The sequence below is a fragment of the Lyngbya sp. CCAP 1446/10 genome, from assembly GCF_026130175.1.
Lineage (GTDB): Bacteria > Cyanobacteriota > Cyanobacteriia > Cyanobacteriales > Microcoleaceae > Microcoleus.
In genome coordinates this window covers 1-57,671 of the sequence record NZ_JAIGNI010000024.1, presented here as the reverse complement: position 1 = coordinate 57,671, position 57,671 = coordinate 1, and the positions used below count along the sequence as shown (strand labels likewise).

Here is a 57,671-nt window from a genome sequence, read left to right as displayed (position 1 = left end):
GCGCTGCACAGTTGATGTGCGCGATTAAGACTGTGGTGTAATGTTCGATTTGCAGCGCCGTCGGTTCCCCGACAATCATGGTTCTGGTGTCGTCCGTTGTGCCTGCTAAATACTGTGATCCTGAGTCTAGCAGCAGCAATTCTCCGGGTTTTAGCGTGATTTCGGGGCTGGGAGTGCCGTAATGTACGATCGAGCTATTTGATCCAGCACCTGCGATCGTTCTAAAAGATAAACTCTGAAAATCAGTTTCTTGCTGATAAAAACCTTCGACAGTTTCTTTAACATCAAACTCTGTCAATACATTACCATTTTCAACCTGCTCTGTCAACCACATTAAAGTCAGAGTTTTCGCTCGACTTGCCTTAAAATTAGCCGATTTCATCTGCTCGATTTCCACCGGATTCTTCCGAGCTTTCATCCCTTCTATAGGATTCTGATCAAAAACTATTGTTATTTTATTTTCAGCTTTTTGCTGGTCTAAAATTAACTGGTACGTGCCTGCTGTGCTGTGTTTAGAGTCCAATAGCACCCGAACTTTTTTCGGCAAACTGACACAAGATACTAAAGTTGACGGATAGGCTGTGTAGGGAAGCAAAGTTATATCTGCCGATATTTCTTGCTTGATTTCTAGTGAAACTCGTTCAGGATTGGTAAACAAAAACGCTGCATCTGTGGTGACAATCGCGTAAGATATAAAAATTGGAATATTGGGAATATCCGAGCCTCGGAGATTGAACAGCCACGCTATTTGATTCAGGTTACTAATCGGCAGCACGTCGATGTTAGCTTTTGCCATCGCTTCCCTGACTCTGGCTAATTTTTGGGCCGCCGTTTCTCCGGTCAGAGATGCAGGTAAGCTAAAAATGGGAGATTCGTCAATCGCGGGTAAAGTCTCTACTGTTTGTCGAACTTTGTCTGCTAAATTCTCCCGGATTGATACTAACTCAATTCCAGCACTCGCAAATTTCTTTACCCATTTTTGATATTGCTCTGTTGATACAGTAAACGGATCAAAACCAAATCTAATTTTAGTTGATTTAGGTGCAGATTCTGCCAACTTTTCTAAAGTTTCAATTAAGCTTAAATTTTCTTCTAACCCAAGTTTAGATATTTGAATAATTCCCGTATCGACTTGTAACTCCGCTTGTTCGTAATAGCGAGAATCCACAAATAACCAAGCAGAATCTTGGCCAACCAACAAATCTCCGGCGGAACCGGTAAAACCTGAAATCCAAGCTCGTCTTTGCTTAGCTGCTGGGACTGATAAATTAAAATGTTCGTCAACCGCTGGGATGAAATAGCAATCTAAGTCATTTTTTGCCATCATGACTCGCAAATTGGCAAGTTTAGCTAAGATTGAATCTTGATTATTTTGAATAGCTTTGAAGTTACTTGTAATCATATTTTATGCTCCTAAAATTGTCTTCAAACCTTTAACCAACCTACTAATTCCAGCCGCCGCTGTTTCAGTTTCCATAGCACCGTAAGCAACCCGCAAATAGCAGCCACTATCCATCCCGAAGGTTGTACCGGGAAGCACTGCTACGCGATATTCGCGAATTAATTTTTCTACTAATTCCATTGTATCGAGCTGTGTGTCAATTTTCAAGAAAAAGTAGAAAGCTCCACAGGCCGGGGAAATTGTACACAGATTTTGGATTGTATTGAGTTCGTTTAATACGAGTTGTCGCACAGATGCGATCGCCCTTACATAATTATCGCAGTAACCTCTACCAACTTGCAAGGCTCCCAGGGCTGCATATTGAGAAATTACCGGCGGACAAATTAAGATGGTATCTTGAATTTTCCTCACTGAAACCAGCAAATGTTCTGGGATTACCATATACCCGATGCGCCAACTCGCAAAACCGTAGGCTTTAGAAAGGCTAAACAGGGAAATTGTATGTTCGTTGCTATGGGGAAAAGCTGCGGGGGAACAGTGTTTAACGCCGTTATAGGTAAAATATTCGTAGGCTTCATCGCTGATGTGATAGATATTGTGTTGGCGGCAAATTTCGTTAACTTCCCGGAGTGCTTCGGCGGAATAAACTACACCAGTTGGGTTATTGGGTGAAATTGTGACGATGGCGCGAGTTTTATCGGTAATTGCTTGTTTGATTGCAGGGATATTAAGTTGATAATTAGCGTCAGTTTCTACTATAACTGGGCGGCAATTTGCCATGACTGCTGCCATTTCATGGTTGAAATAATAAGGTGATTGGATAATAACTTCGTCTCCCGCTGAGGTGATGGCAAGAATGGCGTTGGTAAATCCCATATTGCTGCCTGCGGTGACAACAATGCAGTTTTTATTGTTAATTTCTATGCCGTTATCTGTTTGGAGTTTGGCTGCGATTGCATCTTGTAATTGGGGAATTCCTTCGACGGCTTTGTATTTATGATTGTCGGGATTTGCGAAGAATTCGGGGATTTTGTTAAAGGATTCTTGGGGCGGATTGTAGTAAACTACGCCTTGTCCTAATGATATTGTTCCCGGATTTTGCCGGATTAGTTCGCCTACTACTGGGATGATTGGTGATTGTACCAATTGCATTCGAGTTGGGTGAATTTTCATAGAATTTAACTCTATTTTTAGGATAAAATTTGTTTGTAATCAGATAAGACGCGGTTTCAACCGCCCTGTCTTCTAAACTCTTTCAACTTCTATTCTAGAGCCTTGCGGTGACTTAAACACTTTAACTTGTGCGGGCAATCTTTCGCCCAATCCTTGAACGTGAGTAATCACTCCAATCAGCCTTTCTCGCTGCCGCAAAGATTCTAAAATCTGAGTAACGCTTTCGAGAGTTTCTGCATCTAATGTGCCAAATCCTTCATCGAGAAACAAGCTACCCAATTGAGCTCCTTGAGACAGTTTTTCTGATAAAGCTAAAGCCATTGATAGGGAAGTTGCAAAGGTTTCGCCGCCGGAAAGGGTGCGGACTCGTCTAGCTTCGCCACCATTCCAATTATCTGCTACCCAGTATTCGCCATCTTGGTTTCTCAACTTGTAGCGATTGTCGGTTAATTCTTGCAAAATTAAGGTGGCGCTGCCGACTAATTCTGCTTCTAAATGTTCTAAGATGTAGGATTGAAATTCGTTTGATTTCAGATTCTGCGCTAAGGTATGATAAGTTTGCTCTTGTTCTGCGAAGTTTGTGATTTGCTGTGACAGTCTTTCGGCTTGTTCGAGGGTTTGGGCGGCTACTTGAATCCACGCTAAAAGTTCGGCGCGGTTGTTGTTGGCTTGTTTGAAGTTTTCTTGGGCGGTGTGTTTTGCCGATCGCACTTGTGCTAAAGTATCTTCATCAGTAGTCCTGCCTGCGATCACCTCACTCAAATCCTTCGCCCGCGTCTCCAACTGAATTTTTGACTCGCGCATAGAGCGAATCGCATTTTCCCACTGCAATTGTTCGCTAACGGGCGCCACCGCTGCTAAAAATGTCTCTTCTGTAAAATCAACCGCTGTTAATTTTGCTAACCAATCCTGGTTTAACTGCTGTTTACTGGCTTGCGCCTGTGCAAAAACTTCTCCAGCTTGTTGCTCTCTTTCTGCTGCTTGAATAGCAGTATTTTGAGCAGTTTGATAAGATTTTTCCGCAACTTTTAGCAGATTTGCCAACTCTTGCTTCTCTTCTGCCAAGGCTTGTGCTAAATTAGCATAAGATTGATATTCGGTAATTTGATAAAGCGCGTTGACACAACTTTGCAACTGCTGCTGTCTGCGGTCAAATTCGGCGATCGCATCTTGATATTCTTGCTGTTTAGCAGCTTTTGTAGTCCCTGCAAAATTTAATCTTTCTTCGTAATTATTATACTCCAAGGATGCAATTTGAAATTGCTGCTCGGTTTCTCGGTATTGGCGATCGCTCTCTTTAAGGATTGCCAACTCCTGCTGCAACTGCGACACTTCCCATTCTTGCTCCTCCAGAATCTTCGAGATTTGCTGCTGCAATTCGCCAACTCTGTTCGCCGTCAATTCCAATATTTTAGCAATTTCTGACTGTTTTTGCTCGCAGGATGAAACTGCGCTTTTCCCCTCAGCCACCGCCATTTGAGCAGATTGAAAAACCTGATTTGCTACCGCCAGTTTCCGGCGCAAACCAGCGACATCTACAATCTTAGAAATCGGTAAAGGAGGGAGCAAATCGCTCTCAGGATGCACCCCCCCACACACCGGGCAAGTATCGCCAGAATTCAACGACATTCTGACAGCAGCAACAGTCTCTAAACGCGCCGCTTCCGCATTAGCAGTTTCCGCCGCTTCTAACTCACCACCGCACTCTTTGAGCCGGATTTCTGCCGCTGCTAAATTAGTGGCAACTGCGACATAATTCTGTTGAGCGCTTTCTTTTTCTGCCAGAGACTTATCCAACATTTCCTGCTGACTTTTTCCCTGCTTGGCAATAAGCTGAACTTCCACCAATAAAGGTGCAATTTCCTGCAACTGCTCTAAACGCTTTCCTCCCGGCGAATACTGTTCGAGCAGTACCGCTGCTCTAGTAACTCGAAAACCCGCACTCTGAATTTTAGTGTTAGTAGCTTGCAATTCTTTATCTGCTGCTTGGAAAAAGCGGAGTTTTTCCTGTTGTATTTTTTGGGCGATTGCAACTTCTTTTTCTAATTGAGCGCGCTGTTCTTCATATACTTTAGCAGCAGCCAGAGCATTTTCGCGAGCCTTAAATTGTGGTGCTAGTGCCTCTGCTTTGGCTTTAGCCTCGTCAAGTTGCTGTTGTTCTGCCGCCAACTCGCAGCGAGCTTTAATTAATTGTTCCCGCGCTGATTGAGCGGCTTTTTCGGCAGTTTCATGCTGACTGCGAGCCGATCGCACTAAAGCCCAATCTCCCTGTAAATGATTGGCAGCTTGCGCTCTTTCCAAACGCCGTGCTAAAATTTCAATGTCGGCGGAACTCGCATTTAACTCAGCCAATTTTTGTTGCAACTCTTGCCAACGAGCGATTTGTGAAAATAGCTGTTCCTCTTCGTCTAACGCCTTCTGAGCTTTCATCACGGCGCGCTCGAACTCAGGTAACTGCTGCTCTAAAATTCCAAGTTGCGATCGCTTTAGATCTACCTCATCCACCGTCGGCGCGGTCAAATCAGCCAACTGCCTTTCCACCATTTCCCGTTCCTGTTTCAGCAACTTTGCGAGCTCATTTGCTTCCTTCCGCATCTGCTCAAAAATCTCAAATCCGGCTAGCTGCCGCAAAATTTCCCGGCGCTTAGAAGTATCCCCTTTAATAAACTCATCAAACTTTCCTTGAGGCAGAATAATTGCTCGCGTAAAAGTATCAAAATCCATCCCCAAAATCTGTTCGATCGTATTTTGAACAGCAACAATACTCGTTCCCAAAGTTTCCCACTCGCCGTTTTGCCAGAAGTCCAAAATCACCTTATTTTCAGGAGTTTTTGGACGAAAACGCCATGTCCGCGTCACCCGATACTGGGCAGAACCCACAGCAAAACGCAACTGCACCTTTAAATTTTTACTACCTTGACTTGCCAAATCACCTACTTGCTTGCCGCTGCGAGTTGTCATCCCAAAAAGTGCGTAAGTCATCGCATCTAGCAGCGAAGATTTGCCCGCACCTGTAGCACCAGTAATTGCAAACAAATCGAGTTGAGAAAAATCTAAACGCTGTTCCCGGCGGAAGCTGGTAAATCCTTCGAGTAAAAGTTCTAGGGGACGCATACTGATTTTAGATTTGAGATTTGGGAATTTTTACAATTATGTTGTTTCGAGTGCTATGGCACTTATCAAGTCCGTTCGGGAAATCACGAGCAATGGCAAAGAATTACCAATTACCAATTACCCATTACCAATGACCAATGACCAATGACCAATTTAACTATTAACTGTTTCCTTAAACTTCTTATACAAATCCTGAAATCCCTCCAATACAGCGGGTTGCGGAGTCGTTCCCAAGCGGTTTTGATAATAGTTGCAGAACTCTGCCGCCGGATCGAAATTATTGGGATCGATATTAGTGTTCTCTGTGGCTTCTAGCAGTGCATCCCGATAGCGCGGCTCAATTAACAGCGCTTGAGAACAGATTTGGCGGACGCGATCGGCTAATCCGATTTGCGGGCTATCCAGTTCGACAATTACCTTCAAGTAACCCGGATGATATTGATGAGCTTCTAAAATTTGATCGAGATTGTCATTATCACATTGAAGCACTTTTAACGGCTTGTGGCAAGCCACAGGTCTAAATTCTACCTTAGCCTGACTTCCAGGCTCAACTTCGATCAAGCAAAATCCTTTTTCCTGTTCCGCTTCTCCGAAATCTAACTGAATCAAAGAACCGGAATAATAAGCTGGGGAATTCTTACCAATGCGCTGGTGAATGTGGATGTGTCCGAGGGCGACATACTGAGCTTCCGGCGGCAGAGTTTGCGATGACAGCAGGTATTTTTCTCGCGTGTAATAAGCGACTTCGGATTTAGCCAAGCGAGCGCCGTCTATGCTCATGTGTGCCATCAGCATATTCACCGTATTGTCGCGAAAATCTGTGGTTAAATTTTGCAGTAAATCTGCTACAATTTCGCGGTAATCTTGGCGGCGGTTAGCGTCGCCGGAGTGCCAGAGAGAATTAGCATCTAACAGTCTTTGTTCGGAAGCAAAAGGCATTGCTCCCACGCACAGTTTACCACTTTTTGTATTGAGAGTAATCGTGCCACCGTCTGCCGATCGCCTGGGTTTACCTAAAGCGCGAACGCCGGCGAGGGATAGCAGTTGGGCGATGCTGTCGATGCGGGATGCTGAATCGTGATTACCGGCGATCGCAATTGCGGGAATTCCGGCAGCTTGGAGTTCGCAGAAAAAGTGATAGGCAATGCGTTCAGCGTAGGCTGGAGGGTTGGGAACGTCAAAAATGTCTCCGGCAACCAACACAGCATCGACATCTAGCTCTTTGGCTTGTTTCAAAATCTGTTCCAGGGCGATCGCAATTTCGGAAGTGCGATCGATCCCTCGAAAACGTCGTCCCAAATGCCAGTCAGCAGTATGAATTATTCGCATAGTAAGAAGAAGGAAGTTCGACAGTTGACAGTTGACAGTTGACAGTTGACAGTAAACTTGAGCGCGAGCCGTATTTTATGTTTAATTAGGTAAATTGATAGTGGATTTATCTATAAAGTGTACAAGTTCATTTCATACGGGATGTATTCTATGACTTATCTTCAACCGATTGGCGGTTAACTCGAATCAGCATACCTCTCAAAGTTTCGAGATTAGCAATAGCCTCATTAATCCGCGCCGCCTGTCGCTCTCTATTTGAATCATCTTTACAAACAATGATACCAGCATGGTCTGGCTGTAATGTATGCAGCTTGATAAAATGACGGCGATTGAGCGTTAAAATAGCGCGATTAATACTCAATGCAAAAGCTAATACTTCTTCATCAGGAATTTTTTGATTAGCATTTCCTGCTTCCTGTACTGTCAGGACATCGTGACCTAAAGTCCTTAGAAATTCCACAACTCGCTTTGGATATTGTTCATCTGCATAAAAAAATGCCACTTTTCAATCATCCTCATTTTCTTGAATTGCTGTTTCAATCTCGTCAGGATATGCCTCAGCATAAGCCCAAGCATTCGCCAAGTCAGCGGCACGCAGAGTCGGATAATCTTCTAACAGTTCAGATTCCGAAATACCTAAACGGCGAGCATTCACCAGCACCCAAACAGGAATGCGAGTTTGTCTGATGCAAGCATCGCCACCACATACGCCAGGAGTCTTTAGAATTCCAGACCAAAAGTTGGTTAAACTTTGAGCTAAAAATTGTATAGCTTGAGTCTTTTCCTCTGGACTTAACGCCAGGAGCTGTGGTTGCAATTCTTTCAGTGTCATATTCGTAATTAGTGAGGAAAATCTACGTTTTGTCACCATCAAACTATTCTAGCACTTGCTACCCCAAATTTAATTCAACATATTTAACGGTCAATCGTAGGGTGCGGCGAACCAAAGTGGAGAACAGAATTAATTATTCGCATAGTATAAGTGAATTTTAGACTCGATGTATTCTATGACTTATCTTCAACCGATGGGCGGTTAACTCGAATCAGCATACCTCTCAAAGTTTCCAGATTAGCAATAGCCTCATCAATCCGCGCCGCCAGCCGCTCCCAATTTTGATCGTTCGTGCATACAATAATCCCATTATGGTCAGAACTCAACTTGTGCAGTCGAATAAAATCGGGTCTGTTAAGTGTCACAACAGCACGATTAGTGCTAACAGCAAAAGCTAAAACTTCATCATCAGGTATCTTTTGATTTGCCTTCCCCGCTTCTTGAACAGTCAGGACATCATGCCCCAAATTGCGGAGAATTTTTACAACCGGAAATGGGTATTGTTCGTCTGCATAAATACGCACCACAGTTTATGCCTCTTCTTGTTCTAGAATAGCTCGATCGATCTCATCTACGTGTGCCTCTGCATAAGCAAAAGCATTTACCAAATCGGCCGCACTCAGATCGGGATGACCTTCTAAAATATGAGCATCGCTAGCACCTTGACGGCGATAACTTATCAACAGCCAAACAGGAATCCGCGTTTGTCTGATACAAGCTTCGCCGCCCATTACGCCAGGATTCTTTTGAATTCCTGACCAAAAATTGGTTAAACTTTGGGCTAAAAATTGTATCGCTTGAGTCTTTTCCTCTGGACTTAAAGCCAGGAGTTGCGGTTGTAATTCTTTTAGTGTCATATTCGTAATTCGTACTAAATGGTAAAAAAATATGTTTTGTCACGATCAAACTATTCTAGCACTTTCTATATAGATTTTTTCAACATATTAGACCTCTTGCAAAAATAGGAACGGGCAAGATGCCCGTTCCACAAAAATATTTCTTTTCTGTGGAACGGGCATCTTGCCCGTTCCAAAATTTGATTAAAAAACCTTTTAAAAGATATATTTGGAAATGCAAGTTGTCTGGCTTGCATTTTCAAATATAGAGCTATGTAATTCATAATTTTTATTCAAACAATATAAAAACGTGCCACTTTTCAAATAACAATCTAAATCAACACATTCATTCAACAGGCTTTACATCGTGAAACCGAGTATAATCTACCACCCGCCCACCATCCGGCATTCTCAGAATAATATCTACAAACCGCATATTCCAGACAATTTCAGCAGCTACAAAAGAATGCCGCGCGTGAATAGTTTGCGAAACAGTGTCGTCAATTCCCGTTAGCGTAATCACAATTTCTGCTTGCTGCTCAATCAAATCTATCGCAGTAAGTTGGTACAAAGGACTATTCTCATCAATTGCGTGCATAACCGTCCAAGTTAATGCAAAAATAGGAGATTGACTCCGCATTAATTGCAAATCGTAAAAACGCCGCATATATTCTCCTTCCGGTGTTACCTCGTCGCGGATCAAAGTAGCTCTTTGCTGCGCTTCTAAAATTTGATTGAAGCGCTGATTTCCCGTGCGATACATGAGAGTAGGAACGCCATTAAAAGGAGCGATTACAGCTACGCGGCTGAAGATAACTCTAGCTGTTGGTCGGGAAAATCGCGAAAAAGCTAGTCCCGTCACCATTGCCACTCCCCACAAAGCATAAAACGCTTCGATCGCGACTATAGTATTAGCGTAATCCGTGCGCGGATACATGGCACCGTAGCCGATTGTTGCCATTGTTTGCACGCTGAAATAAAAGGCATCTTTGAAAGAACCGGGCCGTGCGTTAGCAATGCAATCTCCTCCCGCCAAGTAAGCTAAGGCAAATAAAGAATTCGTGAGTACATACGAGAGACAAATCAGAATGAAAAATTGCGGCCAAGAAAGAGTTAGCAGCCTGTGGTAGAGGTCGGCAAAATGCAGGCGAGGTACTCCCAACTTGACAATATTTAAGGTGAATTGTCCTTGTCGGCTGACTAAACGAGGCAGTGGCGGGCGGTTGCGGTGAATTTTCATTGCGATTTGTAACTGCGGCTGTGTCAAATTGTAACTATTACTTGGAGCCGGAAAACTTATCCTTTAGACTGATGTCTAATTCCAAAAATTAAGATAAAAGCGGAGTTTAGAAATGGTTGAGCTTAACTGGCATGACTATCTCGTTATAGTTTCTTTTGTGGCTTCTATTGCGGGTCTAGTCCTGCTGGGTGATAATCGCAACTCGCAGCCAACTGACGATCGCACTTTGAGCGAAGAAATCCTGATCAAGATGAGCTTTACTTACTGGATAGTGTACTGTATTTCTGTTTTTGGGCTGAAACTTCACTTACCAGAGGATAGCTGGTTGTTGCTCAGTTTGAAGCTAACTACTGTTCTTTCTTACTTGTTGACTGCTTCTAGCATCCTCAGCCTGCCGCTGCAACGCATGGCTGTTCGACAAATTGAAGATTAACAAAAGGTTTTTGTAGTGAGGACTTCAGTTCTTTCGAGCGCGGTGAAGAAGCACTAAGGTGATTTCTAAGAAAGAATTTACCGATTAGGAGGACGAACAGCAGTTCTCCCCTACGATGGAATGATGTTCTGTGGTAATTTTCATTCTGGAAATCACCTTAGTAACTTGTTCTTGTCCAATACTTATAAATTTTCCCGCCCACTTAACTTATTTCTCAAAAAAACTACGGAGTTAAAGACCCATGTTATCAAGCCGATGGACCCGCAACACTCTAGACTTGTATCGTGAAATCGGCGATCCGCCAGCCGATTCCGTCATTGAAAAAATCTTTGGGCTCAATCAGGTGGACGCTGTAAATAAACTTCTAAAAGACATTCAAAAGAACGATGATCTGGTGGCAGTCGAAATGCCTGACGAGCTTGAAGATTTCCTCAATACCACAGATGACTGGCCTTCATGGGCGGATCGGGAGCAGATCCGACTCGGACAGCAACTGTTTTCGCGTTATGGTATGCAAATGACGATGGCGTTGTTTTGCTGGTCGTTGCCTTCATGCTACTCCGGCGCCAAGGGAGCGCAGGTACTGAGTTTCACGCACCGGATCACCAAAAGGATACATCAACGCCTCATGGAAACCGCGCAGTTTCTCCTCGATGTTATGGCCGAGGGTGGGTTGGAGCCAAATGGTCGTGGGGTACGCACGGCTCAAAAGATCCGTCTGCTGCACACCACAATTCGCTACCACATGAGGCAATATCCCCGCTGGCGTGCTGAGTACGGTGTTCCCATCAACCAGGAAGACTTGGTTTGTACGATGCTATCCTTTGCACTGTTGCCCCAAGTCTTGACCAAGCTGGGATTGGACTTTACCACGGAGGAAGAAGCCGCGTTCTTTCACTGTTGGCGTGTCATTGGCAGCATAATGGGAATTCAGGAGGACCTGCTACCGGGCAATGTCGAGGATGGCAAAGCATTGTGGGATGCGATACTAGCCCATCATATAGCTCCGTCAGATGCCGGGCGAGAACTTACTGCTGCGCTGGTTGATTATATGAAGGAGCGCGTTCCCGGCAAGATGTTCGATGGTATCGTTCCCGTGCTCATCCGCGAGTTCTGCGACGAACGCGTGGTTGAAGCGGTTGGTATCGAACGCGCCGATTGGACTCGGCACTTTTTACGTCCACTGCGCTGGATTTTAGGAGTCAACGACGAGATGCAGGATCGCTCGAAGCTGGCGGCAGGGCTCAGCGGCGCATTCTCACGCAGGCTGATTGAGGGACTGCATTACCTCGAGCGGGAAGGACAAAAGACGGAATTCACGATTCCCAAGAGCTTGCAGGATAACTGGGGGCTGAACCTCCGTGAGAGATAGGTGATTTCCAGAATAAAAATTACCACACACCATCATTCCATCGTAGGGAAGAACTGCTGTTCGTCCTCCTAATCGGTAAATTCTTTGGCGTTGCTTAATCAGGGTATGAAACAAATAATTTTAAAATCCAGAAGCTTTGTGGACGCTGGTTTTTATGAATTGCATATTTAGCCTTTCATACCGTAAATCAGCAACGCCAATTCTGTCTTAGAAATCACCTAAAGTCCTGCCTGCAAAGCTATTTAAGTTATATTACCGGGCAATAAGCTCACAGCTAGCTGTGAGCTTGTTTAATGGTTTATTATCTGAGGGATGCAGATTAACGCGCCCAAAATGGCTAGGGTCGATCGCACTCGTAATTGAAATTACCATTCTGTTCCCGCCTTCCTTTGGCTGCGAAAATCTCAATCAATATCCGTTGGCGAAGCGGACTCGTTAGCGCATAGTATGAGGTGGAGTTGGTGAGCAGCCTACACTGTATGCGATAGCAGAGCGTGTAGGAGTATGTCACGAACTTAGTTTGTCAAGATTTAAAGCCTTTAGAGGTTTTCTTTTTATCCTGCGGTTTGGACTTTGACTTGTTGACTTCGCCTAAAGCTTCCTGAAATAAGTTGTGCAGGTGCAGGGGAACACTGGCAATTTCGGGGAGTTCGGGTTCTAAGGGTTTTTTGAATTCTTGCAGCAGGGCGTCTAAATCGCGATCGATCTGAAAGTCTGTGCGTTCCAATACAGTTTGCAGGATTTGTTGTAATTTGGCTGGATTAACTTTCGCTAACCGCCGCCAAATCCAGGTATTAATTGCCGGATCTTCTAGATAGTTGCGAACCAGCTTTTCGTAACCGGGAATGGTGGAAAAGTCTTCGGCTGTCAGCATTTCCGTAAATTGAGCGTAGGTAGACAAAAAGCTTTGCCCCCAGCGCGGATGAGAAAGTGCTGTCACCTTTTCGGCTTTCTTGAAGCGATCGGGCAATTCGACTTTCGGCACTACCATTTTTGAACTAGCATTGCTGTCGAGCATTACCTCAACTGCTTTAGTATCGGCGCCTGCTGCTGCGATGGCGGCTGCTTTGATTTCTTCTGGATCGACTCCGGCATCTTCAACGAGATCCGCCAGAGATTTAGTTTCATCAACACCAATATCAGCTAGGCGTTTTTTAATGATTACTTCCTGAAATTCTGCCAACTGTTTATTCAGGTGATATCCCGATAACGTCACTTCATCGCTGCCAAAAAATTCGGTAAAATCGTCGTGATACTGTTCTACCGATTTCCAAGCTTGCTCTAACAGTTCCGGGGCGTCGCTGTACAGGTTATTTTTGTAATTTTGCTTGAAATTGCCGATCGCAACTGCCAACTTCGGCTTGCCCAATTTCCCCATCGGAATTGGAGGCCCAGAGAGTATCCACCAGTCATCGGTGAGAGGCGCAATCCGAGCCCGCAAGATTTCTCCTAACTTAAAGCGAGACATTTCTTGCAGAAAATTAGCGCTGTTAGGCTTAACAGTATAGTGCTTCGCCGTCAGCCAGTTTGTCACCTCGAAGCTGTCAGGCGAAATTTGAGTGATTTCAAACAAACCGGTGAAGCTTTTTTTGCCCCAACTTTTTAGCAAACTGATCTCGCCCTCGGTTAAATCTGGCTGACTTTCGACAAAAAGGTCGATCGGCATTTTGTCTCCGACTTTACCTTCAACTGTAAAACTGTCAATCACTTGATTTTGCTGAGCAATATCGTAGCGCTCGCCAACCGCTTTAGTTGCTGCAAAAGCTTCTAAAGCTACCGCCAACTCTCCCTCAGCATCCAGCACAAAGTCAATTAAATTTTGCTTGAGTGTCCAAGCTCTTTCCAACATTGCATCCACAAGTTATACCGATTTTGAATGAAAGGATTTAGATTAACAATTATCGGACTTGATGCAACCGATGCTTTCGGGTTCTGGCTGCGATTGCTAACGCGGATTGCGAACAATCACAGAAATATAGCCTTTCTTAGAAAGATCAGGTACGCTTCCGGGATATGGCATCGGGCATCGGGCATCGGGCATCGGGCATACCTCACCACGCTTGAGAACCGCTATATGCGATCGATGCCTGAGTCCTGAATTAGTTTAATTTTAAGGCTAATAGTCAACAAAAAATGCCAATCTCAAACTTTTTTGTTAATAAGTTTTTTGGCGATTCAAGCCGCCAAACCAGCCCTGGCAAAATCTTGCTTCCTAAAAACAATGATTTCCACTCAGTTAAAAATACCCCTCTCAGATGTAGAGAGAGGTAAAAAATCCCCAAGATAGGACGTACGGTTGAAACCGCGTCTAGACAAACGAAGTCCGCGGAGGCGGTGTAAAGAAAATAACGCGGTTTCAACCGCCCGGTCTTCTGACGGTGTTAGCGGCCGTCTTTGTCAATGTCGCCAGGAACAGCGCGTTCCACCCGATCCCAAGCGTCGCGCGTGGCGTGCTTGGCTTTTTCCCACTGTACGTTCGACTTACCGCGATTTGTTTCGTAGTCGCGCTGCAAATCGTCTTCGAGTTCGTTGAAGCTCTTACCAGTACCGTTATAGCGGCTGTAGCCCTCATAACCGGTGCGGTATGCAGGCTGATAGTCGTCGTAAGTTGCGCTCGTATCCGCGTAAGGACGGGAGCTGTAGTTGTTTTGCCAGTAAGCATCTTCTACCGTGGGGTCGATCGCCTCTGCGACACCTTTACCCGCCAAACCACCGCTAAACGCGCCCACAACAGCGCCCACAACTGCTCCCACAGGCCCGCCGATCGCACCGCCGATCGCAGCACCAGCAGCACCCGCACTCGCAGCACCGATACCAGTTCCCACTGGATGAGCCCCTTTTTCCCCGGACAGCGGGTCAATGTTAGCATCAGGTTGCTTCACCGTTTTTGTGTCATCGTTCATGATATTTTTTCCTTTTATCTAACTGCAAGTCTGCTTAAATTTATCTTTTTAGTTGCTACTTATTCATCTTCCTTAGGGATGAATCTGCTAGCTTAAAAAACCAGGAAAGGGGAAGGATAAAACTGTCTTGGACGCAAAAAATTAGTGGTTTAACACGCAATCAAACGACGTAAGGTGCGCCCAGCGCACCCTACATAATAAGATTCAAGTGAGTTCCAATCTCTGCTCAACTGTGTCCTCAGCGAAGCTGAATATTTCGCAACTTGAGTTAGATAGAAAATTTCTAATTTATTCCTTGCCGGTAACCTTTTCGATCAGATTTTCAGCTTTTTGAACAATGCTTTCTTGCGGGTGTTCTGCCTTGTATTCCTTTAAACTTTCATCGTAAACCTTCTCGACCTTGGCAGGATTTTGAGCGGTGTTGACGATATCTTCGTAAGCTGCTTGGGGATTGAGATCCTCAAAACTTTCTGCGGGGTCAGTAATTTTAGCTTCCGGCTGCGCCTGACTGGTGTATTGACCTGCTGCATGAGCAGCCTGATTTGGTACTGCCACTATACCGGCCAGAGCAATGAAAGCCAGCATACAGACTAGCAAAATGCTTTGACTCAATGTTTGTCCCAGAGCTTTTAAAACCCGCTTCATATCAACGTCTCCTCGTATTTGGTCGCAAAAATTATCGTGTTTGTTGTCCCTTGCGGGCGATCGCGCATCAAGAACCTTGGTTGAACCGCAATTTTTGTCGCAGCTACCCTATCGCGATCGAGCGAACAGGGATATTTATCGTGCTACGAATTATAATAAGCCTCTAATTGCTATACAGACTTCTACCTGAAGATAGATTAGTAGTAGGGTGCGTCAACAGAGCGTTATTTTTTCCGGGAATCGAGTATCTATGAGCTGACGCACCCTACAGAATCGCACTGCTTTCATTACACCCATTCTTGATTAATCTTGAGGTGGCGACTCTGCATAGCTCGTTCAAATAGCTCCGTAGAAAGAGCTTGCTCTACCGACCAAACCCCCGGCTTTGTCAATTTGCCTTCTAAAATTAATTGAGCGATGCTGCCAGTACCGATGCCCGTAGCTGCGGCAGCATTTGAGTGTACCGCTGTCGATCGAACTTTAGCGGGTTTACCGTTTTTCATGCCGGTTACTTGCGATCGCACAGCCACGCCCACACCGCTAAAATTATTGCTAACAGCAGTCATCCCGTAGCTGACATAGGACAAAAACTCAATCACAGACGGATTTTTCAGCCAGCTATCGGGCCAGTATTTGGCAACAAACCAAGTCAAGTGATTGTAAAGGTCGGGAAAAGTGCCGAATTTGGTAACAACTGTTTTCACTGGGAAAGTTTCGGGCAAAGTAATTGCTTCCGGCATATCGAACCAGTAAACGCCAGTTTTGCCGTAGGGTTCGGGAAATTCTATCGTTTCGCGCTCGGTGTATGGCTTGATCTGCTGCATTTGGCCATCAATCAAAACCTCAAAAGGAGTTTGCAAACCTAAGAAAGTAGTCCGCATCACCGTCACACCAGCACCGCCCGAACCGCCGACAACGTAACTCAAATGGATGTGTTCTGCTGTATCTAATTGCTCGACATCTCGGCGCACCATGCTATTAGAAATTCCAGGGAAAATTCCCGTATTGATAATCGCAGTAATTCCAGCATTTTTAGCTGTTTCGCGCAATTCTAAAGCTCTGCGAGTAAAACTGCGGCTGTCGCTGACATCGCTATAATTAGCACCAGCCTCGATGCAAGTTTTCAATACGCTAGCGTCTCGGTAGTGAAATGGCCCGGCACAGTGCACGACGAGGTTAGAGGATGAAACAGCTTGCTGCAAAGCTGCACTATCTGCTAAATCTAAAGCTAAATAGCGCGATCGATCCGGCGGCAACTCTGGTGGAAGTGATCCATTAGGGTCGCGTCCGGTAATAGTAATTTCTGCGTCGGTGTGGGTAACAAGGTCTTGAGCAACGCTGTTGCCAATTCGTCCCCGCCCGCCGACAATCAAAACTCGGTTTGTCATCGCTAAAAATAGGGTAACGCTAATATAAGTTTCTCTATTTTCCGGCATAAATTCCATCTGCACAAAGGATGAATTTGTGATAATCTTAGACATCAAGATCGATGTCCCAGGTATCCGCAGGCGAACCGGGCCAAAGCAACTCTCCCAAACAACCATGTCCTAATTTTTCATTTACAGCCTAGTCTCCTTCCCTTAAATCCCGATCGAAAAGGGACTTAGATCGCTTTTTGCCCCTCGCTTTGTATAACGTTGATCGTCACACAACAGAGCGACATTACTTTTGACATTCAGTTGATATAAATGGGCAGTTGTGCTATACTAAAAGGTAGTTGATTGTGGTAAACTTTAAAAATACATTAGTCAGATTCTAATATTTACACTATATTTTTTTAACTTTAATTTCCTATAAAAATAAATATGACTTCAGAAGGTAATGTCGCAGACACAGGTATCTGGGAAAAAGCTAACCAACTAATCCGAGAAGGTAAAGCTCCAGATATATCTACAGCCTTGGAAATTCTTGACAAGCAAGCTAAAAGCGATGGGGACAAGGTAGAAAGGGAGAAAATTAAAACAACCCAGAAAGCTTTGGGGGACAGAAAAAACAGACACAGCAGCAAGAAGAAAAAAATGAAAAAGGAAAAGAGGTAAACTTCTCCAAGAGACATCTCCAAAAATTAGTCTGCAACTATTGTACTAATACTGCCGGATTTAAATTTATGGAGATGTCTAACTTTTACAAGCTATCGTATTGATATCGCTACAAGAATATTTCAGCCAAATGATGAATTTTCAAATAACCGAGAGTACAAGCATCAAAATGAAATGGAGGTGCAACAAATATGAATAATCTCAAAACTGAAACACTGCTAGATTATTGTGATTCTGATGATTATGCCTTGCAAACAGAAGCACTGATACAGCTTGTAGATGCAGAAGTTTACGCTGCTGCACCAAAGATATTAAGATTGCTAAATTCCCCTGATGAATTAATTCGATCCCATGCAGCAGAAGCATTAGGTTATCTGGGTTCAGAGGAAGTAGAGACAGTTGGCCCTGCATTAATGCCACTGCTGAAAGATACTGAAAAACTCGTTAGATCTGAAGCAGTTGAGGCGCTGGGTGAACTTGATTATACTCCTGCGATCGCACCAATAGAGCATATCTTAAGAAATGACCCTTCGGCACTGGTTCGCGCATCAGCAGCAGAAACTCTGGGGTATTTAGGAGAACCTAAATCAATCAAAATTCTCGATATTTCACTGCTCGATCCTAATGAAGATGAAGCTGTTAGATGTTATGCTGCTAATGCTATTGGAATTTTAGGTACGTCGCAGCTATTGCCCAAACTGGAAAAGTATCTAAACTCTGAACTTCCTTTATCAGTAAAAGCTGAATTGCTGGGTGCAAGGTACTGGTTGGGTGCGAAAGAAGATATGGCTAAATTAGTTGATTTGTTGGATCGGGCTGATGAAGATTTTGCTCAGCATATTTTGACTATTTTAACAGATTTGAAGGAACGTGAACCAACGCCAAATCTTGCCAAAGATGCCCCTGAGTTAGGTAAAATATTGAGTGCGATCGCCCTTCGTTTTCCCTTGATGCGGTATCAAGCTGAATCAATACTAAAAGACTGAATAAATTAACGCAGATGAACGCAGATTAATTATATCTGCGTTCATCTGCATTCATCTGCGGTTAAAAATCTTACTTCTAATTACCCCGAAATACCGACTTAGCCGTCGATTTCAGAGAATTAGCCGCATCCGCCAAAGTTTGCGCGATCGGCTGCTGCGAGTGCATAAACACGCGAGCCGTATTGCGTCCGGGCATCCCCGAAATCGAGCCGCCTGGGTGCGTGCCCGCACCGGTGAGGAACAAACCGTCGATCGGCGTTTTGTAATTGGCCAACTCCGGTAAAGGACGGAAAAATATCATCTGATCCAGCGTCATGTCAACGTGGTAATAATTCCCCTTCAGCGCCCCCAAACGCTCTCCCAATTCGGCCGGACTTTCCACCCGGCGGCCGATAATTGAATTCTTGATATTCGGCGCGTATTCTGCTAATTTGTCAATGCAGCGATCGGCAACTTTGTTTTTCAGCTCGTCCGTCCAACCTGTACCGTGCTGGCCGGTTCCCTCAGCATTTTCGATCTGGTAAGGAGCAAAAAATTCAATCCAAGCCGTATGGTGTCCGGGAGGAGCCATTGACGGGTCTCTTACCGTCGGAAACACGACATACATCGACGGATCGGAATCGGGGATTTTGCCGATCGCAGGTTCGGTGTGGGCAATTTCAACGTGTTTCACCGAATCAGCAATTAAAACAGAACCCATTAAATATTCATCGCGATGGTTCCAGCGATCGAACTTAGGCATTTCATTGAGAGCTAAATCTATTTTCAGAATTGTCTCGTTGTTATTAACAATTTTGCGCTCCAATCTTTCCCGCAAATTCGGGTCAGCAGCATCAACATCGCTGTCATCCATTAAATGCAGAAACAAACGCTTCGCATCAATATTAGAAATGATGCCTTTGGTAGCTCGATATTCTGTGCCACCTGCAACTCGAACACCGACAGCGCGGCCGTTATCAACTAATATTTTCTCAACGTGCTGGTCGGTAAGTATAACACCCGCATAGGTTTTGACTAAATTGACCAGCGCTTGCACCAATGCACCAGTTCCCCCGCGAGGCCTCGCCATGCCGGGATTGTGGCGCATTGCCATCATAATTGCACCGATCGCAATGGTTTTTTGCGAAGGAGGCGCGCCCAATTCTGAAGCGAGTCTCGCTAAGGGTGCTTTCAGAAATTCCTCATCAAACCACTCGTTGAGAATGTCTTCAGCGCTGGTAATCATCGTGCGAATAAAGTCCAGCGTTTTGTCGGGGGAACCGATGACTGAAAATAAGTCTTTGAGTTTACCAATATCGTAGTTACCGGCAATATCTATAATAGATTTTGGCGGCGCGTTGAACATCGGCATCATTGCACTTAAAGCGCGCTGCCAAAAGTCTGTATATTCGGCATATTTTTTAGCGTCGCGCTCATTGTAGCGGGCAATTTCTGCACAAGTTTTTTCGACGGAAGTGTGCGCCAAGAAATATTTGCCGTCTGGATGCGGACAAAAAACGACTGGATCGCAGTAAAGATATTCTAAGCCGTATTTTTCCAGTTCTAATTCTTCTACGACTGGCCCTAAATGGATAAATTCGTGGTCGATCGCGCACAAATTGAATTTAAAATCGGGTAACTCGGGAATCGCTGCTTCTGTAGTCGCCGCGCCGCCGGGAACCGAACGTTTTTCTAACAACAAAACGGTATATCCGGCTTTGAGGAGATAAGACGCACAGACAAGCCCGTTGTGACCTGCTCCTATGATAATCACGTCATACGTTTGCATAGATGAAGCTCTGGGATAGGATGTTTTGCTCATTTTACAAATGTTAACAACTTTGCGGGATCTATCAATAGAAATAGATTCATCTGAAGAGATTAGTTTGAGCATCTTACAAAAGATGGAGTTCTTACCAAGTGTTGCTGTGCGATCGCCTTTATTTATTATTGAATTTGCCGAGCGATCATTATTGCCAATTCGCCCCCGCATTATATCACAATAAAGCTGTTAGGTAAAGATTTTTTAACGGATTTAATTGACAGAGGGAAGTTCGGCAACGGCTTTTTTAACGGATTTAACGGATGTAATTGATGACCAATTCTCCATTAGCTATTCTCCGTTACTAATTCGCCATTGCCGATTCCCAATTAGTACAATGAGAAATATTACTTCAGTTCATTAAGTGCCGCCTCGGCTTTTTGTGCACCATCATTGTTGCCTTGCTGGCGGTAAGTGTCGAGGGCTTGTTGGAAAGCTTGAATTGCTTCGGATGTGCGATCGCGCGCTTTGAATGCTTTACCCATATTATAATAAGCTTCTGCCCGGTCTGGATCGAGTTGGATCACTCGCCTAAAAGTGATAATCGCTCCTAAAAAATCTTGTTTTTCTAGTTGAATTTCTCCGATCGCAGCGTGGGCTGCCACTAAATTCGGGCGCACGTCAATCGCTCGCTTATAAGCTACCAGTGCTCCGTCTAAGTCGTTTTGAACCCGGAGAAGTTCGCCAATTTCTAACTGCACTTCGGGGTTCCGTGGCTCTAATTTGGCAGCTTCTTCAAACGCTGCTACCCCTTCGGAAGTGTTGCCACTGCGCAGCAAAGCACTACCTAATTTTAACTGGACGCTGGCTTGTTTGGGAGCGAGTTTAGCTGCTTGTTCGAGCACGGTGACAGCACTGGCAAAGTTTCCCTGCTGGATCAATACTAAACCCATTGAAGAATAAGCTTGCCAACTTTTCGGATCGAGGGCGATCGCCTCTTGGTATGCTTTAAATGCACCGACGTAATCTTTTTGCTGAAACAGTACCACTCCGAGACCAATGCGGGCATTGACATTTTTGCGATCGAGCGCAGCGGCCTGACGGTAAGCGGAGGCTGCTGCGGGATAGTTTTGCAGATTCGCCATAGCATATCCTAATGCGTATTGGAAGTCAGCATTTTTGGGCTCCAGACCGATCGCCTGTTGGTAAAATTCTACTGAGGCCTGATAGTTGCCCTGACGTGCTTCTAAATAGGCAATACCGGAAAAAATGCGCGGGTTTTCGGCATCTAAACGGGCTGCTTGCTGATAAATGGCGATCGCCTGACTGTAATCTCCTGAATTTACCAACTCCCGCCCTTGTCGCAGCAGAGCATCTAAATTTGGATTATTTTGAGCTTTAACTTGAACTGGTGTTTCTGCTGAGAGCGCTATCTGCGGGGCTGCGACAGCGAATCCTGCTATCAACAGCGTACTGAATACCAAGAGACTTTGTTTGTACACGGCCATTTGTTTCAAAGAGTGTGTGGAATAAAAGAGCGGATTGCTGTCAAGTTGCGATCGCTGAAAGCTTAGGGTTTACCAGGAATCTTTGAGCAGCCAGATGTAGTAAATCTACAGAACAAGACCAACTCAAAATTTTCGCACTTGAGGCCAACTGATGATTGTAACAACAACTGATATCATTCAAGGAGCAGAAATTCAATCTTACCTAGGAATTGTAACTGCTGAGGTGGTCTACGGCACCAACGCCCTGCGAGATTTCTTCGCGGGCATTCGCGACATCATCGGCGGGCGCACCGGCAGTTATGAGGAAGTGTTTCTCAAAGGACAGCGAGATGCCCTCGCGGAACTGGAAAAACGGGCTCAGCGCCTGGGTGCTAATGCTGTAATCGGGGTGGAAGTTGATACCGGCACGATTAATGTAGACTCTTCTGGCGCTTTGCTGTTGATTACTGCCGTTGGGACTGCTGTCAGATTGCGGTAAGCTGACTTTCCTCTATACATCCGCGAAGTTTTTTAACTGGATAAAATAGTTATTGGTCATTAGTCATTAGTCATAAGTTATTAGTCAGCAGTCATTAGCTAATAGCTATGGACTCAGGGCTAATGACTTTTTTGTTTCTTTCTTCAGACATAGATACTGGTTATTTCCCCAGGCAGATATAGTTTTTATCAATCTCAGCCACAATCAATGCTTAGATGAAAGATTGTTAAAAATAGAACCAACAGTCAAAGGAAAGGAAAAGCTATGACATACGTAAATAGACCTGTAGACAACGTTAGTACCGAACCTGTGGTCGTAAATTCAGTGATGGAATACCACGATCGAGTACGTTGGGGCCCGATATTTTCAGGTTTGGTAATTGCGATCGCCACACAATTGGTTTTAAGTGCATTGGGCGCTGCGATCGGCTTAAGCAACATCGCTAATTCAGGAGCACCGCGCACTATTGCCGGCAGCGTGGGTACTGGGGTAGGAATTTGGTCAATTATCAGTTTGCTAATTAGCTTAGGCGTTGGCGGCTGGGTAACAGCTCGCGCTTGCGGCCCGATGAACCGCAGCACGGCACTTTTGAACGGAGCAATTTTGTGGGCAACTACCTTAACAATTGGCTCTTGGCTGTTAGCAAACGGCGTAGCGGGTACTTTTGGCATAGTAGCTGCGAATGCGGGAGAAGTGATTAATCAAGCCCAGCAAGGCGTGGTAAATCTGCCGAACCAAGCGCCTAACGTATCTGCTCAAGATACTCGCAATATTGCGGAAAATGCCGCCAAAGCTGGCTGGTCATTTTTGTTCGGTTCCCTATTGGGTTTGGTTGCTTCGATGGCCGGAGCATCTGCCGGCGCGCGCACTCCCCGGAATTACTCGTAAAAATTTGTCAAACATGGAAAGTTCATGTTCATAAAGCACTTTTTCAAGGTGCTTTTTTATTGTTTTAATTCATGTATTCTTCAGTCCGTGCCGGCGGACTTCGTTTGTGTAGTAGCGGTTTCAACCGCCGAGTTTTATTTGTCTAATGCGCTTTTTGCTGAGTCTAGATCCCCCTAAATTCCCCTTAAGAAGGGGGACTTTGATATCTTCCGGTTCCCCCCTTCTTAACTACCGTGTACACACATCTCTGTGTAAAACCAAAATCCTCGGAGATCCCCCTAAATCCCCCTTAAAAAGGGGGACTTTGATATCTTCCGGTTCCCCCCTTCTTAAGGGGGGTTAGGGGGGATCTGGCCTAGTCGCCAAACAGTAAATCGATAGTACATTTGACGTTAAGTTGACACCCCTTTGTACTCCGCACGCACCATACAAATTAAGCGGTGAAGTATTTCGCCGCTGGGTGATAGGTGATAATTGCCGTAGTAGATTGTTCTGGATAAAGCTGTTCGCTTTCATCCATGTGCAAGTTTATACGATCGCACTTTAGCAAATCCAATTGCTTGTACTGATCCGCCATATTCGGACAAGCAGGATAGCCGAAACTGTAGCGCGAACCCCGATATCGCTGCGCTAGCATATCCCGAATATTGTCCGGTTCCTCGCTACCAAAGCCCAATTCCCGGCGAATCCGCGCGTGAGTCCATTCTGCTACCGCTTCGGCAGTCTGTACCGCCAATCCGTGGAAGTAGAGATAATCAGTATATTGATTGTTAGCAAATAGCTTTTGCGCGTACTCCGTAGCAACTTCTCCCACCGTCGCCACTTGCATCGGAAATACATCGATTTTACCCGATTCTTTCGGCGCGAAAAAGTCGGCAATGCACAGTCGGCGCGCCGATTTTTGCCGGGGAAATGTCAATGTCGCAGCGGGTGTCGATAAATCTTGCCCGTTACTCATAATTTCCGGATCGTACAGATGCAAGGAATTATCCTCAGCTTGACACGGAAAATATCCGTAAATTGCTTGCGGATTCAGTAACTTTTCAGTGATGATTTTGTGTTTCCATTCTGCCAATATCGGATAAACTTTCTCCGCTAAGAAAGCATCGTATTCTGCCCGCGATTGGTCTTTTGGCTTGCGAAACTGCCACTGTCCCGCAACTAATGCTTGCAAATCTAAGTGCCAGAAAATCTCTTCAAAGGGAATTTCTTCGGGCGAAAATAGTTTGGTTCCCCAGAAAGGAGGATTTGGGCGATCGATATTTGCGTCAACTGCTTCGGAACGCCTGGTATCAATCACCACCGCAATGTCTGGTTTTTTGACATCTTCTACAGCCGTTTCTGCCGAAATTTTAGCGGTTTTCACTGTCTTACTTTCTTGCCCTACTTCATCTAAAAATCCTTGCAAATCTTCCCAGTTACCAGCAGATTTGGCTGGCATCAGTTTCTCCATAAAGTGCAAGTCAGAAAACGCATCTTTGCCGTATATAACTTTACCTTTGTAGGTATTTTGACAGTCTTCATGCACAAACTTGGGAGTCAAAGCTGCACCGCCCAAGATTACAGGAACGGTAATTCCTTTCTCGTTAAATGCTGCCAAATTTTCCTTCATGAATGCGGTAGATTTCACCAGCAAACCACTCATCGCAATACAATCGGCTTTGTGCTTTTCGTAGGCTTCGATGATGTTATCAACTGACTGTTTTATTCCCAAGTTGATCACTCGGTAGCCGTTGTTTGATAGGATAATATCAACCAAGTTTTTGCCGATGTCGTGAACGTCGCCTTTAACAGTTGCGATCAGGAATGTGCCTTTGGCATTGTCGCCGGATTCCGACTTTTCCATGTACGGTTCTAAATAGGCAACCGCCGCTTTCATGGTTTCTGCTGACTGCAATACAAACGGTAGCTGCATTTGTCCCGAACCGAACAATTCTCCTACTACTTTCATCCCGTCTAGTAGGAAGGTATTGATAATTTGCAGCGGCGGATAGGTTTCTAATGCTTTGGCGAGTTGGATGTCGAGTCCAATTCTTTCGCCGTCGATGATGTGCTGCTTGAGGCGTTCTTCTACGGGGAGGTTTGCGTCTTCTGTCCGATCGCGCTTGGTGGTTTTGCCAGCAAACACCGTTGTTAGGTCGCCCAAGGGGTCATAAATGCAAATTTCGCCGTCAAACTCCCGTTCGTCGTAGATCAGTTTACGGCAGATTTCCTGGTGTTTGGGGTCGATTTTGGCGATCGGCAAAATCTTATTAGCGCTGATAATAGCCGAATCCATCCCCGCCTGCATCGCTTCGTGTAAAAACATGGAATTCAAAACTTGCCGCGCCGCCGGATTCAAACCAAAGGAAATATTAGAAACTCCCAAAATCACGTGACAACCGGGCAATTCTTGGCGAATGCGGCGGATGGATTCGATGGTAGCTTTGCCGTTTTTTCGGTCTTCTTCAATCCCCGTGGAAATGGGCAAAGCTAAGGGGTCAAAAAAGATTTCGTGGGCACCAATTCCGTAGGCGACGGCGGCGTTATAGGCGCGTTGGGCGATCGCAAATTTTTGGTCGGCAGTTCTAGCCATCCCATCTTCATCAATTGTCCCGATTACTATCCCCGCCCCGTATTTTTTTGCCAACTCCAAAACTTGATAAAAACGCGGTTCTCCATCTTCATAGTTAGTGGAATTAAGCAAACATTTGCCACCCGCAACTTTCAAGCCAGCTTCCATTTTTTCCCACTCGGTGGAATCCAACATTAAAGGCAGAGTTGCATTAGTCACAACGCGGGAAACTAATTGTTTCATGTCGCGCACGCCGTCGCGCCCGACATAATCAACGTTGACATCAAGAATGTGCGCGCCTTCTCGCACTTGTTCCCTAGCCATTGCTACTAAACCGTCCCAATCTTCGGCATTCAGCAAATCGCGGCATTTTTTGGAACCGCTGGCGTTGAGTTTTTCGCCGACAATTAAGAAAGAATTTTCTTGTTCGTAGGGTTGGGCGCTATAAATTGAAGCGGCGGCCGGTTCCCAAGAAAATTCGCGGATTTTTGGTGTGAGAGTTTCGCCAATTTCTGATAGTTGTTGGATGTGATCGTAGCGGGTTCCGCAGCAGCCGCCGATGACTTGCACGCCTAAGTCTTCGACAAAGCGCATCAAGGCCATTTTTAATTCTATTGGCGTTAGTTTGTAGTGCGCGTGGCCGCCGATGTTTTCGGGTAAACCGGCGTTGGGAATGCAGGAAACTACGAAGGGCGAATGTTCGGAAAGGTATTTGACGTGTTCCGCCATGCGATCGGGCCCGGTGGCGCAGTTTAAGCCTAAAATATCTATGGGATAGGGCTGCAAAATAGCTAAAGCGGCGCTGATGTCGGAACCGACTAACATTGTGCCGGTGGCTTCCATTGTGATTGATACCATTAATGGAATCCGCGCACCTTTTTTCTTAAATACTTCTTCAATGGCATTTAATGCTGATTTAATTTGCAGCACATCTTGACAAGTTTCGACCAGAAATAAGTCAACGCCACCGTCATAAAGTCCTTCTGCTTGTTCGGCAAAAGCGGCGGTGAGTGTGTCAAAATCGATGTGTCCTAATGTTGGCAATTTGGTGCCTGGGCCGATCGATCCTGCGACAAATCTCGGCTTTTCTGGCGTGTCAAATTCGGCTGCGATTCCCTTGGCGAGTTCTGCGGCTGTTTTGTTGAGCTCATAGGCTTTGTCTGCTAAATCGTACTCGGCGAGCACGATGGAAGCAGCGCCGAAGGTGTCTGTTTCGATGACATCAGCGCCTGCTTCGAGGAATCCCCTGTGCACGGTGGCGACGGCTTCGGGTTTGGTGTGCACGAGATATTCGTTACAACCTTCGTATTCTTTGCCGCCGAAGTCTTCTGCGGTGAGGTTTTGGACTTGCAGGTTGGTTCCCATTGCGCCGTCGAAGACGATGATGGGGCGCGAGGGGTGGTGGAGTCGATCGAGAAATCTGCTATTCATCGGCGGTAAAAAGACGTAGGTTATATATTTACAATTTTATCCATTGTGCAATATTCTCAACAGTTATGTGAATCTTGGGGAACGGCTGATGACTGAAAGATTTAATGCTGCTGACAATAGTTCGATCGCACCTATGATTTTACCGATCGCCCTGGATAATTGTCAAAATTCTGCTGTGGGCGCGGCTGTAGGGGCTAAACTGGCGATCGACTCCGAGGGGTTTTTCCGTTTAACTGTTGAGGATTTTGCCGAAAATGCGATCGCGATCATTAAACGAGTGATGCAAAAGGGCGATCGGATTCTCTTACAGCAAGCAGGAAAAGATATAGCTGCGATCGTTCCCGAAACAGAATTTCACAAGATAGATTATCTCATGCAAGAACTCAAACCCTCACAATTTTTTCCTGACGAAGAAGCATATTATGAAGATGAGAGAGGAATTCACTGCATTTACCCGGACGAACTTGTAGAAGACCTTGATAATATCTTAGCAGATGTCAAGGAATTCGACGAATTATTTGGTTTACTGCCCACTGAAGAAATGGGAGAGAATATTGATATTTTCATATCTGTAGCTATTCTCATGTCTGTCGAGCGATTTTGGGTACCGGAGTACCTAATCGCTGAACAAGCCAGACTAAAAATGTTATCATAATACTATTCGTAGGGTGTGTCGCCATAGAAAATACGTCGCATCAGATCGACAATCTCATAGCGACGCACCTGACAAAATAGTAAACAACACTGAACCTGTGAGTCTTAAAAAATATTAAGATTTTTTATTATTTCTTTCTCATCTTTCTCTGTGAACCTCTTTTAGGTAAGTGCTTAATTTCACTTTCACCTCCAGCCACTTCTACTTCTTCTATAATTTCTAATTCGACAACTTCAATATCACCCCCGCTAATTTTTTTCGCTTCTTCAACCTCCTCCAAATCCTGCTGATGTTCGATTAAATGCACTCCCAACCCAGAATCTATAATCGGCAATTCATCGATTTTTTCACTAATTTCAGCTTCTCCAACCCAATCCTCAATTTCCGCCGCTAAATCTTCCTCAATTTCTTGAGTAACTTGAGTTTCTCTGATTTCCTTCTCTACTAGCTGCACCGATAACTGCTGATTTTCCCTTGACAACTGCTCAATCTGAGTCGCTTGAATTCTAAGCTGTTCATTCAAAAGACGAATTTCTCGGTTTTGCTGTTGAATCATTTCTTCACCATCAGCAATCGTGCGATTCCTTTCTAATATCACCTCATTTCTAGTTTCTAATTCCAAAGCGCTCATTGCTGCTTTAATTACATTATAAAAATGCGGCTTAGAAACATCAACTTGTTTAGCATTATGGCGACTTTTTCCCAAAAGCCCAATCTTTTCGCCTTGCTTAACAGCCAAAACAAAACCTTGATGATTTTTAATTTTTAATTCTTTGACAAAATCAACTTGAACTAAACTGCAAATATATTTGTGACAGTCATAATAAAATTCTGCTTTCATAAAAAAGCACCCCTTTCTGCTACAGTCCCGCAGAATTATACCACGAACAACGTTAAAACTCGAACAAAATCTCTAAACCTATGGTGCGCGCGGATCTACTTACCCTAATTTCAAATATATGCGATGTCAAGAGTTGCTGCTAAAATTAATCAAAAATAAAGGTTCGATCGCCATTTCAATCAAAACGCCAGCTAACATTAATAAATAATATCTTCCTCCAACTCGATCACACCCGCAATCAACTTCCAACAAGGGTCATCCCCTTCCCAACCATCAGGCCGCCAAGGCATACTTAAACTGACTGTTATCAAACAAGCTTTTTCCGGGCGATAGCCCAAATCCAACCTTCTAGTAAACACCGGATCAGTAATTGTTGCCGTTAATTTTTGATTGTATGCCGTAACAATAGATCCTTCCCATTTATTCCCACCTTCAAATCTTTGGCTGACCATTTTTACGGTAAATTTAACTGCTTTTATTAATTGTAAACTTTGGCGGTTTTCCCTTGGCAAAGACTGCATATAATTCACCGTCACAAATCGCAAATCATTATGCAAAATGTATGCCTGATCACGGAAATATTTCAGCAAAAACGATGACGAAACCTTCCCAACGTGCTGCCATTTTCCCGGCAAAATAGACAGATTTTCGCACTCGAAACCAAAGTCCGGCCCCGTTTTTGCCAAAGGAATGTCTATAACATCTAATAATGCCGGTTCCAGTCTATTTATGTGCCGCATTTCTTTAGGAATTTGGCCGTCTCGTAAGTCGGAAATTGGACGTACCCAGTTACCATTAACTTCATTAATTCCAGCGATGCACCTGTCGCCGTGTTTCCAAGAATTAGCAAGGCAAATTATCCGAGTCATGAGATGTTAGATTTTAGATTTTAGATTGATTCCTCTATGTATGGCGCTGCGCACCAGCTATGCAATTCAAAGATGACTAATCTTGACATTTTGCCACTTATTGCTGAGATATTCAGCAACTAAACGGCGGTGACAGTTGTGAGGTTTTGGTTCGCTACAAAGCAGACACGCACAGTCTAGAAGATCCTGCGAAATTTTTTGCTCAATTTGTCGATCGCGAATCAACTGCAAAAACTGCTGTTCATAAACATCCCAATCTCCCTTTTTCTTTTTATAATCATCCAAAATCTCTTGAGTCGGGGCTAAATCCAGAATATGCACATACTCAATATTGCCAATTGTCCGCAAAAAATACTCTAAATCTTTCCGCTTAGCAAAACCCGCCAACTGCGACACATTATTCAGCCGCGTATCTATCACCCTGCGGACTCCCGCTTTCATCAAAGTATCAAAAAACTGCTCAGCACTTTTTTGAGTAAAACCAATGGTAAATAAATTAATTGCTTTCTTTTGTGACATAAGCGATTGCTAATCCGTGACGATAATAAGCTGTTTCCAAATCAACTATTTCATCTTTAATTTGAGGCTCTAATTCAAACAAACTTAACTGAATTGGCTCATTATTTTTTTTACCTTTGTTAAAATTTTTCAAAAGTCTGGCTTCTAAATCCTGGTGCGATTCTAAATTGCCATCGGACAGAATATGATTAATCTGCAAATTAAATTCTTTGACTTTGTGGCACACTAAAATAGTGCGGTGACAAGTAATCGGGTCTTTTTCCGCACACATTAAACTGATTTTATAACTGGCTGCGCCTTTGAGCAAGCGCTGAATTCCGGCAGAAAATAGAGGAGTGGCTGCTATGCGATCGTACAAAGCTTTACCGCTAGTATCGTAACAGCTTAAATCTTCTGGTCTCGCGCCCAACTCTTGTCCCAAAAAAACATATTGAATCCCAGCAGCAGACAAGGAATCTGTAATTTCGGATTTATTGAAATGAGGTAAATAGCGGCTGAAAGGATGCGATCGCACGTCCGCAACCGCTGTAATTCCGTGTTGTTGCAGTAGCAAAATAAACGCTTCAATACTCAGATTGGAGTGCCCGATCGTAAATAATTCCATTGCTTTGACCTTACTATTCAGTCTTTGCTTTGCAGACGAGAGTTTGTGCAGCCCTATGGTTTCAAGCTGTGGGTTTTTTCACCAACTTTTGAATCAAAAGTTGCAAAGCTAGCAGCATCAGACCCACAGACGCAAAAGCAAAAACACCTCCACCCAAAGCGACAATTCCCATGACTAAAGTTCGCACAGCCGCCGCAATATTAATCACAGTCACATTGTCTGAATGAATCGGCTTGTTAGCAAAAGTTTGGGCTACCGACAAAGTTAGGGCGTACAAAGCCACCGCAAATCCGCCCGCCATTAGCGAACCAGTCACGCACCGCAAAACCGTCGGCGGCGAAGCAGATGCGGGTGTTTTATCCCCAGCCGAACTTAGAGATTGAGAAGTAGAACTTGGATTAGTTAAATCAGTCATTGCAATTTGAGATGTTAGATTTTAGATTTTAGATCTCGGCTTAATTCACCAAGAATAAAATCCGTGTTTCATGTCATTTTATCAGTTCTGCGAGCTCAATAGACTCTGCGCAAAGTTAGATTGAACTCGACCGATCGCACAATCTGCCAGTTACACCGTGGGAATCGGCGCTTTTACATCATTTTCCTCAGAAAAAATCCGAATCCCAGTATTGCTAAACTTTGCCACCCAAAAATCCAAATCTGGAGAGGCGATCGCACTTTTCACCCGTTCCACAACCTGCTGAGCCTGCTCTTGAGACTCACAGAGTGCAAACACCGTCGGCCCGGAACCCGACATCATCGCGCCCAAAACCCCCGCTGCATCAAAGGCTTCCCGCAATTGCAACACCTGCGGATAAACGGGTAAAGCAACTTTTTCTAAATCGTTGTGCAATAGTTTACCAATTTTCGATCGATCTTTTTGGGCGATCGCCCCCACCATCGGCCCCGAATGCAGCCGTTCCCGACGACACTCCAAATCCTCCGACGCACAATAGGAACTACTGAACTGCTGGCGATAAGTTTGATACGACCAGGCCGTAGAAATACTGAGATTGCGGAACTTCGCCAGCACCACATGAAATCCGCCCAAATCCGGCAGCGGCGACAGTTTATCACCACGGCCTGTTGCCAAAGCCGTACCTCCAGCAATGCAAAAAGGCACATCCGAACCCAAAGTTCCTCCCAACTCTTGCAACTCCGACTGAGTAAGTCCCAATTGCCACAGCAAGTCCATCCCAACTAAAACCGCGGCCGCATTTGCAGAACCGCCGGCGAGCCCAGCAGCCACCGGAATCTGCTTGTGAATCGCAATCTCGACTCCGCCGTATTTCGCCAAAGCATCGGGGAATTGCTGCGCCAACAAATCCGCCGCCCGGTAAGCTAGATTATTCTTATCCGGCGGGACTTGCGGGTGATCGCAGCGCACGCGGATTGTGTCTGTACCGATCGCCCGCAAATCAATTCGATCGGCCAAATCTATGCTTTGAAGAACCATCGCCAGTTCGTGATATCCGTCGGGGCGATCGCCTATTATTTCCAAATACAGATTGATTTTTGCTGAAGCTAGGAGAGAATATGAGCGCATAGGTGATTAAGCCGCAGGTGAAAGAAACCCCTGGTTGAAATTAATTGACACAAGTCAGAGTCCATTTTCTCACAACTCAAAGGAAATATTATGCAGGAAATGTGGAAAACTTTTTTTAGTTCCGGGTCATTTATTCCTCACGGGCACTGCTATCTGTGGCAGACCAAGTTAGTCTGGCTTCACGTAGCCTCAGATTCGATCATTGCACTGGCGTATTTCTCGATCCCCATTACACTGATTTATTTTATTTCCAAACGCAAAGATTTGCCCTTTGACTGGATTTTTGCCATGTTTGGAGCCTTTATCGTCGCCTGCGGGATCACTCACATCTTTGAAGTCTGGACGCTTTGGCATCCTACCTATTGGCTTTCAGGAACCATGAAAGCAATTACCGCCACTATTTCCTTCACTACAGCCATACTTTTAGTAAACTTAATCCCTCAAGCCCTAGCCCTTCCCAGTCCCGCCCAGCTAGCACTAGCAAACAGCCTCCTCGAAGCAGAAATATGCGAGCGCCTATCAGCAGAAATAGCACTAAAAAAATCCAAAGACGAGCTAGAAATTAGAGTTGAGGAACGCACCATAGAATTAAAACAACAAACTCTACAGCTAGAACAAACTTTGTTAGAATTGCAGCAGACTCAAGCCAAGCTAATTCAAAGCGAAAAAATGTCATCTTTGGGGCAAGTAGTAGCTGGTGTCGCCCACGAAATTAACAATCCAGTCAACTTCATTTACGGCAATCTGACTCCCGCTGGCGAGTATGCGAATAATCTCCTGGAAATGGCCGATATCTACGAACAGCATTATCCAAATCCCTTACCGGGAGTCAAAGAAAAACTCCAGTCTCTTGATTTAGATTTTATCCGAGTAGACTTGCCAAAAATCTTATCTTCCATGAAAACAGGGGCGGACAGAATCCGCGATATTGTCAAGTCGCTGCGGACTTTTTCGAGGCTGGACGAAGCCGACATGAAATTAGCGGACATTCACGAAGGTATTGACAGCACCCTGATGATGTTGCAAAACCGCCTGAATCCCAAACCCGGTTATCCCCCCATTGAAATCATCAAAGATTACGGCAATTTACTGAAAGTCGAGTGCTATCCCGGACAGCTAAATCAGGTATTTATAAATATATTGAATAACGCTATTGATGCTTTAGAGGAAGATAGCGAAAACCATAAAATGGCCCGTGAAACTAATCTCAAAGTCCTCAAAATTTCTACCAGAGTTGTAGACGAGAAATGGGTAGAAATCAGAATTCTTGACAATGGATCAGGCATCGCTGAGGAGGTAGTCGAGCAGATATTCGATCCTTTTTTTACAACCAAACCTGTAGGTAAAGGTACGGGACTGGGTTTGTCTATCTGCTATCAAATTATTACCGAAAGACACAAAGGAGAATTGCAGTGTATTTCAGCGCCAGGACTGGGTACGGAATTTATTATTAAAATTCCGATTAGCGTTAAATAATCATTGAACAATTAACAGTCAGTAGTCAGTAGTCAGTAGTCATTAGTCATTAGTCATTAGTCATTAGTCATTAGTCATTGGTCATTGGTTATTGGTTATTGGTTATTAGTGCGAGCGTCCCCGCTCGCTTTCCGTCCAACGTCTAACGTCATTGGTCATTAGTCATCCGAAAACAAATTATTGCTCAAATTTACCCATTGCGCCACGCTTAAATCTTCAGCGCGAGATTGAGGATTTATCTGTAAATTTTCTAACAATTGAACGAGTTTATCTAAATCGACAGATCCTTTCAAATTATTTCGCAGCATTTTGCGCTTGCTGCCAAATCCCAACTTCAGTAAAGTCTCCAAATAGCGCGGATTAACCGCCACAGTTTCTATCTGTCTGGGAAGCAGCCGCACCACCGCAGAATCGACTTTTGGAGGCGGATAAAAATCTCTAGAAGGCACATCGCAAATTAACTCACATTCTGCTAAATATTGTACCCGCACCGACAAAGCGCCAAAAGCTGTAGAACCAGGTTTAGCGTAAAGTCTTTGGGCGACTTCTTTCTGCACTAACAGCACGATCGAATCGAAGGGTTTAGGAGCAGGCACAGATATCGTTCCCAGCAGTTTTTGCAGGATGGGGCCGGTGATATTATAGGGAATGTTGGCAACAACTTTATTGGGATTCTGGAATTTGGGAAAGGCTATTAGTTCAGCCTCTAAGTCCATTTCCAGGAAATCGCCTTGTAGCAATAAAAAGTTGTCAATTTTGCCTAGTTGCTTGGCTAGTTTTAGGCACAAATCTCGATCGATCTCCGCAGCAACAACAGACTCAGCCGCAGGCAGCAAGCGCCGAGTCAGAATCCCAGTACCCGGCCCGATTTCCAGGACGCGATCGCCCTCCAAACTCGCTGCTTTGACAATCTTATCTAAGGCTTTCTCACTTTTGAGCCAATGTTGAGCAAACTGTTTCCGGGGTCTGGTCGATCGCATTTTTTGAATTTTTGGAGAAATCTTAGCCCTTCATTCTATCACAACCTCATATTTTCCCCCAACTTACACTCATGTTTATTTTTGTAAACAGGGGTTGAATTCAGCTAAAAACTTGGGCACTATAAAAGCGTCAACGATCAAAAAAAAGTTTACAAATTCGCAATTCGCAATTCGCAATTCGCAATGACCAATGACCAATGACTAATTCCCCAAAAATGAACTTCCAACGAGTATTTGGTACATTACCCCAAACCCAAGCCAGCGCGCCCGGAAGAGTAAATATGCTGGGCGAACACACAGACTACAACGACGGATTTGTACTTCCGACTGCGATTCCCCAGCGCACCACAGTACAAATCGGTTTCAGCAGCGATGCCCGACACCATTTTTATTCAGCAGAATATGACGAACTCATAAATTTTTCAGACGACGATACCATACCGCAAAAATTCGTCACTTATATCTGCGGCTGCATCAGAATTTTAGAAAAAGAAGGATACAAAATACCGCCAATAAATCTCTACATTACCTCAAATGTGCCGATCGGAGCCGGTTTGTCCAGCAGCGCCGCTTTAGAAATAGCCACCCTCAGAGGAATCCGCGCGCTGCTCAACCTCCCCCTAGACGACGTGCGGCTGGCTCAAATCGGACAGCTAGCCGAAATTCGATATGCCGGCGTTAACTGCGGCATCATGGATCAAATGGCGTCGATTTTAGCAGACACCAACACCATGTTATTTATCGACACCCGCAGCCTCGAATACCGCCCGGTACCTTTTCCCACAGGCACAGAAATTTTAGTAATTGACAGCGGTGAAAGCCACAACCTAGCAGCCGGAAGTGGCTACAACCAACGACGCGCTGAGTGCGAGGAATCCGCCCGGATATTGGGTGTTAAAGCTCTCAGGGATATCACCGATCCCAAAGAAGTGGAAGTATTGCCGGAACCCCTCAAAAGGCGATCGCGCCACGTCGTCACCGAAAACAACCGCGTGCTCGAAGCAGTAAAATCCTTGCCAGCAGAGCGTTTCGGCGAGTTAATGAATTCTTCCCACGCCAGCCAGCGCGACGACTACGAAATTTCAGTGCCCGCAGTAGACGCCCTGGCGGCAATCTTGCAGTCAATCCCCGGAGTCTTCGGCGCGAGGCTGACGGGCGGAGGTTTTGGTGGTGCTTGCGTAGCGCTGGTTAAGAGTGGGAAAGCGGATGTTATTGCATCAGAGGCGATCGATCGCCACCACCGCGCGGGTTATAGTGGCCGCGTTTTGGTTCCCGAAGTTCCAGTTAATTCTTAATAGCAGAACTATCACCCGACACCGAAGGCCAGCGCACAGTCACTATAACCGAATCCTCCTCGGCCGACCAATAATGAGCCACTCCCGGCAGCCAGAGAGCATAATCTCCTTCACAACACAGCAAGATTTCTTGCTCTGGAAATTGCAACCGAAACCGCCCTTTTACCAGAATAGAAAGCGTAGTTGCTGCCGCATTTACCGCCCACTGAGTCCTACAATCTCCGGCGAGATGAACGCCCCATTTTACCTCTAACGCAGAAGTCGATCGCGCATCATCTTCCGGCGTTATAAAGTTACCTGCAAACCACCCGCCGCGACTTGCACCTTCAGCCCCCGCATTTCCAAAAATAACTTCAGACGGCATCAGCTAACAATCTCAAAAATAAATACCAGCGACAAAATCGTTAACGTTCCCAGCAAATGACCCGCGCTCATGCAAGCCAGAAATGCGGGTACGCTAACATTGTTGAACAAAGCTGGGAAAGGCAAAGGCATTTTCGGGCCGATGTGAGGATGCCAAATCCTGCGGCTCAGAACTATAGCAATCCTAAATGATTTTCTGTAGGGACACGGCTTGGCCTTAGTCCCTACAGATGGATTTTGGGGAAATCACATTTATGTTCGCGGTAAGGATAATGATTTAGGATTGCTATAGCAAGGTTAAGCTGTTCTGCTTTTAAATTGTGTGTCAAAAAATAATCAAAGTTTTGTGGGGTGGGCATCCTGCCCGCCCCGAATATACAATTTAAATGTGCAACAGCTTAACATATTGCAAACAAACATCACTAGCGGCTTTTGCCAATTTCCTAATGCTGTGTCAGTCACAGCCGATTCTACTACTGCAAGTAAATTGAGTTAATCATCGTTGATGCTCCTGTTTTTCATAAAATATCAGAGTTTATTGACGAGATTTTTTGCCAAAAAATATAGTAGTGGCGATCGGCTTGACGCAATAAATATCTGTTTTGCTCTCAATATTTACCGCGCCAGCGACCTCGCCCCCACCCGCAATCATCGAATCACAGTAAGAAGTCTTTTAATGCCATTCAAAAGTAACGAAAGATACAAAGACACCCAATGCTACTCGCTGCCATCTGTAACTTTTAGCCTGTCTGGCAGTTGCGGCATTTATTGAAGCTGCCAGACAGGAAAGGCTGCTCGTTATTAACGAGCGATATAGGTAGGCAGAAAGTGAAGTATGTCGCGCAGAACACTATATCCAGCCATGTCCCAAAGCAAATAAGCTAAGAAACCAATCATCGCTAAGCGGCCGTTCCAAAGTTCTGCTTGCGGGTTGAAGCCAAACAAAAAGGCATTGCGATCTTTGCCGTTGTAGGCATTAGTGGTTGTCGGTACGTTAGTAGGACGAGTTTCCATGTTTTTACATTCCTTAACAATGTTTCGCTTATCATAGTAGCGACTTAATTTTTAGTTTGCTATCTGTCTCTAGGCTCAAGATACACACAAGTCTAAAGGAGGATTCTGAAACCTACAATTTCGTGTTAAGTTTTGTTAAAATAGATTGTTTTACCGCTATTCTGTATGGGTAGATACTAAAGACAACTCCAAGTTGAGATGGCTGTTGTGACAGGCTCGATCGCCCCGCAGCGACAAACACCCGCCCTGGTGACTCGACAATACTGAATCCGCGAGATCCCAGAGGCACGAAGATTTAGTAAATTTTAACTACCAACGAGAACACGATCGCCCCAGAGTTAACTAAAATAGGAAATAAACAGAGCGATCGGGAGAAACAGTTATCGAAACCATCTACGGCAATCTTCAGGGTTTAAAATCTAGCCAGCTCAAACAACTCGAAAAGCTTTACCACCAGCGACTACCGGGCGATCGCATCACCACGGCAGAATTCGCCCAGCGCGTCGCAGCCATCAGCACCGAAATCGACAAGCCAATCTGCACCTACATCAACCGTCGCGGACAAGTGATTCGCGTCGGTGTCGGTACACCCCGCCAAACCCAGATTGCGCCCCTAGAATTGCCCCGCTACGGGGGAGGTCGCCTCAGCGGCATTCGCTGCATCGCCACCCACCTCAAGCCAGAAATACCCAGCGAAGCAGCACTCACGGCAATGGCAATTCAGCGCCTAGACGCCCTAGTGTGGCTGACGCTGACCGGCGGAGGGTTTCAGCGTCGCGGCGGCGGTGCGACAGGTTACATCAAAGAAACTTATCTCGTTCACCTGATACCCCAGGGAGACCGGCCAAATTTTGAGTTCTCTGTTTTGAGCGCTAAGTTAGAACCAGCTTCAACTGATGAGACTGAGGAAATAGAAGAACCTGTAATTCAAAAATCACCAACCAAAACTCAAAACTTTCCCTGGAAAATATCAGAACCTCTGAGTTTGGACGACCTCGCAGATCAAGACTTTCTGGAGTTGGTGGAAGGACTCGAAGCAGATTTTCAAGCAGAGTTTGTAGCTAAGCAGGTTGATGCAGACCAAGATAAAGTGCTGCTGGTGGGTGTGATGACTCAGCACATGACTCTACTGGATTTTGAGGACGGACTCGCAGAAATCACCCGGCTGGTGGAAAGTGCCGGGGGTCAGGTATTGCAAACAGTGCGTCAAAAGCGATCGAGCCCCCACCCGCAGACAGTCGTCGGCGAAGGCAAAATTCAAGAAATTTCCCTTACCGCTCAAACGATTAGCGCTAACCTCGTGGTATTCGATCGCGACCTGTCCCCCGCACAAATACGGAACTTGGAAATTCAGATCGGTATCCGGGTAGTTGATCGCACTGAGGTGATTCTCGACATTTTTGCCCAAAGAGCGCGATCGAGCGAAGGTAAATTGCAAGTCGAACTCGCTCAGCTACAATACACCCTGCCCAGGCTCAGAGGTCGCGGTCAGGCAATGTCAAAACAGGGCGGCGGCATCGGTACCAGAGGCCCTGGGGAAACTAAACTAGAAACCGAACGGCGGACGATCGCCAAACGCATTTCAAGATTGCAGCAAGAAGTCAATCAACTGCTTGCTCACCGTTTCCGGCTGCGGCAGAACCGGCACCACATGGACGTACCCTCAGTCGCGATCGTCGGCTACACAAACGCCGGTAAATCGACTCTGCTCAACCTGCTCACCAATTCCGAGGTCTACGCCGCCGACCAGTTATTTGCCACCCTCGACCCCACCACCAGAAAGCTGACGATTCAGAGCGCTGTCACTGGAGAACCTTTGTCGATCGTCCTCACAGATACAGTGGGCTTTATTCGCGAACTGCCCCCCTCCTTGATCGACGCTTTTCGGGCTACCCTCGAAGAAGTTACTGACGCAGATGCTTTGCTGCACCTGGTCGATCTCTCCCATCCCGCGTGGCAGAGCCAAATTCGATCGGTCATGAATATTTTGACAGATATGCCCGTAACTCCCGGGCCAGCCCTTGTAGTTTTTAACAAAATCGATGCCGTAGATGAAGATACTCTCGCCCTAGCACGAGAAGAGTTTCCTCAAGCCGTATTTATCTCGGCCGCCAAAGGTCTCGGAATGGAAACTCTCCGCGATCGACTAGCGCAGCTCATTCAATACGCCCTCTACCCTCGGTAAATACTTAAATATTCCTTTTAAGTAGTTGACAGTCGGGAATATACGTACATATACTGAGGACAGATCTCGTCGAACCATGAGATTATAAAAGAATAGTCAGATTGTGGATTGCTAATTAGAATACAGCAGAGCTAGTTGGCGATCGGTTACATAATTAACTTCAGGCGGTCAATGTAAAAACTCTCTTGGTTAATGGCTGTAAGGGCTGTTGGTTGAGAGGTTGCCAAAAGATGTTGCCAGACGGTGCAAACCACGCTACGCGAGTAGGGTGAAAAAAATAAGATCAAAGTGTTTGGGCGATCGCCTCAAGCGCTATACTATATTTTACAGGCGTCCGGGAGAGAAAACATCAACTTATGGTAAGAACTCTAAAATCTATGCCCGCCGTGCATCGCTAATCTCTAGCACTATTTCAATTCTGCGATTTTACCACTGTTTAACTAAATAGTTATGTGTACGCCACTGGCAAAACTAGCAATTGGACTCTCTGCCACAATGGCAACAGGGTTCTACTATCTAGCTGCCGCCCCTCCGGCTTCAGCAGCAATCGATGTGTGCGGGCCCGGAAACTATTCAAGTGCCTGCGTGCCTGATAATTCCCCCAGCCCCCAATCACCAACAACCTTACGAGACGCAGTACCGGCATCACAAGCACCTGTGCGAGACGCGGTACCGGAAGCGCAGGCAGTTCCATTCGCAACGCCGATACCGATAATAGAACCCGTAGTGCCGGCAGTCCAATCACCACCCCCTCTAATAGTAGAGCCCGTGGTGCAGACACCCCCGGTAGTCCCATCACCATCACCATCACCAACAGTAGACGAGATACCACTATTAACCGCACCGGAAATACCGGTCATACCACAACAACCGATCGCGTCGCCCGTAGTGCCTCCGCTGATTTTACCAGTGCCCAAGCCGATATTGCCAAACTACAACCCACCCGTCATCAGGAGAACAACTATCCCAGAACCAGGTACTGTGGTAGCACTCTTACTGACAGGCGCAGGAATTATCTGTTCCGCCAGAAAACGAAACAAGCAGGTCGGTCAGCAACGGTAAGCAGGCTCAAGCTGCTGCTTGTTTTCAACATCTCTCCGTTTTTTGAAGCGCGAGTGTTTTTTTGTTTTTTAGATAAAACCACCAAAAATGTATAGATAATTACCTTACAGCTTGCGGCGTGTAACTGGAGCAGAAGGAAGAATAGTTTAGCGATTGAACGCCAGGAAATTAAAAGCCCTAGATTGCATGGGGAAAGTGCAATCCGAGAACTTTGTAACCGTCGGGCGCGGTTGCTCTATATAAAAATTAAAATAAGATTGGTTAAGATTACAATAAAAAAATATTGTTATTGTGTGAGCGTCCGATGATACCTAAAGTAGAAATTTACACTTGGAGAACCTGCCCGTTTTGCATTCGTGCCAAAGCACTGCTGAAGCGAAAAGGGGTTGAGTTTACAGAATACGCGATCGACGGAGATACAGCAGCACGCGATAAAATGACCGATCGAGCCAACGGAGGCCGCACCCTGCCCCAGATATTCATCAACGACCAACACATAGGCGGCTGCGACGAAATGCACGAATTAGATGCTCAAGGCCTGCTCGATCCGCTGCTAGCGGCAACATGAGGCATTCCCCGTGGAATTTTGAATTTTCCCAAATTTTCCTTCGATCAATTTTTAATTGTAACTGACCATGAAATTTGCATTCATCATCGATCCGCTCGATCGACTAATTCCAGGACACGATACCAGCGTAGCGCTGATGGAAGCAGCTCAACAGTTGGGTCACGAAGTGTGGGCGACTCAAGCCAACGAATTAAGCGTCATCGGTGGTAAAACCTGGGCAATGCTCAGTCAGGTAACACTCACCCCAGTAACACAGGTAGAGGGACGCTGGGAGGCTGCTGAGGCTTGGTACGAAGTAGAACCGCCTACATTGCAGCCACTCGAAGCAATGGACGCAGTATTCATGCGGACTGATCCCCCAGTCAACGTTCCTTACCTCTACGCAACTTACCTTCTAGACGGCATCGATCCCGCTAAAACTTTGGTCGTTAACAGTCCCAAAGGATTGCGGGCGGCGAATGAAAAAATGTATGCTTTGCAATTTGAAGGAGCGATCCCCGAAACCATTGTTTCTCAAAATAAGCAGGTAATTCGGCAATTTGTTGAGAAAAAAGGAGCCGCAGTTCTTAAACCCTTGGGCGGTAAAGCTGGCGAGGGGATTTTGTTCTTGGAGGCGGGCGATCGCAATCTCAACTCCCTAGTCGAAATTAGCACTCAACAAGGGCAAATCCCAGTCATGGTTCAGACATATCTGCCCGAAGCCAAAGACGGAGACAAACGGATCATCCTCTTGAACGGCCAGCCCATCGGTGCTATTAACCGCATTCCCACCGGCAATGAATTTCGCGGCAACATGGCCGTCGGTGGCCGAGTCGCAAAAACCGAAATTACCGATCGCGAATATCAAATTTGCACTCAGCTAGAACCGGTGCTGCAACGAGACGGGCTGTACTTTGTCGGCATTGATATCATCGGCGGTTATCTCACCGAAGTTAATGTCACCAGCCCTACAGGGATCAGAGAAATTGACTTGTTTGACGGCGTTAGTTTGGGCAAACAAGTAATTGAATGGGTAGTTAGTCAGTAGTCAGTAGTCAGTAGTCAGTGGTCAGTGGTCAGTAGTCAGTAGTCAGTAGTCAGTAGTCATTGATTAGTCGTTATTAGTTATTAGTTATTAGTTATTGGTCATTAGTTATTGGTGGCAGCTAACAAATAACAACTAACAACTAACTGCCAACTGCCAACTGCCAACTGCCAACTGCCAACTGCCAACAGTCAACAGTCAACAATTAACAATTCCCAATAATTAAATTATGTCAAAAATAGGCGTTGCAGTAGTCGGTACAGGTTTCGGTCAAAAAGTGCACCTTCCCGGATTCCAGGCACATCACCGAACTGAGGTTGTGGCTGTTTACCACCGGAATTTAGACAAAGCTCAGGCGATCGCCACCGCCCACAATATCCCCTACGCTTGCAACTCGATCGCAGATATAGTCGCCATCCCAGAAGTAGCGGGCGTTAGCATTTCTACACCGCCATTTTTGCACTTTGAAATGGCAAAAACCGTCTTAGAAGCAGGCAAACATTTATTATTAGAAAAACCGACAGCCCTGACAGCTTATGAAGCTAGGGAACTTTACCGATTAGCAAACAGCGAATCTCAAACCGATTTTCAAAATAGTGGTTCGAGAGCAATTGCCACAATGGACTTTGAGTTTAGGTTCATCCCCGCATGGCAAATGCTAGCAGAATTATTAGCAGCAGGATATGTCGGAGAAAACCGTTTAATTAAGATTGATTGGTTGGTGTCTGGCCGCGCTGATGCTACTCGCCCTTGGAATTGGTACGCGCAAAAAGAGCGAGGCGGCGGAGTTTTGGGCGCGACAGGTTCTCACGTTTTTGATTATATTAGCTGGCTGTTCGGCCCGCCGCAGAGGCTTTCTGGGCAACTGATTACAGGAATTTCGGAGCGACCCGATCCGCATGATTCGGGAAATTTAAAATTAGTGGATGCCGATGATTCTTGCACGTTGATGTTGGAATTAGCCGGAGGAACGCCTTGTCAAGTTTGTTTGAGTTCTGTTACTTATCAAGGGCGGGGACACTGGGTGGAAATTTACGGGAGTAAGGGTACGTTGGTGTTGGGAAGCGACAATCAGCAGGATTACGTCCACGGATTTCGTTTGTGGGGTTCCCAATCTGGAGAACCTTTAGCTGAAATTAAAATTCCTCAAAGATTGGAGTTTCCTCAAGTTTATCCAGACGGGAGAATTGCACCGTTTATTCGAGTAGTAGATAGGTGGGTGGAATCAATTGATGCGGGGAAATCTTTGATACCGTCGCTCAAAGAAGGGGTTTACTCGCAGTTGTTGATGGATTTGACTCAGGAGTCAAATGCTACTGGAACTTGGGTGGATGTACCAAAGTTAGAGAAATTTTTGGGCAGTAAGTAAAATTAAAAACTTATCAAGTAATCTCTCGCGCTCGATCGCACCCCAAACCCGATAAACTACGAATAGTTAAAGTCGATCAACCTTATATCCAGAGTCGTAAGATGGCGCGCCCTGAAAGTCCTTGCCTCAGTATAGCGATCGCTCGCCTGAGAACCGCTGGGGCAAACCATTTTGCCACTTGGGTTCTACAAGCTCCCTATCCCAGCGGGTACGTTCACCACGACTGTATGTGGCCGCTTGCCCTATCCCAATCTTGGAAAGCTTGGCAGGAAATGTTTTCGCCCTCCGGGACAATTCACGAATTGCCCCTAAATCCTGATGGCAGTTTCGTCTCGCCGGAAAACAACCAGAATCTACTGGCAGAAATTGAAAAACGAGCCCCTAATTCCCTACAGTCACTCCCACCGATGCCCCCTGTGCCGCTCCGTATCGGTCAAGGGGGTTTGTTGGAGAGGGGTGAGCAAAACCCGCCACAGCCACCTGCAAGCTACAGCAGCCGCCTGATGCAGCAGTTGGGGATTAACCTCTGGCAGTGGCTGTTTGAAGGGCCGATCCAGGGTAGTCTCCAGGAAAGTAAAGGTATCGCGATCGGGCAAAATCTACCCCTGCGAGTGCGGATAGATTTGCGCGAACCCTATTTAATTGCTTTGCCTTGGGAAATTATGCAGCCTCAAGCCGGTCAACCGGCAATTTCTCTGTCGCAGCAACTGCTTTTCAGCCGCACTACCAGCAATGTTGAGCCTTTGCCACCCCTGCGTCCTGCTGAGTCGCTAAACATTTTGCTAGTTTTGGGACAAGCAGAACCAGGCTACGGTGCTAATTCTCAATCTTCCAGGGGCAACAACCATCATTTGCAGTTGGAAGCAGAAGCAGTTGTCCTAGCTGGCGTTCTCAAGAGTGCTTTTCAAACCGATGATAGTGGCAAATATTTTGACATCAGCGTTCCCACTCGCGTCGATACTCTGATCGAACCTACTCCGGCGGAACTAATTTCTCGGCTGGAAACGCAAGCTTATAACATCCTGTTCTACGCCGGTCACGGGATACCGGGCCCTGACGGCGGTTTGCTATTTTTGGGCCCGGATAACGTGATTAACGGTACTGAATTGGCTCAGGTTTTGGTTCGATGCCGCGTGACTCTGGCGGTGTTTAATGCCTGTTGGGGAGCTCAGCCGGCGGTGGAGAGGCTGCATTTAAATAACAGTCAGCAACAGGCGATCGCCCGTAGCAGTTTGGCTGAGGTACTGATTCATCACGGGGTGCCGGCGGTGTTGGGGATGCGGGACTCGATCGCCGATCGCGAAGCCCTGAGTTTTATCCAAACTTTTGCTCGAGCTTTGGCCGGGCGGATGTCGATCGATCGCGCCGTCGCCATCGCCAGACAGCAGCTACTGACACTGTACAAGTTCAATCAACCGGCTTGGACGCTGCCCGTACTGTATATGCACCCGGAGTTTGACGGTCAACTGACTGAACCGGTAGATGATCTCAAAACTGAATTGCCTTTGAATTCTTCTACTTGGCTGGGACGTTTGCCATCTTGTGCTTACTTGCGGGGGCGCGATCGACCAAATGTCAAATCTACCGAATCGGCGAATCAGGTTTGGCCGATTAGCGCTGGTATGGTTCGAGTCGGCCGTTGGGAAGAAAACGACGTAGTGATTCGAGAACAGTGGGTTTCTCAAAAACACGCCGAGATTTTCTGTCGCAACAGTATCGGAGATAGCCGGGGCGAATCTAGCTACTTCCTGCGCGATTTTTCTCGCTACGGGACTCTAGTTTTGGGGCCGGAGGGATGGGTGAGAGTTCACCACCAAGAACTGCTGCTGCAATCGGGCACTCAGCTAAAATTTGGTAGTTCTCAAGGTCAGATTTTTGAGTTCACTATTGAGGTTCCACAAACTTCGGGCTACAGTGAGACTGATTGCGGAACCAATTAAGGTGCGCGTGTAGCTAATGAAGGCGATCGGCACAGCAAAGTTCTGGGCGTTGAGTCTCAAGTCGGAAGTTAAAATAGTTTACTCACCACTGGCAGCTCGCAACTAGCTCTTGGCACAGTCCCCCTTCTGTATTTTCCTTGAAGCACTTAGGTATTACATCATGGCTACCCAATCTCCTGATTCTCAATATTTTCGCGACTCGCTTCCTCAGGCCCAGATGGAGCTTCTCGCCACAATCGTTCAGACTGATGTTGCTTATCCCTGGAATCCTGCACAGCTTGAATCAGAATCTTATTTGACGGATCTAGAGCAGGAATTTGCACTATTTGATTCCTTCAGCGACAGCGATATTGCCCAGAAGTCGGGAGTTTTATTCGCGCAATTAGAACAAGTTTGGCTCTCTAGCGCCGTGCAAAAGTCTTTGCGCGAGAAATTTGCTCTCGTTCCTCAAGATTTTCTGGCCCGTATCGCTCAAAGCGTCCAAAACGCAACTGTTAAATATCAATCTTTAGCTGACCAAATGGTTGAGTGCGTGTTAGATATTTTGCCTCAGTGGGCTGAGGAAGATTTGCAGGTGTTGGCGCGTCCTTTGGCTTATGCCATGCGAGAGGCTGATTCGTCCGGGGTGGAAGTGGTCATCGAGACGAAAAGACCTTGGGCCCAATTGTCGGAAATAGAACAGGCGAGAGTTGGTTTGGCTGTCGCCCGCTATGCAATCTCGCAATTAGAAATTTCTGATTAGTTTTTTGTTGGCTAAGTTTTTGTGCTGCGATCGCGGTAATCTTTTTAAATTAATATAAAATTTATCTACCTTTAGTTAGATGTCAAATTCGTCTAATTATTAAGCCCTAGTGATTGCTATCGTTTGAGATAGCAATCATATTTGATTTGTAGACACGATTATTTTTTTTTGAAATAACTGCACAGAGGCGAATAACACGTTTGTAGTGAGGACTTAAATCCGCAGAGTTCGATCGCGTTTGATAGTTCGGAATGCAAGTCCGCAGAGTTCGATGAGGACTTGCATTCCGTGCTACAAACCAATTGTATTGTTCCGATCGCACGCAATCTCAAGGATCTGTTGCTATACTTGGCCTGGATTGGACTTGCTGAGCAGTTTGCCATCAGCAAGCAAGTGAACTATCATCAAATTGTCAGAATGTTAAAAAATATAAATATATTAAGTGGGGTCTGTCGAAATTTTCAACGGGATTAAGAAGTGAACAGCAGGAAACCCTGACTGTTGCAAACACGATCGGGAATTTCACCTTTTATGACAAATTCAAGATTTGACCTTCAAGACTTAAAACGCCGCTTTTTTGGGCGGATTGGGCGCGTGCAGATGGCAACGCTAGTCGTGTTGGGGTCGGTTGCTTTCGCAGGTGCGATCGCCTCCGCCTGGTTTAGCGGTGAAGGCACTGTCAGCGGTATTTTTGCCACAATCGACACTTGGCAGCAAAACCCGCCTGTCTGGCTGCAAGTACCCGATGCGAGCAAGATTTATTTGTTATTGCCGACTTTCGCCCTTGTCTCGGCCGCTTTAGTTGCAATAAAAATTTCGCCTCAACCACAGAAATGGTCGCGGGCTGTGGTAGTTGCAATAGTTTTGGCTTTAACCATTCGCTACGTTTTGTGGCGATCGCTCGTTACCCTAAATTTAAGCGACCCCCTCAACGGTATCTTTAGTTTGGGGCTGTTTTTCCTAGAAATGCTGATGGTGTTCACCAGCAGCCTTCAACTGTATTTAATGCTGAGAATGAAAGACAGGCATCGAGAAGCCGATCGCATGGCAGTTGCAGTTGCAGAGGGAAACTTTGCCCCATCCGTAGACATTTATATTCCAACTTACAACGAACCGCTTTTTATTTTGAGGCGCACTATCATCGGCTGTCAAGCTTTAGATTATCCCAACAAACAAATATATTTGCTCGACGATACAAAGCGCCCTGAAATTAAATTGCTAGCCCAAGAACTGGGATGTAAGTATATAACCAGACCCGATAATAGTCACGCCAAAGCTGGCAACATCAATCACGCCACAGCCCTAACAAATGGAGAACTAATTGTAGTTTTCGATGCAGATTTCATTCCTACTAAAAACTTTTTAACCAGAACAGTTGGCTTTTTTCAAGATCCCGAAATCGCCCTCGTTCAAACACCGCAAAGCTTTTACAACCACGATCCAATCGCCCGCAATTTAGGTTTAGAAAATGTGCTCGCGCCGGAAGAAGAAGTATTTTACAGGCAAATTGAAATCATCAAAGACAGCGCCGACAGCGTAATTTGTGCTGGCACGTCTTTTGTGATGAGGCGCAGCGCGCTACAAACAGTGGGAGGCTTTGTCACAGATTCAGTTTGCGAAGATTATTTTACCGGAATTCGACTGTCAGCCACCGGATATCGTTTAGTTTATTTAGATGAAAAATTGAGTGCTGGTTTGGCTGCTGAAAATATAGAAGCTCATTTAACTCAAAGGCTGCGCTGGGCGCAAGGCACGCTTCAAGCATTTTTTATTGATTCCAATCCTTTAACGATTCGCGGCCTCAGATTGGTACAAAGGCTATGTCACCTGGAAGGATTGCTGCACTGGTTTACCAGTTTAACCAGGGTTTTATTTCTGTTGATGCCTTTAGCTTATTCGTTTCTCGGCGTACTTCCTTTGCGGACAAATGCGCGGGAATTGCTCTACTTTTTTCTGCCTTACTATTTGGTGCAAGTTACTGTGTTTTCTTGGCTGAACCGCAAATCGCGATCGGCTTTGCTTTCCGATGTTTACTCGTTCGTGCAGTGTATTCCTTTAGCGGTGGCGGTGGTGAGTGCCATGCTGAATCCCTTTCAGAAAGGGTTTAAGGTAACGCCAAAAGGAATTGCGAGCGATCGCTTTAGTTTTAACTGGAATTTGGGATGGCCTTTGATTATCTTGTTCGCAGCTACAGCATTCAGTTTGTTCCATAATTTAAACATTCATTTAGTGAAAAATATTGGCAGCTTGCAGGGAATATCAGCAAGTGCTGATTTGTTAAAAGGTGTGAGTGTGGGCTGGATTTGGAGTGCTTACAACTTGCTGATGCTGGGAATTGCGCTGCTAATTTTGGTGGATATTCCTAAGCCGGACATTTACGAATGGTTCAATTTGCGCAGGGTGGTGCAGTTGAATGTGGGAGGTGAAAGTTTTTGGGGAATAACGACTGTAATTTCGGAAAGTGGCGCTGAAGTGGCTTTGACTGAACGGCCGAGTTTTGCGGTGAAAGGTAAAGGCAGTAATCAGAGTTTTGCCGCAGCAGAAATGTTGCCAAAATATGCTGTTGAGACAAGTTTATCGGAGGGTAAAATGAGAGCGATCGCTCGCAGCGTGGCCGTCAAAGCGAGGAGATCTCTACCGTCGCCTATTCTGGAGTTGAACGAAGCTAGTTTTGGCAAGCATTTGATTGATTGCGACTCGGCGACTCTGGAAATTATGGAAGAGAAATGTTTGATTCCTGTGGCTAAGATTGAGTTGATTAGCGATAAATCTCACTTGAAGTCTAGTCTTCGGGATGCAGCAGGGTGCAGTTTTGCGGAATTTCCGACTGTGCGAATTGTGTTCGATCGCCTAAACATTAGTCAACACCGCTGTTTGATCGAAATGCTCTACTGTCGCCCCGGCCAGTGGAAACGGCTGGAAACGCCCGGAGAATGGCGATCGCTGTGGCTGTTGTTGAGAATTGCTTTGAAACCGAGGGCTATTTTTGAGAGAAACAGGCAAGTTAGACCGATCGGGGTTTCGCAAGTTTAGATCCAATTAGCTAGACTTCTGGCATAAATCTTTGATTGATTAATCAACCGTAGATGCAAGGTAGATCAACGCAGATCAACGCCGATAATTTCAAGAGAGTGTGTAATTTTTGCAAGAGGTATTTTCTTGCTTGTTCAATACAATTCATAAACCGGATATCGGCACAAAATCGTAACCGTAACTGGTGCGATTTCCCGGTTTAACAATTACTAATTGAACTGCTCGATTGCGATCGCCCGAAGGTAAAAATCGAATCGGGCCCGATGCTCCTGTTGCCGAAAAATCCGGTGCCGATAAAGCTTGTTGAATGCCTGTGCGAGTCGGATTGCGCCCTAAACCGACAATTAGGGCGATCGCCGCATCGTAGGCTAAAGCTGTGCGCCAACTTACTTCAGCATTCCAAAGTTGTTTGGATGTTTGGGGAAAGCTTGACTGCGGATCTGCGAGAATGTGCCAAGGAACAGCCAGCACCATATCTGCTGCTCCTGCGCCACCAATTTGCAGTGTTTTAGCAGTATAAACGTCGTCTCCTGCTAGTAACGGTAGCCGTTTGGCGTTTACTTGCACTACTTGCAAAGCTTGGTCAAGCGTGGCGGTATTGGCGGCTAACATAATCACTTCTGCTCCCTGGGCGATCGCGCTTTTAAAGCTTTCGGTAGCATTAAAATTGCCCTTAGCAAAGTCAAATTCCGATACTACTTGTCCGCCATCTCCATAAAGAGCAGTCGTGAATTCACTTTTCAAAGATTTGCTATAATTGCTAGCAGAATTGAAAAATACAGCAGCTTTTTTCTTTTGTAATTTTGTTAGCATATAGCGAGAAAGAGCATTCGCAGCAAATCGATCGCTCGGCACTGTCCTAAATATGTTGCTGCCAATTCCTGAGAGTTGCACAGACGTACTAATCGGAGAAATTGCTACTAATTGATTTTGCTGGTAAATCTTGCTGGCTGCTAGCGTTGCATCTGAACTAAAATGCCCGATTACTCCTAATACTTCTGAATTATTTGCTAAAGCACTGGCAATTTGCGAAGCAATCTCTGGGTTGTCGTCATCGTTAGCAATTAGCACTTTTAATGGAGTACCGCTAATGCCGCCACTTTGGTTGATTTCATTTTGAGCTTGAGCAACGCCCCGCAAAATTTCTTGAGCACCATTGATATCGGCGCCAATGGGAACTGCTGCGGCAATTGTGTAGGATTTTTGGTTGCCGATGCGGGCGTTGTTGAGGTAAATTAGTGCTTCGGGATCGTTGCGATTGGTTTTCAGTGAAGCTTGTAAGTCGGAAATAGCGGCGTTGTAGTTGCCAGATGCGTAAGCCTGTACTGCTGCTTGTTTGTTTGTGGTTGCTTTGTCTGAAATTAGCAGTTTTTTTCCGGCACTCAGACGCTGCTGGATTGCTTGCTCTGACTGCGGGGAATTCTCCGTCGGGGATTTGGAAACTGTCGGATTTTGGGGTGATGAAGCTTCGGGAGTGATGCCGCCGCGGCTTGTCAGCCACCAAATACCTGTGCCGGCTAGCCCGATCGTAATTAGGAGCGATAATGCTAAAACAGCGGTTTCGTTTTTTTGGGACATGGCTGCACAGTTTGAGATTTTAGGTTTTAGATTCAACGACTCAGGAGGCAGGAGGCAGGAGGCTGGAGGCTGGAGGCAGAAAAACGAATCTAAACACTTTTCAACGCCTATCACAATTATACATTAACTAGCTTTTTTTTAATTATATTTTTATTTTTGATCGAAATACCGACAGTGGGGGAGTTGTAAACCATCGAAGATTGGCGTGAAAGATTAAAGTTTTTTGAAGTTTAGCAAAAATCCTGCAATCTTTTGTAATATAAACAGGAAAGTTGAAAAATATCTAAAGACAAACTAATTAGATAAAAGAGTCGCTAAGGTAGGAATTATGACAGATTGTCAGAAAAAACAAGTGTTAAGCTCGGCTAAGCTCAGCCAAAACAAAACCGCAATATTTAATTAAGCTCGATCGATAACAAAGGCTAAGGTAAAGTTCATGGCAAACTCAGTTTTAAATCAGCCAAAAGCAGCAGCAGGAGTGCAGTGGCAGCCAAAAGATATTATCCGCGGCCTAGTGTGGAAAATTGCGATCGCAACCTGGCTGTTGATGGCTGTAGGCAGCGCCACGCGCGTGATGAATGCGGGGCTCGCTTGCCCGGACTGGCCGCTGTGCTACGGTCAATTAATACCCGCAGCGCAAATGAATTTGCAGGTATTTCTAGAGTGGTTTCACCGATTGGATGCAGCAGCAATTGGCTTAAGCGCGATCGCCCTTTTAGGAGTTTCTGTATTCTACCGCAGCCACCTACCGAAGTGGTTGCCACTCGCCAGCGCCGGGGTTGTATTTTTAATCCTTTTTCAAGGCGTCTTGGGCGGCCTCACTGTGACGCAACTGCTGCGATTTGACATCGTTACCGCTCACTTGGGAACGGCTTTACTGTTTTTTTGCGCCCTGCTAGCGATCGGTTTTATGCTGACTCCCTACGAAGCTACGGGCAATATAAACAAATTAGCATGGGTAAGTTCGATCGCAGCATTGTTAGTTTACCTACAAAGCCTGCTAGGAGCATTAGTAGGCTCTAGATGGGCGCTGCATCAATGTTTGGGCTCGTCAGAATTGTGTTCGGTAATGAACAGCCACATCGCCGGCATCGTACCCGCTACCGCAGCAACTTTAGCATTATCAGTCATGGCTTGGCGACAACCAGCACTAAGTTCAAGCTTGCGAAAATTAGGAAATTTAGCCAGTGTTTGTCTGATTGTTCAATTAGTTCTAGGATTAGCAACTTTCCGGCTGCACCTTCAGGTAGAACCGCTGACAGTCGCGCACCAAGCAGTCGGTGCAGCATTGCTGGGAACCCTGGTAGCTTTTAGTGTTCTAGCGTGGCGCGATCGAGTTTTATCAGCTTGAGAGATAAGACTAAAGTAAGAGGCGGCGGGTTTATTAATCCTTGTAGCTACATCAAATATTTATCGTAAAACCCGCCACTCCAACCTAATGACTAATGACGAATTCACAAATAATTACTAACAGCTTACAACCATGCAAGAAATCCTTACCAACGACAGGCCCCGCCTCCACGAAAACTTTTCGCAAGTTGTGAAAAGTTACTATCAACTAACAAAACCCAGAATTATTTTACTGCTGCTAATCACCACCTCAGCAGGAATGTGGATGGCCGCCAAAGGAGAAGTCGATCCGCTATTGCTGGTATCAACTATTACCGGAGGCGCTTTAGCTTCGGCTTCCGCCAATACAATCAATTGCATCTACGACAGCGACATCGACTATATCATGGAGCGCACCCGGTGGCGGCCGATTCCTTCGGGGCGAGTTAAGAAGCGGGATGCTTTGATATTTGCGATCGCCCTAGCGACAATATCCTTTACATTGCTGACAGTAGTTGCCAACTTATTAGCAGCATTGCTAGCGATGTCAGGCATCGTTTTCTACGTCCTAATTTACACCCATTGGCTGAAGCGTCACAGCGTGCAAAACATCGTCATCGGCGGTGCAGCAGGCGCAATTCCCCCGCTAGTTGGCTGGGCTGCGGTGACAGGAGATTTAAGTTGGGGTGCGTGGATGCTGTTTGGGATTATCTTCCTATGGACACCGCCACATTTTTGGGCATTAGCCATGATGATTCGCGACGAATACGAGGGAGTAGGAGTACCGATGTTGCCGGTAATTGAAGGTGACGCAGAGACAGCCCGCCAAATTTGGATTTACACGTTATTGATGCTTCCTGCAACTTTGCTGCTAGTCTATCCGCTGAATTTAGCGGGCCCAGTGTATGCCGGTACTGCGATTTTCCTCGGTGCTATTTTTGCTCAAAAGGCTTGGTTGCTGTTGCAGACTCCAGAAGATAAGAACGTAGCGCGATCGCTCTTCAAATACTCTATTCTGTATCTGATGCTATTGTGCGCGGGAATCGTGGTTGACAGTTTGCCTGCGACTCATAACTTTACTACTGCTGTTGTCCAAAATGTGCAAAGTTTGATTAGTACAGTTGTGATGTAATAATCAGTTAAATAGCAATTATTAAAATGAAGCCCGCATCTTGCGGGTTTTGTTTATGGTAAAATAGCAATAAGCTGTTATTCATTTAAATTTCTTGCCTGAACCCCTTACCGTATGGGGTATAGACTACAAATAATGCAGTTTAAATGTGGAACAGCTTAGTCATTCTCCAATCTGCTTTCATCAGCGTTAATCTGCGTTAATCTGCGGTTGAAAAAGAGCGATCGGGCAAATAAATCGACATAACTTATACTATTATCACCTTGAAAGTTGTACAAAAGCAGCTAGATGCCCTGCTCAATCATGTCTACGAGCGTATCGTTGTTTCTATCACCGTCCGTATCTCGAAAATCGCTACAATTAAGCTATGAAATTCGCCTGCAATACTATGATTGCCATCCCCTCTGGATTTAGCCCCGAAGAGTACCTTTCCCTGGAACATGAGAATAAAGTCCGCCATGAATATCAGCGCGGCTTAGTCTACGCAATGGCGGGTGGTAGCGACGATCATGATGAACTGTCGTTGAATCTAATTGAACTTTTGCGCCACAAGGTTCGCGATTTGGGTTGCTCTGTGCGATCGGGTAATGTGAAGGTGAATTATGCAGGTGAGTTTTTCTATTATCCCGATGCGTTTGTGACGTGCGATCCGCGAGATAGGAGCGATCGCTATGTGAAGCGCTATCCTAAGTTGATTGCTGAGGTGTTGTCTCCTTCGACTAAAAAATTCGATTGCACTGATAAGTTTGAGGATTATCAACAGTTGGAATCCTTGGAAGAGTATGTTTTAATCGCGCAGGATGAGATGCGAGTTGAGTGTCGCCGCCGGGTGAAAGATGGGAATGGGGAACGGTGGGAAACGGTGGTTTATGGTGCGGGCGATCGGGTGATGTTACAGAGTATTGAGCTTGAAGTTGCGATCGCAGAATTATATCGCGGTGTGAGTTTTGGGCGATAAATGAAGTAAGCTAAAGACAAAGGTTTCAAAATAGATGAAAACTCTATAGAGGCAAACTGGCTATGAACTGGAAAGCATACATTCATTCAAATCCTAAAATTCTGCTTGGCAAGCCTGTAATTAAGGGGACACGAATATCAGTGGAGTTCGTTCTAGGGCTATTTTCAGAAGGTTGGACGCAGCAACAAATTCTAGAAAACTACCCAACGCTTAATCCTGAATCTATCCAAGCATTGTTTGCTTTTGCGGCGGAATGCCTCAAAGAAGACGTATTTTACACGCCTTTACTGTTTGCTGAGGCAAGTTAATGCGGTTTCTGGCAAATGAAAACTTCCCACTACTCACGGAGTTGGGGATTCCGTTGGCAGCAGAGTGCGAGGCATTATAATTAAAAATGCAAAATGCAAAATGCAAAATGCAAAATGGAACCTACAGAGGAATCGGGAGTATGAGGATATATGCAAATTGTTTGGACAAAACACGCCCAGGAGCGTCAGCTACAATGGGAGGAGCGATTGAAAATTACCAGGGAAGAGGTTGAAGCTGCTCTCACCAATCCTCAACAGATTATCGTGGAAGATGATGTCTTGGTGGCTCAAATCAAACGAGGTAACGGTCTTCTTAGAGTACCCTTTGTTGAAATTGGCAAAACCAGACGAATCTTAACTCTGTACTGGACAAATCAAGTTAAGCGATATTGGCAGGAGAATACCGATGAAAGTTAAATACGATGCAGAAGCAGACATTCTGATTTTTATTTTCCGTGATGCGTTTCCAGCTAATGCTATCTCTGAACCTGGAGGCGTGATTGTCAGTTATGACGAAAATGACGAACCTGTTACTATCGAATTTCTCAATGCCTCCAAACGTCAACTGTTTAATCCTCAAGAACTCATGCTAACGATCGCAACATAGTCGATCCGCTTTATCGAGGTGGCACGGCAATATTGTCAGCTTAATAAGTGAGGATACTATGATGACGTTACACGAGTATGATGTTGTTGCCTTGACCGAATAAATTCAGGCAATCCATAAAGAAACCTCTGGGCCAATTTTGCTCCGGCCCGGACAAGTTGGCATGATTCTGATGAGCTTTGACGATCGCGCTTATCTAGTAGATTTTGCCGATGCTCAAGGTAATACCTATGCAATGGAAACCATTCCCTCAGAAAAACTTATGCAACTCGTTTATGAGCCACTTCCTGCCTACGCCTAACCTACAAATAATATTTTACAGAGTATTGAGGTGGAAGTTGCGATCGCAGAATTATATCGCGGTGTGAGTTTGGGCGATAAATGAGGTAAGCTAGAGATACAGGTTTAAAACAATTTTAACCAATACTAGCATCGCTTCCTTATCTAAGATGAACATTTAAGACTAAAATTATGGCAAATATACAATCTCAATTCAACAAATTTCATGATGTGATCAAAACCGATTTCGATGATAATAAACCATTGCGCGACCAGAGAGATTTAATCATCGACAATTTAAGATGTGGGTTGAAAAAACTAATTCCTAGAAATACGCCTACATTTAGTTACTTCAATCAAGGAAGTTATGACTTAGCAACAGGAGTAATACCTCTTTCAGGAGAAGATTATGATATTGATGTAGGCATTATTTTCAAATTTTCCCAAAGTAGTTATCAACCAGTTGAAGTTAAACAATGGGTTTACAACGCTTTAAAAATAGGCTCAAGAACAGTTGAAATAAAAAGACCTTGCGTAAGAGTTCAATATCAACAAAATGCTGCCAAATGGTTTCACATTGATTTAGCTATTTATTCCACGGAGCGAGATTATCTAGGGAAAGAAAAATATTATATTGCAAAAGGCTTTATAGACTCACATGAGGAGAAAAAATTTTGGGAAATATCTGAACCATCTAAACTTAAAGAACTTTTGAAATCAAAGATTGCTGACAGTTCAGACCGAGACCAGTTTCGTAGGATTATCAGGTATTTGAAACGGTGGAAAGATTATAAATTTGTAGCAGGACGACCAACTGGAATAGCCTTAACCGCTTGTTGCTACAATCTCTTCATGCCACAAAAAAATTATCTTTACAATTCTTTTCCTTATCCATATGATGATTTGAAAGCATTACAAATTGTTGTTGATGGGATGATTAAAATGTTTTCTTGGAAGAATCAAATAAGCGTCAAACTTCCAGTAGAGCCTTACAACGATCTTTTTGAGAAGATGACTCATAATCAAAAGGAATCAATGAAAACAAAATTGCTCGATTTACAAGCTATTTTAATTAGCGCATCAAACGAACTTGAACCCTCTGATGCGTGTATCAAACTGCGAAAAGTTTTTGGTAGTGACTTTCCAATCTCATAAATTATGGCAAAAAAAATTATGGCAAAAAGAAAAAGCATACCCGACGCAACAAAATTAAAACTCTGGATAAAATCCGCAGGACGTTGCGAATTTAAAGGATGTAATACACCTGTTTGGTACAACGGATTAACTTTAAGTGAGGGAAATTTTGCCGAAGTTGCACATATCATTGGTTCAAGTAAAGACGGCCCCCGAGGAACAGACCAGTCAGAAGAATTACAACTAAATTTTTGCAACCTAATGCTTCTGTGCCAGCAATGCCATAAAGAAATAGATGACCATCCAGAAAAGTACCCGCTTGAATTATTGCGTACTTGGAAGCAAGAACACGAAAATAGAATAGAGATACAAACAAGTTATCCAGAGGATATACATAAATCTACATTATTACTTTTCTCTGTAAATATTGGCGATCGGACTGTTCCTATAAATGTGGAAGCTGTAAGAAATGCAATGTTTCCGAAGTTTCCGACAGACCAACAAGGAATAAAGATAGAAGAAAAAGACTTTGATAGACTGGGGACACCTGAGCACTGGCAAACATTCGCTGAAAACAAGATTAAGCGTAAAGTTTCAAGGTATTTAGAGGAAGGTGTTGATGATGTTAAAGTCAAGCATATTTCTCTATTTGGAATAGGATCTATGCCTCTGTTAATGTACCTGGGTAGGTGTATAGGCGATACCGTTCCAACAGACATTTACCAATCTCATAGAAACATTGAGAATACAAGTAAAACTTGGTCTTGGCAAGAAGAAACTAGCGTTGAGCTACCTTATTCTATTTCTTGCGAACAAGAGAGTGAAAGTGGAATTGTCTTTCTAAAATTGGCAATTAGCGATACTATTGGGTGTGATAAATATCAAAATTTAGTTTCAAGTAATTGCAGTATTTATCAGATAACTGTTCATGAACCTTCACCGCATTTCTTAAAATCCAAAAGACAACTTGAGATTTTCAGTTATGAGTATCGTAAATTACTCAATGAAATTCAAGCAAAACATGGAAAAAGCTGTAAGATATACATTTTGCCAGCAGTTCCTGTATCAATAGCGGTAGAATGTGGTAGAGTTATTTTGCCCACAAAAGACCCAGAAATATATGCTTGTGAATATTACAGTGATAAGGGAGAATTTCAAACTGTACTAAAAGTAAACTAAAAGTCATAATCTCATTTTAAAATATTTATGAACATATTATAGCCGTCCTAAATGACTGGAGTTTAGACTAAAAAACGATCGCATCTAAAAGTAGCTGCCTTGGAAGATCCGGCAAGCTGTTGCTCAAAAACTCAAGAGAGAGAAGGTTAAATAGCCAATCTTGAAGACTTTTTGCGTCGAG

The 57,671-nt window shown here is 45.1% G+C and carries 53 protein-coding genes (1 of these 53 running past the window's edge); 26 read left to right on the top strand and 27 right to left on the bottom strand.

Annotation, left to right across the window (positions count from 1 at the left end; all coding sequences use genetic code 11):
- The 9 genes from K4039_RS12360 to K4039_RS12320 all read right to left on the bottom strand — a co-directional run.
- Positions 1-1,402, bottom strand: partial view of a M24 family metallopeptidase gene (locus K4039_RS12360; RefSeq protein ID WP_265235484.1) — the 5' portion only. The gene continues 479 nt to the left of window position 1, outside the view; 1,402 of the gene's 1,881 nt are visible here — the first part of the coding sequence; the start codon lies at positions 1,400-1,402; its stop codon lies off the left edge, out of view.
- Positions 1,403-1,405: 3 nt separating this feature from the next.
- Positions 1,406-2,575 (bottom strand): pyridoxal phosphate-dependent aminotransferase, encoded by a 1,170-nt coding sequence (locus K4039_RS12355; RefSeq protein WP_265235483.1) that lies wholly within the window; start codon positions 2,573-2,575, stop codon positions 1,406-1,408.
- 72 nt (positions 2,576-2,647) lie between these two features.
- Positions 2,648-5,689 carry an SMC family ATPase gene (locus tag K4039_RS12350; protein ID WP_265235482.1) on the bottom strand — a complete coding sequence of 1,014 codons (3,042 nt, stop codon included), beginning with the start codon at positions 5,687-5,689 and terminating at the stop codon, positions 2,648-2,650.
- Positions 5,690-5,842: 153 nt separating this feature from the next.
- Positions 5,843-7,018, bottom strand: a complete 1,176-nt coding sequence (locus tag K4039_RS12345; protein WP_265235481.1) for an exonuclease SbcCD subunit D — start codon at positions 7,016-7,018, stop codon at positions 5,843-5,845.
- A gap of 148 nt (positions 7,019-7,166) precedes the next feature.
- Entirely contained in the window at positions 7,167-7,520 is a 354-nt protein-coding gene (locus tag K4039_RS12340) for a DUF5615 family PIN-like protein (RefSeq protein ID WP_265235480.1), read from the bottom strand.
- 3 nt (positions 7,521-7,523) lie between these two features.
- Positions 7,524-7,850, bottom strand: a complete 327-nt coding sequence (locus K4039_RS12335) for a DUF433 domain-containing protein (protein WP_265235479.1) — start codon at positions 7,848-7,850, stop codon at positions 7,524-7,526.
- A 173-nt stretch (positions 7,851-8,023) separates the two neighbouring features.
- Complete coding sequence (locus K4039_RS12330; protein ID WP_265235478.1) at positions 8,024-8,377, bottom strand: DUF5615 family PIN-like protein; 354 nt, start codon at positions 8,375-8,377, stop codon at positions 8,024-8,026.
- Positions 8,378-8,380: 3 nt separating this feature from the next.
- A complete protein-coding gene (locus K4039_RS12325; RefSeq protein WP_265235477.1) occupies positions 8,381-8,707 on the bottom strand; it encodes a DUF433 domain-containing protein in 327 nt (108 codons plus the stop codon).
- A gap of 325 nt (positions 8,708-9,032) precedes the next feature.
- Complete coding sequence (locus tag K4039_RS12320; RefSeq protein ID WP_265235476.1) at positions 9,033-9,926, bottom strand: ion channel; 894 nt, start codon at positions 9,924-9,926, stop codon at positions 9,033-9,035.
- A gap of 112 nt (positions 9,927-10,038) precedes the next feature.
- Here K4039_RS12320 and K4039_RS12315 point away from each other — a divergent pair, with 112 nt between their 5' ends.
- The gene (locus K4039_RS12315; RefSeq protein WP_265235475.1) at positions 10,039-10,359 is read left to right on the top strand and encodes a hypothetical protein; all 321 of its coding nucleotides are present in this window, start codon (positions 10,039-10,041) and stop codon (positions 10,357-10,359) included.
- Positions 10,360-10,636: 277 nt separating this feature from the next.
- Positions 10,637-11,731, top strand: a complete 1,095-nt coding sequence (locus K4039_RS12310) for an oxygenase MpaB family protein (RefSeq protein ID WP_265235474.1) — start codon at positions 10,637-10,639, stop codon at positions 11,729-11,731.
- A 523-nt stretch (positions 11,732-12,254) separates the two neighbouring features.
- Here the strand turns inward: K4039_RS12310 and K4039_RS12305 are convergent.
- The 4 genes from K4039_RS12305 to K4039_RS12290 all read right to left on the bottom strand — a co-directional run bounded on the left by K4039_RS12305 (position 12,255) and on the right by K4039_RS12290 (position 16,667).
- Positions 12,255-13,580, bottom strand: coding sequence for a hypothetical protein (locus K4039_RS12305; protein WP_321161600.1), 1,326 nt, complete (start codon positions 13,578-13,580; stop codon positions 12,255-12,257).
- A 532-nt stretch (positions 13,581-14,112) separates the two neighbouring features.
- Positions 14,113-14,634: a hypothetical protein gene (locus K4039_RS12300; RefSeq protein ID WP_265235472.1), complete on the bottom strand. Its 522-nt coding sequence runs from the start codon at positions 14,632-14,634 to the stop codon at positions 14,113-14,115.
- Between the two features lie 288 nt (positions 14,635-14,922).
- Positions 14,923-15,279 carry a hypothetical protein gene (locus K4039_RS12295; protein WP_265235471.1) on the bottom strand — a complete coding sequence of 119 codons (357 nt, stop codon included), beginning with the start codon at positions 15,277-15,279 and terminating at the stop codon, positions 14,923-14,925.
- 287 nt (positions 15,280-15,566) lie between these two features.
- Complete coding sequence (locus K4039_RS12290; protein ID WP_265235497.1) at positions 15,567-16,667, bottom strand: saccharopine dehydrogenase family protein; 1,101 nt, start codon at positions 16,665-16,667, stop codon at positions 15,567-15,569.
- A 417-nt stretch (positions 16,668-17,084) separates the two neighbouring features.
- Between K4039_RS12290 and K4039_RS12285 the strand changes: the two genes are divergently transcribed.
- Positions 17,085-17,318, top strand: coding sequence for a polymorphic toxin type 34 domain-containing protein (locus K4039_RS12285; protein WP_265235470.1), 234 nt, complete (start codon positions 17,085-17,087; stop codon positions 17,316-17,318).
- Between the two features lie 191 nt (positions 17,319-17,509).
- On the top strand, positions 17,510-18,304 hold the full coding sequence (locus K4039_RS12280; protein ID WP_265235469.1) for a HEAT repeat domain-containing protein: 795 nt from the start codon (positions 17,510-17,512) through the stop codon (positions 18,302-18,304).
- Between the two features lie 76 nt (positions 18,305-18,380).
- Here the strand turns inward: K4039_RS12280 and crtO are convergent, their stop codons facing one another.
- Both crtO and K4039_RS12270 read right to left on the bottom strand, forming a co-directional pair.
- The gene (gene crtO / locus K4039_RS12275; RefSeq protein ID WP_265235496.1) at positions 18,381-20,072 is read right to left on the bottom strand and encodes a beta-carotene ketolase CrtO; all 1,692 of its coding nucleotides are present in this window, start codon (positions 20,070-20,072) and stop codon (positions 18,381-18,383) included.
- Positions 20,073-20,452: 380 nt separating this feature from the next.
- A complete protein-coding gene (locus tag K4039_RS12270; protein WP_265235468.1) occupies positions 20,453-21,553 on the bottom strand; it encodes a tetratricopeptide repeat protein in 1,101 nt (366 codons plus the stop codon).
- A 151-nt stretch (positions 21,554-21,704) separates the two neighbouring features.
- Here K4039_RS12270 and K4039_RS12265 point away from each other — a divergent pair, with 151 nt between their 5' ends.
- Entirely contained in the window at positions 21,705-22,031 is a 327-nt protein-coding gene (locus K4039_RS12265) for a YbjQ family protein (RefSeq protein WP_172184303.1), read from the top strand.
- Between the two features lie 264 nt (positions 22,032-22,295).
- Positions 22,296-22,919, top strand: a complete 624-nt coding sequence (locus tag K4039_RS12260) for a hypothetical protein (protein WP_265235467.1) — start codon at positions 22,296-22,298, stop codon at positions 22,917-22,919.
- 433 nt (positions 22,920-23,352) lie between these two features.
- On the opposite strand, the gene metH is transcribed toward K4039_RS12260, so the two are convergent.
- Complete coding sequence (gene metH, locus K4039_RS12255; RefSeq protein ID WP_265235466.1) at positions 23,353-26,904, bottom strand: methionine synthase; 3,552 nt, start codon at positions 26,902-26,904, stop codon at positions 23,353-23,355.
- A gap of 88 nt (positions 26,905-26,992) precedes the next feature.
- On the opposite strand from metH, the gene K4039_RS12250 reads away from it, so the two are divergent.
- Complete coding sequence (locus tag K4039_RS12250; protein WP_265235465.1) at positions 26,993-27,559, top strand: type II toxin-antitoxin system Phd/YefM family antitoxin; 567 nt, start codon at positions 26,993-26,995, stop codon at positions 27,557-27,559.
- Between the two features lie 127 nt (positions 27,560-27,686).
- Here K4039_RS12250 and K4039_RS12245 read toward each other — a convergent pair whose 3' ends face one another.
- From K4039_RS12245 to ispE, 6 genes are all read right to left on the bottom strand, one after another.
- Positions 27,687-28,400 (bottom strand): hypothetical protein, encoded by a 714-nt coding sequence (locus K4039_RS12245; RefSeq protein ID WP_265235464.1) that lies wholly within the window; start codon positions 28,398-28,400, stop codon positions 27,687-27,689.
- 197 nt (positions 28,401-28,597) lie between these two features.
- The gene (locus K4039_RS12240) at positions 28,598-29,269 is read right to left on the bottom strand and encodes a hypothetical protein (RefSeq protein ID WP_265235463.1); all 672 of its coding nucleotides are present in this window, start codon (positions 29,267-29,269) and stop codon (positions 28,598-28,600) included.
- Positions 29,270-29,335: 66 nt separating this feature from the next.
- Positions 29,336-29,788 (bottom strand): DUF488 family protein, encoded by a 453-nt coding sequence (locus K4039_RS12235; RefSeq protein WP_265235462.1) that lies wholly within the window; start codon positions 29,786-29,788, stop codon positions 29,336-29,338.
- Positions 29,766-30,392, bottom strand: a complete 627-nt coding sequence (locus tag K4039_RS12230; RefSeq protein WP_265235461.1) for a DUF488 family protein — start codon at positions 30,390-30,392, stop codon at positions 29,766-29,768. Before K4039_RS12230 ends, K4039_RS12235 begins: the two co-directional genes overlap by 23 nt.
- Positions 30,393-30,453: 61 nt before the next feature.
- Entirely contained in the window at positions 30,454-30,807 is a 354-nt protein-coding gene (locus K4039_RS12225) for a DUF3082 domain-containing protein (RefSeq protein ID WP_265235460.1), read from the bottom strand.
- Between the two features lie 150 nt (positions 30,808-30,957).
- Positions 30,958-31,935: a 4-(cytidine 5'-diphospho)-2-C-methyl-D-erythritol kinase gene (gene ispE, locus K4039_RS12220; RefSeq protein WP_265235459.1), complete on the bottom strand. Its 978-nt coding sequence runs from the start codon at positions 31,933-31,935 to the stop codon at positions 30,958-30,960.
- A gap of 90 nt (positions 31,936-32,025) precedes the next feature.
- On the opposite strand from ispE, the gene K4039_RS12215 reads away from it, so the two are divergent.
- Positions 32,026-33,411 (top strand): sensor histidine kinase, encoded by a 1,386-nt coding sequence (locus K4039_RS12215; protein ID WP_265235458.1) that lies wholly within the window; start codon positions 32,026-32,028, stop codon positions 33,409-33,411.
- Positions 33,412-33,569: 158 nt separating this feature from the next.
- Here the strand turns inward: K4039_RS12215 and rsmA are convergent, their stop codons facing one another.
- Entirely contained in the window at positions 33,570-34,391 is an 822-nt protein-coding gene (gene rsmA, locus K4039_RS12210; RefSeq protein ID WP_265235457.1) for a 16S rRNA (adenine(1518)-N(6)/adenine(1519)-N(6))-dimethyltransferase RsmA, read from the bottom strand.
- 197 nt (positions 34,392-34,588) lie between these two features.
- Between rsmA and galK the strand changes: the two genes are divergently transcribed.
- The gene (gene galK / locus K4039_RS12205; RefSeq protein ID WP_321161599.1) at positions 34,589-35,686 is read left to right on the top strand and encodes a galactokinase; all 1,098 of its coding nucleotides are present in this window, start codon (positions 34,589-34,591) and stop codon (positions 35,684-35,686) included.
- On the opposite strand, the gene K4039_RS12200 is transcribed toward galK, so the two are convergent.
- The 3 genes from K4039_RS12200 to K4039_RS12190 form a co-directional block, all read right to left on the bottom strand.
- Positions 35,676-36,050: a signal peptidase I gene (locus tag K4039_RS12200; protein WP_265235456.1), complete on the bottom strand. Its 375-nt coding sequence runs from the start codon at positions 36,048-36,050 to the stop codon at positions 35,676-35,678. The genes galK and K4039_RS12200 overlap by 11 nt on opposite strands.
- The gene (locus tag K4039_RS12195; protein ID WP_265235494.1) at positions 36,050-36,220 is read right to left on the bottom strand and encodes a hypothetical protein; all 171 of its coding nucleotides are present in this window, start codon (positions 36,218-36,220) and stop codon (positions 36,050-36,052) included. Before K4039_RS12195 ends, K4039_RS12200 begins: the two co-directional genes overlap by 1 nt.
- Positions 36,221-36,850: 630 nt before the next feature.
- Positions 36,851-37,063, bottom strand: a complete 213-nt coding sequence (locus K4039_RS12190; protein WP_194011372.1) for a chlorophyll a/b-binding protein — start codon at positions 37,061-37,063, stop codon at positions 36,851-36,853.
- A 565-nt stretch (positions 37,064-37,628) separates the two neighbouring features.
- Here K4039_RS12190 and hflX point away from each other — a divergent pair.
- The 8 genes from hflX to K4039_RS12150 all read left to right on the top strand — a co-directional run bounded on the left by hflX (position 37,629) and on the right by K4039_RS12150 (position 48,986).
- Positions 37,629-39,248: a GTPase HflX gene (gene hflX / locus K4039_RS12185; RefSeq protein ID WP_265235455.1), complete on the top strand. Its 1,620-nt coding sequence runs from the start codon at positions 37,629-37,631 to the stop codon at positions 39,246-39,248.
- 450 nt (positions 39,249-39,698) lie between these two features.
- On the top strand, positions 39,699-40,310 hold the full coding sequence (locus K4039_RS12180) for a PEP-CTERM sorting domain-containing protein (RefSeq protein ID WP_265235454.1): 612 nt from the start codon (positions 39,699-39,701) through the stop codon (positions 40,308-40,310).
- Between the two features lie 304 nt (positions 40,311-40,614).
- Complete coding sequence (grxC, locus tag K4039_RS12175) at positions 40,615-40,878, top strand: glutaredoxin 3 (protein ID WP_265235453.1); 264 nt, start codon at positions 40,615-40,617, stop codon at positions 40,876-40,878.
- A 67-nt stretch (positions 40,879-40,945) separates the two neighbouring features.
- A complete protein-coding gene (gene gshB / locus K4039_RS12170; RefSeq protein WP_265235452.1) occupies positions 40,946-41,905 on the top strand; it encodes a glutathione synthase in 960 nt (319 codons plus the stop codon).
- A gap of 226 nt (positions 41,906-42,131) precedes the next feature.
- Positions 42,132-43,271, top strand: coding sequence for a Gfo/Idh/MocA family protein (locus K4039_RS12165; protein ID WP_265235451.1), 1,140 nt, complete (start codon positions 42,132-42,134; stop codon positions 43,269-43,271).
- Between the two features lie 101 nt (positions 43,272-43,372).
- Complete coding sequence (locus K4039_RS12160; protein ID WP_265235450.1) at positions 43,373-45,211, top strand: CHAT domain-containing protein; 1,839 nt, start codon at positions 43,373-43,375, stop codon at positions 45,209-45,211.
- Positions 45,212-45,371: 160 nt separating this feature from the next.
- Entirely contained in the window at positions 45,372-45,953 is a 582-nt protein-coding gene (locus tag K4039_RS12155; RefSeq protein WP_265235449.1) for a hypothetical protein, read from the top strand.
- Positions 45,954-46,484: 531 nt separating this feature from the next.
- The gene (locus tag K4039_RS12150; RefSeq protein WP_265235448.1) at positions 46,485-48,986 is read left to right on the top strand and encodes a glycosyltransferase family 2 protein; all 2,502 of its coding nucleotides are present in this window, start codon (positions 46,485-46,487) and stop codon (positions 48,984-48,986) included.
- A 144-nt stretch (positions 48,987-49,130) separates the two neighbouring features.
- On the opposite strand, the gene K4039_RS12145 is transcribed toward K4039_RS12150, so the two are convergent.
- On the bottom strand, positions 49,131-50,564 hold the full coding sequence (locus tag K4039_RS12145) for an ABC transporter substrate-binding protein (RefSeq protein ID WP_265235447.1): 1,434 nt from the start codon (positions 50,562-50,564) through the stop codon (positions 49,131-49,133).
- Between the two features lie 436 nt (positions 50,565-51,000).
- Between K4039_RS12145 and K4039_RS12140 the strand changes: the two genes are divergently transcribed.
- The 9 genes from K4039_RS12140 (at position 51,001) to K4039_RS12100 (ending at position 57,490) form a co-directional block, all read left to right on the top strand.
- Positions 51,001-51,915, top strand: a complete 915-nt coding sequence (locus K4039_RS12140) for a heme A synthase (RefSeq protein WP_265235446.1) — start codon at positions 51,001-51,003, stop codon at positions 51,913-51,915.
- Between the two features lie 132 nt (positions 51,916-52,047).
- Complete coding sequence (locus tag K4039_RS12135) at positions 52,048-53,025, top strand: heme o synthase (protein ID WP_265235445.1); 978 nt, start codon at positions 52,048-52,050, stop codon at positions 53,023-53,025.
- A gap of 388 nt (positions 53,026-53,413) precedes the next feature.
- Positions 53,414-53,983 carry a Uma2 family endonuclease gene (locus K4039_RS12130; protein ID WP_265235444.1) on the top strand — a complete coding sequence of 190 codons (570 nt, stop codon included), beginning with the start codon at positions 53,414-53,416 and terminating at the stop codon, positions 53,981-53,983.
- Positions 53,984-54,045: 62 nt separating this feature from the next.
- A complete protein-coding gene (locus K4039_RS12125) occupies positions 54,046-54,291 on the top strand; it encodes a DUF433 domain-containing protein (RefSeq protein WP_265235443.1) in 246 nt (81 codons plus the stop codon).
- A gap of 150 nt (positions 54,292-54,441) precedes the next feature.
- Positions 54,442-54,708 carry a DUF4258 domain-containing protein gene (locus tag K4039_RS12120; protein WP_265235442.1) on the top strand — a complete coding sequence of 89 codons (267 nt, stop codon included), beginning with the start codon at positions 54,442-54,444 and terminating at the stop codon, positions 54,706-54,708.
- Positions 54,698-54,898 carry a DUF2283 domain-containing protein gene (locus tag K4039_RS12115; RefSeq protein ID WP_265235441.1) on the top strand — a complete coding sequence of 67 codons (201 nt, stop codon included), beginning with the start codon at positions 54,698-54,700 and terminating at the stop codon, positions 54,896-54,898. Before K4039_RS12120 ends, K4039_RS12115 begins: the two co-directional genes overlap by 11 nt.
- A gap of 139 nt (positions 54,899-55,037) precedes the next feature.
- Entirely contained in the window at positions 55,038-55,199 is a 162-nt protein-coding gene (locus tag K4039_RS12110; RefSeq protein WP_265235440.1) for a DUF4926 domain-containing protein, read from the top strand.
- A 170-nt stretch (positions 55,200-55,369) separates the two neighbouring features.
- Entirely contained in the window at positions 55,370-56,332 is a 963-nt protein-coding gene (locus tag K4039_RS12105; protein WP_265235439.1) for a cyclic GMP-AMP synthase DncV-like nucleotidyltransferase, read from the top strand.
- A gap of 3 nt (positions 56,333-56,335) precedes the next feature.
- Positions 56,336-57,490, top strand: coding sequence for an SAVED domain-containing protein (locus K4039_RS12100; protein ID WP_265235438.1), 1,155 nt, complete (start codon positions 56,336-56,338; stop codon positions 57,488-57,490).
- The last annotated feature ends 181 nt before the right edge of the window (positions 57,491-57,671 follow it).

Bases quoted from the DNA above. Each gene is read 5' to 3' on its own strand.
- K4039_RS12315 (WP_265235475.1), top strand. From the start codon at position 10,039: ATGGTTGAGCTTAACTGGCATGACTATCTCGTTATAGTTTCTTTTGTG.
- K4039_RS12215 (WP_265235458.1), top strand. From the start codon at position 32,026: ATGCAGGAAATGTGGAAAACTTTTTTTAGTTCCGGGTCATTTATTCCT.
- K4039_RS12235 (WP_265235462.1), bottom strand. From the start codon at position 29,788: ATGTCACAAAAGAAAGCAATTAATTTATTTACCATTGGTTTTACTCAA.
- K4039_RS12260 (WP_265235467.1), top strand. From the start codon at position 22,296: ATGACATACGTAAATAGACCTGTAGACAACGTTAGTACCGAACCTGTG.
- ispE (WP_265235459.1), bottom strand. From the start codon at position 31,935: ATGCGCTCATATTCTCTCCTAGCTTCAGCAAAAATCAATCTGTATTTG.
- K4039_RS12230 (WP_265235461.1), bottom strand. From the start codon at position 30,392: ATGGAATTATTTACGATCGGGCACTCCAATCTGAGTATTGAAGCGTTT.
- rsmA (WP_265235457.1), bottom strand. From the start codon at position 34,391: ATGCGATCGACCAGACCCCGGAAACAGTTTGCTCAACATTGGCTCAAA.
- K4039_RS12320 (WP_265235476.1), bottom strand. From the start codon at position 9,926: ATGAAAATTCACCGCAACCGCCCGCCACTGCCTCGTTTAGTCAGCCGA.
- crtO (WP_265235496.1), bottom strand. From the start codon at position 20,072: ATGCAAACGTATGACGTGATTATCATAGGAGCAGGTCACAACGGGCTT.
- K4039_RS12125 (WP_265235443.1), top strand. From the start codon at position 54,046: ATGAACTGGAAAGCATACATTCATTCAAATCCTAAAATTCTGCTTGGC.
- galK (WP_321161599.1), top strand. From the start codon at position 34,589: ATGACTAATTCCCCAAAAATGAACTTCCAACGAGTATTTGGTACATTA.
- K4039_RS12345 (WP_265235481.1), bottom strand. From the start codon at position 7,018: ATGCGAATAATTCATACTGCTGACTGGCATTTGGGACGACGTTTTCGA.
- K4039_RS12265 (WP_172184303.1), top strand. From the start codon at position 21,705: ATGATTGTAACAACAACTGATATCATTCAAGGAGCAGAAATTCAATCT.
- K4039_RS12350 (WP_265235482.1), bottom strand. From the start codon at position 5,689: ATGCGTCCCCTAGAACTTTTACTCGAAGGATTTACCAGCTTCCGCCGG.
- K4039_RS12305 (WP_321161600.1), bottom strand. From the start codon at position 13,580: ATGTTGGAAAGAGCTTGGACACTCAAGCAAAATTTAATTGACTTTGTG.
- K4039_RS12155 (WP_265235449.1), top strand. From the start codon at position 45,372: ATGGCTACCCAATCTCCTGATTCTCAATATTTTCGCGACTCGCTTCCT.
- K4039_RS12130 (WP_265235444.1), top strand. From the start codon at position 53,414: ATGATTGCCATCCCCTCTGGATTTAGCCCCGAAGAGTACCTTTCCCTG.
- K4039_RS12180 (WP_265235454.1), top strand. From the start codon at position 39,699: ATGTGTACGCCACTGGCAAAACTAGCAATTGGACTCTCTGCCACAATG.
- K4039_RS12225 (WP_265235460.1), bottom strand. From the start codon at position 30,807: ATGACTGATTTAACTAATCCAAGTTCTACTTCTCAATCTCTAAGTTCG.
- K4039_RS12115 (WP_265235441.1), top strand. From the start codon at position 54,698: ATGAAAGTTAAATACGATGCAGAAGCAGACATTCTGATTTTTATTTTC.
- metH (WP_265235466.1), bottom strand. From the start codon at position 26,904: ATGAATAGCAGATTTCTCGATCGACTCCACCACCCCTCGCGCCCCATC.
- K4039_RS12100 (WP_265235438.1), top strand. From the start codon at position 56,336: ATGGCAAAAAAAATTATGGCAAAAAGAAAAAGCATACCCGACGCAACA.
- K4039_RS12150 (WP_265235448.1), top strand. From the start codon at position 46,485: ATGACAAATTCAAGATTTGACCTTCAAGACTTAAAACGCCGCTTTTTT.
- K4039_RS12120 (WP_265235442.1), top strand. From the start codon at position 54,442: ATGCAAATTGTTTGGACAAAACACGCCCAGGAGCGTCAGCTACAATGG.
- K4039_RS12300 (WP_265235472.1), bottom strand. From the start codon at position 14,634: ATGAACGATGACACAAAAACGGTGAAGCAACCTGATGCTAACATTGAC.
- K4039_RS12290 (WP_265235497.1), bottom strand. From the start codon at position 16,667: ATGACAAACCGAGTTTTGATTGTCGGCGGGCGGGGACGAATTGGCAAC.
- K4039_RS12190 (WP_194011372.1), bottom strand. From the start codon at position 37,063: ATGGAAACTCGTCCTACTAACGTACCGACAACCACTAATGCCTACAAC.
- K4039_RS12105 (WP_265235439.1), top strand. From the start codon at position 55,370: ATGGCAAATATACAATCTCAATTCAACAAATTTCATGATGTGATCAAA.
- K4039_RS12280 (WP_265235469.1), top strand. From the start codon at position 17,510: ATGAATAATCTCAAAACTGAAACACTGCTAGATTATTGTGATTCTGAT.
- K4039_RS12295 (WP_265235471.1), bottom strand. From the start codon at position 15,279: ATGAAGCGGGTTTTAAAAGCTCTGGGACAAACATTGAGTCAAAGCATT.
- gshB (WP_265235452.1), top strand. From the start codon at position 40,946: ATGAAATTTGCATTCATCATCGATCCGCTCGATCGACTAATTCCAGGA.
- K4039_RS12140 (WP_265235446.1), top strand. From the start codon at position 51,001: ATGGCAAACTCAGTTTTAAATCAGCCAAAAGCAGCAGCAGGAGTGCAG.
- K4039_RS12165 (WP_265235451.1), top strand. From the start codon at position 42,132: ATGTCAAAAATAGGCGTTGCAGTAGTCGGTACAGGTTTCGGTCAAAAA.
- K4039_RS12285 (WP_265235470.1), top strand. From the start codon at position 17,085: ATGACTTCAGAAGGTAATGTCGCAGACACAGGTATCTGGGAAAAAGCT.
- K4039_RS12200 (WP_265235456.1), bottom strand. From the start codon at position 36,050: ATGCCGTCTGAAGTTATTTTTGGAAATGCGGGGGCTGAAGGTGCAAGT.
- K4039_RS12270 (WP_265235468.1), bottom strand. From the start codon at position 21,553: ATGGCCGTGTACAAACAAAGTCTCTTGGTATTCAGTACGCTGTTGATA.
- grxC (WP_265235453.1), top strand. From the start codon at position 40,615: ATGATACCTAAAGTAGAAATTTACACTTGGAGAACCTGCCCGTTTTGC.
- K4039_RS12335 (WP_265235479.1), bottom strand. From the start codon at position 7,850: ATGACACTGAAAGAATTGCAACCACAGCTCCTGGCGTTAAGTCCAGAG.
- K4039_RS12355 (WP_265235483.1), bottom strand. From the start codon at position 2,575: ATGAAAATTCACCCAACTCGAATGCAATTGGTACAATCACCAATCATC.
- K4039_RS12160 (WP_265235450.1), top strand. From the start codon at position 43,373: ATGGCGCGCCCTGAAAGTCCTTGCCTCAGTATAGCGATCGCTCGCCTG.
- K4039_RS12240 (WP_265235463.1), bottom strand. From the start codon at position 29,269: ATGACTCGGATAATTTGCCTTGCTAATTCTTGGAAACACGGCGACAGG.
- K4039_RS12245 (WP_265235464.1), bottom strand. From the start codon at position 28,400: ATGAAAGCAGAATTTTATTATGACTGTCACAAATATATTTGCAGTTTA.
- K4039_RS12250 (WP_265235465.1), top strand. From the start codon at position 26,993: ATGACTGAAAGATTTAATGCTGCTGACAATAGTTCGATCGCACCTATG.
- K4039_RS12325 (WP_265235477.1), bottom strand. From the start codon at position 8,707: ATGACACTAAAAGAATTACAACCGCAACTCCTGGCTTTAAGTCCAGAG.
- K4039_RS12135 (WP_265235445.1), top strand. From the start codon at position 52,048: ATGCAAGAAATCCTTACCAACGACAGGCCCCGCCTCCACGAAAACTTT.
- K4039_RS12145 (WP_265235447.1), bottom strand. From the start codon at position 50,564: ATGTCCCAAAAAAACGAAACCGCTGTTTTAGCATTATCGCTCCTAATT.